Source organism: Wolbachia endosymbiont of Ostrinia scapulalis, assembly GCF_023559145.1.
Taxonomy (GTDB): Bacteria; Pseudomonadota; Alphaproteobacteria; order Rickettsiales; family Anaplasmataceae; genus Wolbachia.
Genome location: NZ_CP096926.1, coordinates 980,418 through 1,038,088, shown reverse-complemented (window position 1 = coordinate 1,038,088; position 57,671 = coordinate 980,418). Strand labels below are relative to the sequence as shown.

The 57,671-nt window shown below is 33.6% G+C and carries 54 protein-coding genes, 3 tRNA genes and 1 pseudogene (2 of these 58 cut by a window edge); 27 read left to right on the top strand and 31 right to left on the bottom strand.

Features of this window, described 5'->3' with window-relative positions; genetic code table 11:
• Positions 1-538, bottom strand: partial view of a class I SAM-dependent methyltransferase gene (locus M1L26_RS05075; protein WP_250120071.1) — the 5' portion only. 491 nt of this gene lie to the left of the window's left edge; only the first 538 of its 1,029 coding nucleotides appear in the window; it begins with the start codon at positions 536-538; its stop codon lies beyond the left edge, outside the window.
• A 93-nt stretch (positions 539-631) separates the two neighbouring features.
• Here M1L26_RS05075 and M1L26_RS05070 point away from each other — a divergent pair, with 93 nt between their 5' ends.
• Both M1L26_RS05070 and M1L26_RS05065 read left to right on the top strand, forming a co-directional pair.
• A complete protein-coding gene (locus tag M1L26_RS05070; protein ID WP_211908472.1) occupies positions 632-1,003 on the top strand; it encodes a hypothetical protein in 372 nt (123 codons plus the stop codon).
• On the top strand, positions 1,004-1,285 hold the full coding sequence (locus M1L26_RS05065; protein WP_010406917.1) for a DUF2610 domain-containing protein: 282 nt from the start codon (positions 1,004-1,006) through the stop codon (positions 1,283-1,285). It begins immediately after the preceding gene.
• On the opposite strand, the gene dapD is transcribed toward M1L26_RS05065, so the two are convergent.
• Positions 1,286-2,128 (bottom strand): 2,3,4,5-tetrahydropyridine-2,6-dicarboxylate N-succinyltransferase, encoded by an 843-nt coding sequence (gene dapD, locus M1L26_RS05060; protein ID WP_250120070.1) that lies wholly within the window; start codon positions 2,126-2,128, stop codon positions 1,286-1,288.
• Positions 2,129-2,166: 38 nt separating this feature from the next.
• On the opposite strand from dapD, the gene M1L26_RS05055 reads away from it, so the two are divergent.
• Positions 2,167-2,577, top strand: a complete 411-nt coding sequence (locus tag M1L26_RS05055) for a zinc-ribbon domain-containing protein (RefSeq protein ID WP_010406912.1) — start codon at positions 2,167-2,169, stop codon at positions 2,575-2,577.
• Positions 2,578-2,785: 208 nt separating this feature from the next.
• The gene (gene sdhA / locus M1L26_RS05050; RefSeq protein ID WP_250120069.1) at positions 2,786-4,585 is read left to right on the top strand and encodes a succinate dehydrogenase flavoprotein subunit; all 1,800 of its coding nucleotides are present in this window, start codon (positions 2,786-2,788) and stop codon (positions 4,583-4,585) included.
• Here sdhA and M1L26_RS05045 read toward each other — a convergent pair.
• The 9 genes from M1L26_RS05045 to rpmE all read right to left on the bottom strand — a co-directional run bounded on the left by M1L26_RS05045 (position 4,557) and on the right by rpmE (position 15,436).
• The gene (locus M1L26_RS05045; protein WP_250120068.1) at positions 4,557-6,593 is read right to left on the bottom strand and encodes an ankyrin repeat domain-containing protein; all 2,037 of its coding nucleotides are present in this window, start codon (positions 6,591-6,593) and stop codon (positions 4,557-4,559) included. The two genes, sdhA and M1L26_RS05045, sit on opposite strands and share 29 nt — an antisense overlap.
• Before the next feature lie 244 nt (positions 6,594-6,837).
• On the bottom strand, positions 6,838-7,446 hold the full coding sequence (gene gmk / locus M1L26_RS05040; RefSeq protein ID WP_211908465.1) for a guanylate kinase: 609 nt from the start codon (positions 7,444-7,446) through the stop codon (positions 6,838-6,840).
• A gap of 35 nt (positions 7,447-7,481) precedes the next feature.
• Positions 7,482-9,269 carry a pentapeptide repeat-containing protein gene (locus M1L26_RS05035; RefSeq protein WP_211908463.1) on the bottom strand — a complete coding sequence of 596 codons (1,788 nt, stop codon included), beginning with the start codon at positions 9,267-9,269 and terminating at the stop codon, positions 7,482-7,484.
• The gene (locus tag M1L26_RS05030; RefSeq protein WP_211908462.1) at positions 9,253-10,287 is read right to left on the bottom strand and encodes an ankyrin repeat domain-containing protein; all 1,035 of its coding nucleotides are present in this window, start codon (positions 10,285-10,287) and stop codon (positions 9,253-9,255) included. Before M1L26_RS05030 ends, M1L26_RS05035 begins: the two co-directional genes overlap by 17 nt.
• A gap of 688 nt (positions 10,288-10,975) precedes the next feature.
• A complete protein-coding gene (locus M1L26_RS05025; protein ID WP_250120067.1) occupies positions 10,976-11,863 on the bottom strand; it encodes an aspartate carbamoyltransferase catalytic subunit in 888 nt (295 codons plus the stop codon).
• 80 nt (positions 11,864-11,943) lie between these two features.
• On the bottom strand, positions 11,944-12,960 hold the full coding sequence (locus tag M1L26_RS05020; RefSeq protein ID WP_250120066.1) for an extracellular solute-binding protein: 1,017 nt from the start codon (positions 12,958-12,960) through the stop codon (positions 11,944-11,946).
• 123 nt (positions 12,961-13,083) lie between these two features.
• The gene (locus M1L26_RS05015) at positions 13,084-14,334 is read right to left on the bottom strand and encodes a hypothetical protein (protein WP_211908459.1); all 1,251 of its coding nucleotides are present in this window, start codon (positions 14,332-14,334) and stop codon (positions 13,084-13,086) included.
• 83 nt (positions 14,335-14,417) lie between these two features.
• Positions 14,418-15,203: an NAD kinase gene (locus M1L26_RS05010; protein ID WP_211908458.1), complete on the bottom strand. Its 786-nt coding sequence runs from the start codon at positions 15,201-15,203 to the stop codon at positions 14,418-14,420.
• A gap of 20 nt (positions 15,204-15,223) precedes the next feature.
• Positions 15,224-15,436, bottom strand: coding sequence for a 50S ribosomal protein L31 (gene rpmE / locus M1L26_RS05005; RefSeq protein WP_068651074.1), 213 nt, complete (start codon positions 15,434-15,436; stop codon positions 15,224-15,226).
• Between the two features lie 125 nt (positions 15,437-15,561).
• Between rpmE and fabD the strand changes: the two genes are divergently transcribed.
• Positions 15,562-16,527 (top strand): ACP S-malonyltransferase, encoded by a 966-nt coding sequence (gene fabD / locus M1L26_RS05000; protein WP_211908720.1) that lies wholly within the window; start codon positions 15,562-15,564, stop codon positions 16,525-16,527.
• Positions 16,528-16,966: 439 nt separating this feature from the next.
• Here the strand turns inward: fabD and gpmI are convergent, their stop codons facing one another.
• Positions 16,967-18,463, bottom strand: a complete 1,497-nt coding sequence (gpmI, locus tag M1L26_RS04995) for a 2,3-bisphosphoglycerate-independent phosphoglycerate mutase (RefSeq protein ID WP_211908457.1) — start codon at positions 18,461-18,463, stop codon at positions 16,967-16,969.
• Between the two features lie 196 nt (positions 18,464-18,659).
• On the opposite strand from gpmI, the gene M1L26_RS04990 reads away from it, so the two are divergent.
• Positions 18,660-19,394, top strand: a complete 735-nt coding sequence (locus tag M1L26_RS04990) for a leucine-rich repeat domain-containing protein (protein WP_250120065.1) — start codon at positions 18,660-18,662, stop codon at positions 19,392-19,394.
• An 86-nt stretch (positions 19,395-19,480) separates the two neighbouring features.
• On the opposite strand, the gene M1L26_RS04985 is transcribed toward M1L26_RS04990, so the two are convergent.
• Both M1L26_RS04985 and alaS read right to left on the bottom strand, forming a co-directional pair.
• Positions 19,481-19,552: transfer RNA gene (locus M1L26_RS04985), tRNA-Asn, on the bottom strand.
• A gap of 211 nt (positions 19,553-19,763) precedes the next feature.
• Positions 19,764-22,337 (bottom strand): alanine--tRNA ligase, encoded by a 2,574-nt coding sequence (gene alaS / locus M1L26_RS04980; protein ID WP_250120434.1) that lies wholly within the window; start codon positions 22,335-22,337, stop codon positions 19,764-19,766.
• 218 nt (positions 22,338-22,555) lie between these two features.
• On the opposite strand from alaS, the gene M1L26_RS04975 reads away from it, so the two are divergent.
• Positions 22,556-23,512, top strand: coding sequence for a hypothetical protein (locus M1L26_RS04975; RefSeq protein ID WP_211908452.1), 957 nt, complete (start codon positions 22,556-22,558; stop codon positions 23,510-23,512).
• 37 nt (positions 23,513-23,549) lie between these two features.
• Here the strand turns inward: M1L26_RS04975 and M1L26_RS04970 are convergent, their stop codons facing one another.
• Positions 23,550-24,875 carry an IS4 family transposase gene (locus tag M1L26_RS04970; RefSeq protein WP_250119932.1) on the bottom strand — a complete coding sequence of 442 codons (1,326 nt, stop codon included), beginning with the start codon at positions 24,873-24,875 and terminating at the stop codon, positions 23,550-23,552.
• A gap of 134 nt (positions 24,876-25,009) precedes the next feature.
• On the opposite strand from M1L26_RS04970, the gene M1L26_RS04965 reads away from it, so the two are divergent.
• From M1L26_RS04965 to sucD, 7 genes are all read left to right on the top strand, one after another.
• Positions 25,010-25,786: an ankryin gene (locus M1L26_RS04965; RefSeq protein WP_250120064.1), complete on the top strand. Its 777-nt coding sequence runs from the start codon at positions 25,010-25,012 to the stop codon at positions 25,784-25,786.
• Between the two features lie 68 nt (positions 25,787-25,854).
• Positions 25,855-25,926, top strand: a tRNA-Glu gene (locus M1L26_RS04960).
• Positions 25,927-25,958: 32 nt separating this feature from the next.
• Positions 25,959-26,654: a 16S rRNA (uracil(1498)-N(3))-methyltransferase gene (locus M1L26_RS04955; RefSeq protein ID WP_250120063.1), complete on the top strand. Its 696-nt coding sequence runs from the start codon at positions 25,959-25,961 to the stop codon at positions 26,652-26,654.
• Between the two features lie 120 nt (positions 26,655-26,774).
• Positions 26,775-26,848 (top strand) — tRNA-Pro (locus M1L26_RS04950).
• Between the two features lie 198 nt (positions 26,849-27,046).
• Positions 27,047-27,247 (top strand): 30S ribosomal protein S21, encoded by a 201-nt coding sequence (rpsU, locus tag M1L26_RS04945; protein WP_211907618.1) that lies wholly within the window; start codon positions 27,047-27,049, stop codon positions 27,245-27,247.
• A gap of 30 nt (positions 27,248-27,277) precedes the next feature.
• Complete coding sequence (gene sucC, locus M1L26_RS04940) at positions 27,278-28,438, top strand: ADP-forming succinate--CoA ligase subunit beta (protein WP_211907619.1); 1,161 nt, start codon at positions 27,278-27,280, stop codon at positions 28,436-28,438.
• Between the two features lie 3 nt (positions 28,439-28,441).
• Positions 28,442-29,323, top strand: a complete 882-nt coding sequence (gene sucD / locus M1L26_RS04935; RefSeq protein ID WP_064085491.1) for a succinate--CoA ligase subunit alpha — start codon at positions 28,442-28,444, stop codon at positions 29,321-29,323.
• A gap of 6 nt (positions 29,324-29,329) precedes the next feature.
• Here the strand turns inward: sucD and dapF are convergent, their stop codons facing one another.
• Entirely contained in the window at positions 29,330-30,124 is a 795-nt protein-coding gene (gene dapF, locus M1L26_RS04930; protein WP_010403976.1) for a diaminopimelate epimerase, read from the bottom strand.
• 72 nt (positions 30,125-30,196) lie between these two features.
• Here dapF and M1L26_RS04925 point away from each other — a divergent pair, with 72 nt between their 5' ends.
• Complete coding sequence (locus M1L26_RS04925; protein WP_250120062.1) at positions 30,197-31,342, top strand: glycoside hydrolase family 5 protein; 1,146 nt, start codon at positions 30,197-30,199, stop codon at positions 31,340-31,342.
• Here the strand turns inward: M1L26_RS04925 and M1L26_RS04920 are convergent.
• The gene (locus tag M1L26_RS04920; RefSeq protein WP_211907621.1) at positions 31,318-31,890 is read right to left on the bottom strand and encodes a nitroreductase family protein; all 573 of its coding nucleotides are present in this window, start codon (positions 31,888-31,890) and stop codon (positions 31,318-31,320) included. The genes M1L26_RS04925 and M1L26_RS04920 overlap by 25 nt on opposite strands.
• A gap of 96 nt (positions 31,891-31,986) precedes the next feature.
• Between M1L26_RS04920 and M1L26_RS04915 the strand changes: the two genes are divergently transcribed.
• From M1L26_RS04915 to M1L26_RS04900, 4 genes and pseudogenes are all read left to right on the top strand, one after another.
• On the top strand, positions 31,987-32,514 hold the full coding sequence (locus M1L26_RS04915; protein ID WP_211907622.1) for a biotin transporter BioY: 528 nt from the start codon (positions 31,987-31,989) through the stop codon (positions 32,512-32,514).
• Positions 32,511-32,909: a DUF1284 domain-containing protein gene (locus M1L26_RS04910; protein WP_211907623.1), complete on the top strand. Its 399-nt coding sequence runs from the start codon at positions 32,511-32,513 to the stop codon at positions 32,907-32,909. Before M1L26_RS04915 ends, M1L26_RS04910 begins: the two co-directional genes overlap by 4 nt.
• Before the next feature lie 68 nt (positions 32,910-32,977).
• Positions 32,978-33,448: pseudogene (locus M1L26_RS04905) on the top strand (tetratricopeptide repeat protein); the annotation flags it as partial.
• Between the two features lie 91 nt (positions 33,449-33,539).
• The gene (locus M1L26_RS04900; protein ID WP_250120059.1) at positions 33,540-34,865 is read left to right on the top strand and encodes an IS4 family transposase; all 1,326 of its coding nucleotides are present in this window, start codon (positions 33,540-33,542) and stop codon (positions 34,863-34,865) included.
• On the opposite strand, the gene M1L26_RS04895 is transcribed toward M1L26_RS04900, so the two are convergent.
• The 4 genes from M1L26_RS04895 to M1L26_RS04880 all read right to left on the bottom strand — a co-directional run bounded on the left by M1L26_RS04895 (position 34,842) and on the right by M1L26_RS04880 (position 38,411).
• Positions 34,842-35,801: an ankyrin repeat domain-containing protein gene (locus M1L26_RS04895; protein WP_250120058.1), complete on the bottom strand. Its 960-nt coding sequence runs from the start codon at positions 35,799-35,801 to the stop codon at positions 34,842-34,844. The two genes, M1L26_RS04900 and M1L26_RS04895, sit on opposite strands and share 24 nt — an antisense overlap.
• A gap of 179 nt (positions 35,802-35,980) precedes the next feature.
• A complete protein-coding gene (locus tag M1L26_RS04890) occupies positions 35,981-36,559 on the bottom strand; it encodes an RlmE family RNA methyltransferase (protein WP_007302033.1) in 579 nt (192 codons plus the stop codon).
• 75 nt (positions 36,560-36,634) lie between these two features.
• Positions 36,635-37,150 (bottom strand): PopZ family protein, encoded by a 516-nt coding sequence (locus tag M1L26_RS04885; RefSeq protein WP_211908566.1) that lies wholly within the window; start codon positions 37,148-37,150, stop codon positions 36,635-36,637.
• Between the two features lie 10 nt (positions 37,151-37,160).
• On the bottom strand, positions 37,161-38,411 hold the full coding sequence (locus tag M1L26_RS04880) for a TolC family protein (RefSeq protein WP_211908727.1): 1,251 nt from the start codon (positions 38,409-38,411) through the stop codon (positions 37,161-37,163).
• Between the two features lie 104 nt (positions 38,412-38,515).
• Here M1L26_RS04880 and rplM point away from each other — a divergent pair, with 104 nt between their 5' ends.
• From rplM to M1L26_RS04865, 3 genes are all read left to right on the top strand, one after another.
• Positions 38,516-38,974 carry a 50S ribosomal protein L13 gene (gene rplM, locus M1L26_RS04875; protein WP_211908568.1) on the top strand — a complete coding sequence of 153 codons (459 nt, stop codon included), beginning with the start codon at positions 38,516-38,518 and terminating at the stop codon, positions 38,972-38,974.
• Between the two features lie 47 nt (positions 38,975-39,021).
• On the top strand, positions 39,022-39,423 hold the full coding sequence (rpsI, locus tag M1L26_RS04870; RefSeq protein ID WP_172793449.1) for a 30S ribosomal protein S9: 402 nt from the start codon (positions 39,022-39,024) through the stop codon (positions 39,421-39,423).
• A 145-nt stretch (positions 39,424-39,568) separates the two neighbouring features.
• Positions 39,569-39,880, top strand: coding sequence for an HU family DNA-binding protein (locus M1L26_RS04865; RefSeq protein ID WP_250120057.1), 312 nt, complete (start codon positions 39,569-39,571; stop codon positions 39,878-39,880).
• Here M1L26_RS04865 and M1L26_RS04860 read toward each other — a convergent pair.
• Positions 39,873-40,580 (bottom strand): pyridoxine 5'-phosphate synthase, encoded by a 708-nt coding sequence (locus M1L26_RS04860; RefSeq protein ID WP_250120056.1) that lies wholly within the window; start codon positions 40,578-40,580, stop codon positions 39,873-39,875. The two genes, M1L26_RS04865 and M1L26_RS04860, sit on opposite strands and share 8 nt — an antisense overlap.
• Before the next feature lie 372 nt (positions 40,581-40,952).
• On the opposite strand from M1L26_RS04860, the gene M1L26_RS04855 reads away from it, so the two are divergent.
• Entirely contained in the window at positions 40,953-41,408 is a 456-nt protein-coding gene (locus M1L26_RS04855) for an Hsp20/alpha crystallin family protein (RefSeq protein ID WP_211908576.1), read from the top strand.
• 874 nt (positions 41,409-42,282) lie between these two features.
• Here the strand turns inward: M1L26_RS04855 and gltX are convergent.
• Positions 42,283-43,635 (bottom strand): glutamate--tRNA ligase, encoded by a 1,353-nt coding sequence (gene gltX, locus M1L26_RS04850; protein WP_250120055.1) that lies wholly within the window; start codon positions 43,633-43,635, stop codon positions 42,283-42,285.
• Between the two features lie 151 nt (positions 43,636-43,786).
• Here gltX and M1L26_RS04845 point away from each other — a divergent pair, with 151 nt between their 5' ends.
• Together M1L26_RS04845 and M1L26_RS04840 are read left to right on the top strand one after the other, a co-directional pair.
• Positions 43,787-44,455, top strand: a complete 669-nt coding sequence (locus M1L26_RS04845) for an ankyrin repeat domain-containing protein (protein WP_211908580.1) — start codon at positions 43,787-43,789, stop codon at positions 44,453-44,455.
• A 61-nt stretch (positions 44,456-44,516) separates the two neighbouring features.
• The gene (locus M1L26_RS04840) at positions 44,517-46,496 is read left to right on the top strand and encodes an ATP-binding protein (RefSeq protein WP_250120054.1); all 1,980 of its coding nucleotides are present in this window, start codon (positions 44,517-44,519) and stop codon (positions 46,494-46,496) included.
• On the opposite strand, the gene M1L26_RS04835 is transcribed toward M1L26_RS04840, so the two are convergent.
• Genes M1L26_RS04835 through M1L26_RS04810 form a run of 6 tightly spaced genes read right to left on the bottom strand, consistent with a single transcriptional unit; the run spans position 46,479 to position 51,032 of the window.
• Positions 46,479-47,474 carry a COX15/CtaA family protein gene (locus tag M1L26_RS04835; protein ID WP_250120053.1) on the bottom strand — a complete coding sequence of 332 codons (996 nt, stop codon included), beginning with the start codon at positions 47,472-47,474 and terminating at the stop codon, positions 46,479-46,481. The two genes, M1L26_RS04840 and M1L26_RS04835, sit on opposite strands and share 18 nt — an antisense overlap.
• A complete protein-coding gene (locus M1L26_RS04830) occupies positions 47,456-49,045 on the bottom strand; it encodes a glycosyltransferase family 2 protein (protein ID WP_211908583.1) in 1,590 nt (529 codons plus the stop codon). Before M1L26_RS04830 ends, M1L26_RS04835 begins: the two co-directional genes overlap by 19 nt.
• 5 nt (positions 49,046-49,050) lie before the next feature.
• On the bottom strand, positions 49,051-49,527 hold the full coding sequence (locus M1L26_RS04825) for a F0F1 ATP synthase subunit B family protein (RefSeq protein ID WP_211908584.1): 477 nt from the start codon (positions 49,525-49,527) through the stop codon (positions 49,051-49,053).
• A gap of 7 nt (positions 49,528-49,534) precedes the next feature.
• On the bottom strand, positions 49,535-50,014 hold the full coding sequence (locus M1L26_RS04820) for a F0F1 ATP synthase subunit B family protein (protein ID WP_250120051.1): 480 nt from the start codon (positions 50,012-50,014) through the stop codon (positions 49,535-49,537).
• Between the two features lie 10 nt (positions 50,015-50,024).
• Positions 50,025-50,246 carry a F0F1 ATP synthase subunit C gene (locus M1L26_RS04815; protein WP_143689781.1) on the bottom strand — a complete coding sequence of 74 codons (222 nt, stop codon included), beginning with the start codon at positions 50,244-50,246 and terminating at the stop codon, positions 50,025-50,027.
• Positions 50,247-50,306: 60 nt separating this feature from the next.
• Positions 50,307-51,032 (bottom strand): F0F1 ATP synthase subunit A, encoded by a 726-nt coding sequence (locus tag M1L26_RS04810; RefSeq protein WP_211908586.1) that lies wholly within the window; start codon positions 51,030-51,032, stop codon positions 50,307-50,309.
• Between the two features lie 239 nt (positions 51,033-51,271).
• On the opposite strand from M1L26_RS04810, the gene M1L26_RS04805 reads away from it, so the two are divergent.
• Together M1L26_RS04805 and pheT are read left to right on the top strand one after the other, a co-directional pair.
• The gene (locus M1L26_RS04805; RefSeq protein WP_250120050.1) at positions 51,272-51,553 is read left to right on the top strand and encodes a hypothetical protein; all 282 of its coding nucleotides are present in this window, start codon (positions 51,272-51,274) and stop codon (positions 51,551-51,553) included.
• Between the two features lie 111 nt (positions 51,554-51,664).
• Positions 51,665-54,004: a phenylalanine--tRNA ligase subunit beta gene (gene pheT / locus M1L26_RS04800; protein ID WP_250120049.1), complete on the top strand. Its 2,340-nt coding sequence runs from the start codon at positions 51,665-51,667 to the stop codon at positions 54,002-54,004.
• Here pheT and M1L26_RS04795 read toward each other — a convergent pair.
• Entirely contained in the window at positions 54,001-56,766 is a 2,766-nt protein-coding gene (locus M1L26_RS04795) for a coiled-coil domain-containing protein (RefSeq protein ID WP_250120048.1), read from the bottom strand. The genes pheT and M1L26_RS04795 overlap by 4 nt on opposite strands.
• A 44-nt stretch (positions 56,767-56,810) precedes the next feature.
• Positions 56,811-57,671, bottom strand: the end of a protein-coding gene (gene ileS / locus M1L26_RS04790) for an isoleucine--tRNA ligase (RefSeq protein WP_250120047.1). It continues 2,310 nt past the right edge of the window; only the last 861 of its 3,171 coding nucleotides appear in the window; its start codon lies off the right edge, out of view — the gene reads right to left on this strand; its stop codon occupies positions 56,811-56,813.

The window sequence follows — 57,671 nt, the reverse complement described above, 5'->3', positions numbered from 1 at the left end:
TGCCATCATCTTGTTTTATTACTCTATTTTCATACCACTGCCCATCACGATAAACAAACTGATCAATTGGAAGAGCATCAAAGAACTCATTTGAAAAAAAAATAGTTGGCTGATTTGGTAAGTTGTCGACATCTGTGTGCCAATTAATATCTAATCCCTTTAATTTTTCCTTTTGTATTTTCTGTAAAATAGGGCTTATCTCAACTAGATGAATGTCCATTGAGCTAAAAAAACAGCTATATTTTTTGGTGACTCTTATTACATCATGAATGAGTGTTCCTTTACCTGGCCCAAGTTCAGCTAGAGAAAATTTTGATGGCTTTCCTAATTTTTCCCATGTATCCATTATCCAAACTGCAGTTGTTTCACCAAACAGCTGACTAATTTCAGGTGCAGTAATGAAATCACCATCTTTGCCAAGTGGTAATTTATTCATGTAATAGCCGTACTCTTTATGATATAGAGCAGCATTCATAAAATTACTGATGGATATTGATCCTTGGCTTTTATCAATTAATTCGTGTATATAAGTAAGCATATTATTAATAAATGTTTAACTATAGCGTGCCATACTATAAAATAGTGGAGTATTTATATATAATATAAGTTTAAAGGCGATAGTGCTTTGGTTATGAATAGTCAAGATACGGATTATGTTACCCTTATACCTCAAGATGATGGTGTTGAATATAAATTTGAAGAAATTGTCAATTTTGTAGAAAATAAGGTTGTAGGTGCTGATGGATTAACTTTAGCGGAGGTATTTCAAGCATTAGTTAAAATGCTGAATGGTGACCTAGAGTTAGTAAAAAAAGTGTTAGCATATGCTAATATTATGGTAAAGTATGGAATGAGGTTAGCAAAAGAGTCACAATTGAGCAGAGCTGATATTCGCAGAGCTTTAGAAGGGGAAGAAAGTGTTTTCAATAGGCAAGATTTTATCAAAAAACCACCTCTTGTACCTTCTATAAAATCGGTTAAAAAGAAGAGCAGAGGTCTTTAAATGGTTGAGTCTATAAAAAAATTTACTGTACAGTGTGATTTCAAAGGGCAAAGTTCACCTTTTGCAATATACATAGGAGATCCAAAGAGTGATACTCATCCAATTCACTATCAAGATTCCTGGCTTGCAAAGGAGCGTGGAGGAAACATACCTAATAGAGTCAAAGAAAGTCTGCAAAAATTATATAAGTTATCTAAAGAAAATGGAATCTCTTTCTCAGAATTATGTGCATATGCTATTACTGTAGTTAGTAATAATGATAAAAAAAATGACTGCAAGTAGTTAGGTTCTCAATATTTCATTTATAAAAGTTTTTGATCTCGTCTTCTCGTCCACTTTTTTTACTATAACTGCACAATAGGTTGAAATGTTATTTTTAGGTGGAGTAGATCCTGGTACAACTACAGAGTAAGGTGGTACTTCACCATAAAATACCTTGCTTGTTTCTCTGTCAATAATTTTTGTTGATGCTCCAATAAACACACCCATGCCAAGGACTGATCCTTCTCTTATTATAACACCTTCGGCTACCTCACTACGCGCTCCAATGAAGCAATTATCTTCTATAATGACTGGAGAAGCTTGAATGGGCTCAAGAACTCCGCCTATTCCCACTCCACCGGAAATATGGCAATTTTTCCCTATTTGTGCACAACTACCAACTGTTGACCAAGTGTCTATCATTGTGCCAGAATCAATGTATGCACCAACGTTGATAAAGCTTGGCATTAGAACAACATTTTTACCTATGTAAGCAGATTGGCGGACAAAACACCCAGAAACTGCTCTAATTTTTGAATGGTAAAATTTTTCTTCATTCCATTCACTAAACTTACTACCGATTTTGTCAAACCAGCAATTGGTGTTGTCTATTATTTTGCTTTCCTCAGTGAGGAAATGTAATAATATTGACTGCTTTATCCACTTATGTACTATCCATTCTCCACTTGATAGCTTTTCTGCTACTCTAATTTTACCACTGTCAAGTAACTCAATTACCTCTTTGATTATTAATCTTGCTTCGTGTTTTAGATTATAGTCGTTAAGTTTTTCTTTATCTTTCCAAATATTTTCTATCTCATCTTGTAATTTTTTAGTTGCAAATTTTTCATTTATTATATACATATTGATATCAAATTTATATTATTTTATACGTAAGCACTATGAAAATACAATGTCATAATTGTACTAAAACTTACTTAGTATCTCGTGGGCAAATAGGTGAATCTGGAAGAAAAGTGAAATGTACAAACTGCAATCACATGTGGCATGAGTATCTAAAAGAAATGTCAAGTGAATTGTGCCCTGCTGGTATACAAGAAAAAAAAGCTAACTGGAGGCAAAGTTTAACTCTAGCTTTTGCAACAGTTGCAGGGTTATGCGTTATAATTGTTGGTGGTATCTTTCCAGGAGAGGTAAGTAAGATATATAAAGCAGTTAGTGCATATAAAGATTCAATAAGCCATAAATTAGGATACAAAAAAGTGCAAACGGAAAATTCAAGTGCGAGAGAACTTGTTGTAAATGAGTTTTATCAAGATTACCTTTTTCTATCTAATTTTAGATCTAATTAAATAGGCATAAGTCATCAATGTTATGCAAATAACTACACTTATTCCTTTATGATAGTGTCATTCCAATTTCAGCTACTTTCATGACGCCCTATGATTGTTATTACATCGTTTACTATAGATTTGTTTCAGAAGCTTACATCCAGAAAACTTGTATAGATTTTTTCTACTTCTGTGATATTATAAGCCTGTGATGATAAAATAAGTGGATATGGATAAGTCAGCGTATGAAATCATAGAGCATGAGTATGATGTGGTGATAGTAGGTGCAGGTGGAGCAGGGCTTAGAGCAACACTTGGAATGGCTGCAACTAATTTTTCAGTTGCCTGCATTTCTAAAATTTTCCCTACACGAAGTCATACAGTTGCAGCGCAAGGAGGAATTAGTGCAGCTTTGAGTAATATTGCTGAAGATGACTGGCGCTGGCATGCATATGATACAATAAAAGGTTCAGACTGGCTTGGCGATCAAGATGCAATAGAGTATATGTGTAAAAATGCTGCCAAAGCTGTGATTGAACTTGAAAATTTTGGTGTACCCTTTTCTCGTACGGAAGATGGAAAAATATATCAGCGTGCCTTTGGTGGAATGACAACTCACTTTGGTAAAGGAAAATCGGCTCAGCGTACTTGTGCAGCAGCAGATAAAACTGGGCATGCAATTCTTCATACTCTATATCAGCAATGTCTTAAATTTAACGCTGAATTTTTTGTCGAATATTTTGTAATCGATTTGATTATGGACAAAGGTACATGCTGTGGGGTGATAGCTTGGTCGCTGTGTGATGGTACGTTGCATAGATTTCGTGCACATTCTGTGGTAATAGCAACAGGTGGTTATGGACGTGTTTATTTTTCTGCAACAAGTGCACACACCTGCACAGGTGATGGTAATGGCATGGTGGTAAGAGCTGGGTTGCCACTTGAAGATATGGAGTTTGTGCAATTTCATCCAACAGGAATATATGGCTCAGGGTGCTTGATGACGGAAGGATGCCGCGGTGAAGGTGGGTACCTCGTTAATTCTCAGGGTGAGAAGTTTATGGAACGTTATGCGCCAAAGGCAAAAGATTTGGCTTCTCGTGATGTAGTAAGTCGAGCAATGACAATTGAAATTAGAGAGGGAAGGGGAGTTGGGCCAAAGAAAGATCACATGTACTTGAATATAGCTCATCTTGATCCGGAAGTAATAAAGCTCAGATTGCCAGGTATTAGTGAAACAGCAAAGACCTTTGCAGGAGTTGATGTTACTAAAGATCCGATACCTGTTATTCCAACTGTTCACTATAACATGGGAGGTATTCCAACCAACTATCATGGGGAAGTGATCACGTTGCAAAAAGGTAAAGAAGAAGTGGTAGAAGGATTATTTGCAATAGGAGAAGCAGCATGTGTTTCTGTACATGGTGCAAATCGACTAGGTTCCAACTCGCTTCTTGATCTTGTGGTTTTTGGTAGAGCTGCCGCGCTTAGGGCAAAAGAAAAATTGAAACCTGATACACCACATAAAAAATTGCATTCAGACTGCACAGACTTGATAGTAGATAGATTTAATAAAATGCGATTTGCTTCTGGAGAGTTCAAAGTAGCAAAAATACGAAGTGAAATGCAGCACACTATGCAGAAATATGCATCGGTATTCCGTGTTGCTGAAGTTTTAGAGGAAGGTAAAAAAGCTATAAAAGAAGTAGCAAAAATGATGCCTAACATTGCAGTTGAAGATCGCAGTATGATATGGAATAGTGATTTGGTTGAAGCGCTGGAGCTTGCCAATATGATTCCACAAGCAGTTATTACCATGGAATGCGCAGCTAATCGCGAGGAAAGCAGGGGTGCTCATGCTCGTGAAGATTTCCCTGAACGTGATGATAAAAACTGGATGAAGCATACTATAGCATGGCTTAAAGAAAAGAAAAACCAGGTCAGTGTAGAGATTGACTATAAAAAAGTTGCTGAAAAAACTTTGAGCGATGAGATTGATTTCATCGCCCCGGAAAAGAGAATTTATTAGTCAATTCATCTAGTTTATTTATAAATCGTAGTATTGATATATCGCTCATTTTAGTAGCTGGGCTCTCTGTATGTTCTGACTGCTCTTGTGCTGCTGAGTTGTTAGCTAAATTTTGTTGTTCAGTAACATTTTCAGGTTGTGTTGCAGTTTGGAGATTATCTTTACTGGTTTGCTGATCATTGGTTAATTCTTTAACATGTTTCCTAATGCCGCTAAGTCCCAAAGTGAATATCAGACAGACCACTCCTGTTATAGCTATGATGGGTAACGCTGCTCCAATTGCAATTTGTCCTTGAAAGCAAGAAAGTGTTACCATTGTAATAATAGTAGTTGCTACTGTGATTGCTAACAATACACTAGCTCTCCTACCCGGATCAATGCATTTCCATACAGCAGATGCTCCTTTTTTTACACCAGAACCTAGCTTTTTAATGCCTGATTGACATTTTTTCGAAGCAGTTCCACAGTGGTATTTTTCCTCAAGCTTCTCTTTTAGTTCTTTAGCTTTCTCCTGTGCTTTCTGTGGAGTACTTGAACAATCTTTTAGATCTCGTAAAGTTAAATAGTACTTTTTAGTATGGAGTTCTGGATCTTCTAACCATAAAGAATCAGGGTTAGCACCGTTTTGTAATAATGCTGCACAAAACTTTGTTGTATTATCATAATTAGTGGCTAAATCAAAAATTGTTTCTTGCAATAGGTATTCGATACTTTTTTTTTCTGCTTTTTTCTTTAGTGCTAATTCTAGAGGTGTATTGCCTTGCCTGTTAGTTGCTTTTATAGCTTCATCTAATTTATCTTCAGATATTTTTCTTTCTTTTACTAAGGCTGATATTAATTTCAAGCATGTAACTTTTTGCTTCCCTGTCAGCAAGGCAATATGGTGTAAAGCATTATTGCCATTTGCATCTTTAAGGTTAATATCTGCTCCTTTTTTCAATAATTCCTTAAAAGATTTTTTATCTTTATCTTTAATTGCTAAATGTAGTTGATAATTATCATTACTATCTGGAGTATTTATGGTATGTGGTATAATTTCTTTAATTTTTGTTCTTATTTCTGATTTTAACTCAGGTTTCTTTACTGACTTTGCTAATTTTTCTAAGAAATCACAATAGTATGTCTTTTGCTCTTCTTTTAAGTATTGTAATTCTTTTGTAGATAATCCTAAATTGTCAGAGCTGGCTCCATACTCTAGCAATTTTGTAAGAAACTTAAGTGTTTTATCGTTATCTTGGATTGTGTGAGAATCATGTTTCCCTTTTATTATCTTGTTAATTAGTGCTACCTGAAAAGGAGTCTTTCCTTCTTGATTTTCACTATCAACAAGTTGTGCTAGATCTTCCTTGGTGACCGTTTTTATTAGGGTACCTAGAAACTTGCATTTCTGTTCCTTTTCGAGCGATGCAATAAGATGTAAAATATTATTTCCTTTTTCATCTTTTATGCTGTTAACATTTGTGCAATCTTTTAGATATTTTCTAAATTTCCTGCTATTTCCATTTTTGATTGCTTTTAGTAATTGAACATCATTATCAGAATCTGATATTCCGTTTACTTCATTTTCAAAATTGCTACAGTAACCACTTTCTGACTCATTGTCCTTGCGATTTTTATTAGAGTGACTTTTAGTGACTTCAGAAATTGCTTGCCTTACTTGGTTTTTTGTTTCATCTGATATTTTTTTTAATTGTTCGATTACTTCACCTAGCACTGGAAGGAAACATTGGACATAATATCTGTGATATTTTCCCTGTTCTCTAAGAGATTCTTCTAATTTAGTTAATACTTCAGGACTAGCGCCTTCCTTAAATAACCTTTTACATTCCTTGAGTGTTCCATCTCGACTTCTTGGTTTTTCATGCTTATGTTTTTCTTTTTTTACCTTTCTCTCTATAATATTATACAATTGCTTGTCTTTTTTATCTTGCTCTTGTTTTTCATTTTTGTTTATATATTTATCTAGTTTGTTTGCATTAGTAACTAATACACTTAGATCTATACTCATATTAAAACCTCAATATTAAAAGCTATTTGGCGTTAACGAATTGGATTAAACTTTTAAATTGAGCTAGATGTTATCGAAATATAGGTGAAAAGGCAGAAAACTAGTTTCTATTAGAAAATCTATTGTCATATTCAAATCCCCACTTTAGCACTTGTCTACTATTTTAACTATTTTATCTTAAAAAATAATAAATGTGGCTAAACTGTGAAGCATGAGTGCTACTGAAAGAGGTAAACCAATGTTTTTATAGATCTTTCAAACTTGGTTTTTCTTCTAATTTTTTAAGCATTCCTTTACTTAGTATTGATTTTATCTCTTCTACGCTTTTATCAAGATCATCATTAATTATTACGTAATCATATTTATTACTTTTACTTATCTCTTTTTGCGCTTCGGCTAATCTCCGCTCTATTTCAATTTCATCATCACTATTACGCCTTTGTAGACGCAGTCTAAGCTCTTCCATTGAGGGAGGTAGTATAAAAACACTTACAACTTTTTCTCTTAAGATTTCAAATAAATGAAATGCTCCTTGCCAATCTATATTCAGTAAAACACTTATGCCACTACTCAGGTTTTGTTCTATAAAATCTTTTGGTATACCGTAAAAATTTTCAAAAACTTTAGCATATTCAAGCATTTGACCAGCCTTACATAGTTCATGAAACTTTTCTTCAGTAACGAAAAAATAGTCTTTTCCATTTACTTCACCGGGACGAGGTTTGCGTGTAGTCATAGAAACAGACATAACTAAATCGGTTGATTGCTCAAGTAATTTTTCTGATATAGTAGTTTTTCCAGCTCCAGAAGGAGAGGATAGAATCAGTAGTATGCCCTCATTTTTTACGGTCATTTTTCTTTATTTAACAAGTACATTATAGAGCTTTTTTAAGACTTTGTATTTTTTGAATCAAAGTTTAAAAGACTAGAGCCCTCTAAATTAGAATTTGATAAATTGGTATCAATAAGAGAGGAATTATCAAAGACAGTATAACGTAAATCGGCTTTTTCAAGATTTGCCTTATTCAAATTAACGTTTACAAACTTTGCTCTACTTAATATTGAATTAGAAAAATTAGCATTTTCTAAATTCATGTCTTTAAACTCAAAGTAAGAATAATTTACATCAAATTTTTCACCCTGCGATATTTTCTCTTGCAGATCTTTAATTGAAGTTATAGCACTCTCTAGACCTGTAATTTTGCTCTGTCCCTGATTGTCAATCAAAATTGAATTATCAAATTTGCAATCTGTTAAATGAATATCAGCAATTGAACTTTTATATATGCTTGAAGAGAGAAAAGACATATCACTTATTGTCGAATCACTCAAATTGCTAAGAAAAAAACTAGTCTTTCTAAAGGTATTATCATAAAACACGGAGGATTTGAAATCACTTTCAATAAAATTTGAATTAGTGACTTTTAAGTTAGACCAGCTCGAATTATCAGCTAATAATTTGAAGAATATTGAATTTTTTATCTCACTGAAGTCAATACTATGGTGGGAAAGAGTACTATTATAAATTTGAGAGTCTTGAATTTTTGTCTTATACATTGAAGTTGTGCAAAGATCTGAATCTTCTATTTTTGCAGAGGTAAACAATGAATGGTCAAAGAACGAACCATTCATGTCAGAATTCACAACTTTAGTATTATGAAACTTTCCGTGACAAATGTTAGCATCATAGGCGTTAACTTTATACAATTCACTAAAACTAAAATCAATATTAGATAAGTCAGCATCCTGAAGGTCTGATTCAAAAACATATGCATGTTTTATCTTGGAACCATTTAGTATAGATTTAATGAAGTTTGAATTATCCCCTTTCACATAGGAAATTTGTGAATTGCTTAAATTGGCTTTTTCAAAGTTACTATCAACTATAATAGAAGCATTAAAATAGGCGTTCGAAAGATTGCTACCTGTAAAATCCAATTTTTTTATTTTAGCACCGTATATATTAGCGTTTTTTAGTGAAGAGAATTGTATCTTGAGCTTGTGTGCATCCACTCCAAAGAAACTTGCATTGTCGAAATTATTCTTCTGCATAACAGTGTCGTTTATTTCACTATCACTAAAATTTATGTAGCTAGCATTTGAGTTTGATAAATCGGATAAATTCATTTTTACATTCAAAAATTTGGTATGCAAACCAATTATATTACGCATACTTACTTTGTTGAGATTAGAATTGACAAAATCAGCATAACTGATATTAGATTGATCAAATATGATATCTGTTAGATTTGTAGAAGCAAATTTTGAAAAACTTAAATTTGTGCCTTGTATTTTAACACCATGTAAATTAGCATTGGAAAAATTAGCACCACGTAAATCAACATCGATAAAAGACACATCTGATAAATCGGTGTTAGAAAAATCAGCACCAATTAAACTTACTCCCTCAAAAATAGATTTATTTAAATATAATTGACTAAAATTAGCCCCATTCAAATTAGAGCCAAAACCTTTCTTAAAATCTTGTGGTATTCCTGCTTTATTACAATGTACTAAAAATTTAGCGAAATCTTTTTTATTGTAAGATACGTATTTTACATCGTGCAGAGCGCTTAAAAAATCATTGATTGGATTTTTTTCATCATCTATTTCATTTCCATAGCATAAATGACCAACTAGAAAAGTTAATATCAAAAGTCTAATTATCTTTTGCATCGCAGGTACTTTCTTTTGTTTTTATAGCAAAGTTATACATCTCTGAGTCTTCTTCATTGTTTATTTCTTTATCCTCTAAAAGGTATGGCATCATTTCGGCAATTGCGTTTATTATGTTGATCTGCTTCCTTTCGATTGCTATTTCAATAGGGGACTTAAAATTATTATCAACTACTCTAGGATCAGCACCTTGTAATAAGAGAAAGCGAACTGTGTCTATTTCACCTTGTTTCACTGCATAAATTAGAGGAGTATCACCCAATTTATTTCTAAATCTTAGTATTTCTTGAATTGTTAATCCAATTTTTTCTAGCTTATTTATTACTCCTCTTAGACAAATTAAGTTGCCCTTCTTTATGCAGTAAAAAAATTGCTTACTGTAATCATCAGTAAATATAGTTTTAGGAAGGTGCTCATTTAGGCTATCATATTGTCTTTTATATATAGACTTGCTTTTATGGTTCCATTCTTTTTTTATTTCTTTGTTTAGCTTTGTCCATTTTTCGCTTTCTTCATTTTCTTTGTTCACAGGTGTTATATTGTCAGGCTGTTCTTCTTTCTTTTTCTCTGTTAATTGGCTTGTTGAAAGTTCGGTGTCTTTTTTGCTAATCTCCTCTTCAGGCTGTAGGTTTGTTTGATTATTGTGACTGATTTTCTTCTCTTCAGGTTCTTCTTTTTTTTCTTCTGATAAAGGACTTGTTAGAGCTTTGGTATCTTTTATATTATTCCCCTCTTCAGGCTGTAGGTTTGTTTGTATATTTTCATTACTTGAAGGTACTTCTTCATTGATTACATTTTGGGTTGTGCTTTCTTTTGGCTCGCTGGAAGGTATTTCGACTACATTTGTTGAGTCTGTGCTTTCTTTTAGTTCGCTCAGAAGCGGAGAAGTTTTTTCAGCATCAGTATTGCTTTTCGATACGTCTTCTTGATTTATATTTTCTTCAGACTGCTCTACAGCAAACAAGTTGGATGATAAAAATATAGCAACTAATAGTATCAAATATAAAGTGTTCTTCATAGATATTGCAGTCATAAGCTTAATTAGAATGATACTATAATCAAATGATTAATCTACAGTAAAAAATGCCTTAAGGTTTTATTTATAAAAAACATTTGTATTACCTTTTCTATACGAGTAGAATTTTGCAAAGACTGAATATCAAAGTTTTTCCCATTTATTTAGATTTTACCTTAAATTGTCATTGGAGTAGCTGACACTGTTTTTTTCTCGATTCCAGCGTCACGCGCTGGAATGACTACCTTCATAATGTTATTCCATTTCTCTTGTCATCCCAGTACTTGATACTGGGATCCAGAGGACTGACCAGATAATAAGAACTGGTCACGCGCTGGAATGATAAAGGAGGAAGTGCTGGTTTGAAATTAAATTTTCTGGACTTTAGTGTCACGCATTGACCCTATAGTTTTCTTTTCTCGTCTACCTGATTCTATCACTCTCCTGAACGGATATAAATTACTTGACACATTTGGTAGTTTGATTATTATTAGTGAAAATGAGGGTATTTTAGAGCTCGAAATTCACCTTATTCAAGTCTGCAGACTTTTCAACTAATCTCTCAATAAAAAAATATAGCACAGTCTACTTCAGTACATACTTAATTTCTGTCATGAGGTGTGTTATATTTTTCTAAATCGTTTTTTATAGGAGGATCATTATGTCTAAAATTCCTTAAAATTAATTAAAGTTAAACATTAATTAAATAGTGCAGTACTGCCTTACGAGTTGCTAATCCAAACTTTACTTGCTGTAAAATAACACAATCTGCTACATCATTGCTAATCTCAATACCTCTGTTTATTGGTCCTGGGTGCATAACAATTGCATCGGGTTTTGCATGCGATAGTTTTTGTTCATCAAGTCCATACAAATGAAAATATTCTTTTTCTGAAGAATTATTATTCATGCGCTCTTTCTGCAACCTCAAGAGCATAATTACATCAGCATCCTTTATACCTTCAGTTAATGAATAGTGAAGTGAATCTACTTCAGAAAAATGCTTACAAATCAAAGCTGGTAGTGCAACTAAGCTTATTTTTGCTCCAAACATTTTTAGCAATCTTATATTTGATCTTGCAACTCTACCGTGCAAAATATCTCCACATATCACAATTTTGAGGTTTTTTATTTGCTTTTTATGACTGATAATTACGAGATAATCTGCAAGAGCTTGAGTTGGGTGTTCACTGCTTCCATCGCCTGCGTTGATTAGCGAGCAGTTGACATGCTTTGCCAATGTATTAATAATACCACTACTTTTATGCCTGATTATCATATAGTCAGGATTCATTGCATTTAGTGTTTTTATCATATCTTTTAGATCTTCCCCTTTGTTAATAGAAGAAGATTTTATTGGTAAAGTTATAACATTTGCTCCAAGGCTTTTTGCTGCTATTTCAAAAGATGCGAGCGTACGTGTTGAATCTTCAAAGAATAGGTTTATGACTATTTTATTTTTCAGAACATGACTATTTTCAACTTTTTCTTCAAGGTATTGGTTGGCTAATTTAGTTATATTTTCTACATCACCGATTGTGAGGTCTGAGATATTTAATAAATTCCTTCTCTTGTCCATAGCTCCTTTTTTGAGCTTATTCTACTTTCTTAATTTCAATTACACAACTGTAAAGTAAAGTAGAAGGAAGCTATAAAATTTTATTTCCACTTACATTCATCTGCTATCATAACAGCCTCAAAGAGATGCTTCTCAAGCTCACTTATAGGCAGAGTACTTTGTAGGTAATTTCCCCAAGATTTTAACACATCAGAAGTTTCAATACCTTCAACAATAGGATATTCTTGATTTTTTTTAGCATATAGCTCTTGAGCCTGTTTGCTTACAAAAAACTCCAATAAAGCTATGGCATTTTCTCTGTGTTTTGCGTTTTTTGTTACTGCTGCACCACTAAGATTCACCATTACACCATCATTAGGAAAGAAAGCTCCTAACTTTTCTGTGGTATTCTTTTTATTTTCTGATGAAAGGATTCTTGCAAAGTAGTAGCTATTTACTATTGCAATATCTCCTTCACCAGCGGCTACAGCATAAATTTGATCTGTGTCACCACCGCTTGGTTTTCTTGCCATGTTGCTTACAATTCCACTCACCCATTCTTTTGTTTTTTCAAAACCATTTTTTGCAATCATAAAAGCGATCAATGATCGGTTATATGGACTTGTGGAAGAGCGTACTAATATTTTCCCTTTCCATTTTTCATTCGCTAAATCTTCATAGGTACTTAATTCCTTAGGATCTACTGATTCTTTATTGTAAACCAATATTCTAGCTCTTTTTGTGAGACCAAACCAATAATCTTCATTATCTCTAAATTTTGCAGGTATGGCATTTTTTAGAGTCTCTGAATCCACTTGAGATAAGAGCCCTCTTTTTTTGGCTAAAATCAAATTCACTGCATCTGCAGTTAAAAACAAATCAGCTTCACCACCATTTTCCATACGTGAAAGCAATTGGGAATAATCGTCAATGATATAACGTACCTTGATGCCAGTGGTTTTTGTAAAATCATCAAACAAACTATGTACTAATTCTTCTTTACGAGATGAATAAACGTTTACTACTTGTGAATCATCAATTCCGCTATTTTTATATAAAAAATTAACGACTATCAATAAAGCCGCTACTAAAGATATAAATATTAAACCTTTTTTCATAAACAAAACCCTTCCTTGTCATCATCTCAAGCTATCAAAATAGCAAGGTCTTAGCAAGTGTAAATCTTCAAAACGTTGCAGTTACAGTACTGGAATAGCGATAAAAAGAAGTACGAGCCAGATTTAATTAATAATATAAGTAATATCTGGATGGCCACATCGTTCAGCAACTACTTGTAACAATTTTGAACTAATCTTTTCTTGACTGCTTTTTACAGTTTTAATAGCTGTTTCATTAGGATTTTCACTATTAGCATCTTTTGTATCTAATAACAAGTAATCTTTAAAATCAGTTTTGCTCCAATGATGAATTGTGCAAGCTAAAGTGAAAAGCAGTAGAGTGCCTGAAATTGCAACGATTGGCCAGTAAATAGTAGGATTTGTGTATGAACTTACTATGTTGCTCAAACCACCTGTTGAATAAAGTGCTAAAGGGAAGGTTATGTTTCCAGTAATAAGAACTGTTCCTAAGATAGGAAGCCATATTCTATCATTGATTAATGAATTTACTTTACTCTTGTAATAGATTGGCTGGCCTGTAAGTTCTACGATCTTCGGATCACTTTTTGCTTCTTCTGGAAGAGAATGAAATGTAAAGTAAACGCGATTACCGTTGCTATATTTTAATACCAAAGACTTGATGCATTTCTTGTCTTTTGAAAGTGTATTTGATATCTCATCTAAAACTTCTTGAGTATCTCTTTTTGTGATCTTGTGCTCCTTAGTACGGACTGCTTGCATAAGTTCCCACATAATTCCCAAGGCTAAACAAGACGCTAATACTCCGCCAAATATAGTTACAGGATTTATGCTGCCGATGAATCCAATGAATTCTCTTTGCTTCACAGCTAAAACGATTGACGTAATACAACATGCCGTAACAAGACCTACGAAAGGCATTGTAACTTTCTTCTTTTGCATCGTATACTTTACTTTCTGTAAAAATCTGTTTGTCTTTTTATTATCTTCAAGCAAGGAGTTTTCAGAGTCATCTGTTTTATATGATGGTGGAGGAGTTGTATGTGCCTTCATTAATTTTTCTAAAGTTTCTGATGTTTTTTGACTATTCCAAGGTTCGCTATATACTGTTTTTTGAGAAGGTGATCTGCTTAGAGTTGGATGTTGACTATCTATTTGATTATCACGACTCTTTTTTGGAGATTTTGTATTTGGATCTATGGATGCATAAATAGGTTCTATATTTGCACCATTCGATTCTTCTTGCCTTTCTTCATAAGAACTTGATTCGCTAGCCGAACTTGTTTGTAACGCTGTGTTTCTAGGTGCTGGTGTTGGTGAAGTTGCTGCACTATTTTCACTCACCGTTGTATGAGAAACCAGTGTGACGTTATCTTTATTTCCTGATCCAGGCATATTCGCTCCAAAATTAATTACAATGTTATGTTGATTACGCTATAGTTATTAAGATATAGTGAATACTAATTTAAGAATAAATATTAGTATAAGAACTGCTGATCAAAGATCCTTTCATTCAAAGGGCAATCTTTGTCAAAAAGTAGAGTGACTGTATTTTCGTGATCTTTCTGTATTTTTACCTGCGATATGTCGTGAAATTCCTTGTAATCTGATACTACAAGTGCTGGACGATTTTTCACATCATTGATATCAATTTGCACTATTGTATCATTTGAGATTAGCGCTCCATTCCAACGCCTTGGGTAGTAGCTATTAATGGAAGTCAGTGCAAGTAAATTTGAATTAAGTGGTAAGATTGGCCCACCGGCAGAGAAGTTATATGCAGTGCTACCTGTTGGGGTAGACAATATAATTCCATCTCCTCTGAATTTTTCTACTTTTAGCTTATCATTAATGGTAATATTCATCTCCACTATTTGATTTGCATTTCTAAAGACATACACTTCATTTACTGCGATGTAATGGTGTTTTTTGCCACTTATGTCTGTGGCTTCCATTTTTAGTAAAGTTAGCTGAGTAGGAACTGCATGTTCTATATGATCAATTAGATCTTTAAAACATTTATTCATTAAAAACCCGACATTACCGGTATTTATTCCATACACATGTATATCTTTATTTCCTATGACGTGGTTGTGTAGGGTGCGTAGCATAAAACCATCGCCACCAACAACTATCAGCAGATCAACTTCATGCTTACCTGCTTCTGCTATATTGATAAAATTGAGTTTCTGTAGTAGTTTAGATACTTCCTGAGACTTGGGTAGCGAAGAAGCAATATAGCCTACATTTTTATATTTATACATGTAAATAAAGAGGGGAGGAACTAAAAAAGACTCCCGTATTTATCATTAAACTTAGCTATTTTACTATCCTTCTCCCCTGAACCGCTTGTCAAACTTCCAGTCCATGCAGGATGAGTAAGAGGATCTCTATCAAGCTTTATTTTTTGACCTTCTTTTCCATAAGTGGAATAAGTTTCAAACTCTTGACCATCTGTCATAACTATAGTAACTTTGTGATAATCGATTTCTGCCATTGTTCTTACAAATTTCTTACCAGCTAAGATTTTAGTGAATCTGGTTCATTTGGTCAATCATTATTGTGAAATATTGACAAAAAATAAATAAAGTAGTATTCTCAATGAAGAATGAAAAATTTTTTATGATTTTTGCTTTTCCTGGTCAGGGCTCCCAATTTGTAGGAATGGGAAAGAGCTTATATGATGAATTTTCAGTTGCAAGGAACGTATTTGATGAAGTAGATGACAGATTGGGTAGAAAGCTGTCTCATTTGATTTTCAATGGCCCTATTGAGAAATTAACCATCACGGAAAACGCTCAGCCAGCTATAATGGCAGTGTCAATTGCAACGCTACGTGTTATGAAGCACGTATTTGGTGAATCTCTTTACAGCGTTCAGTATGTTTGTGGGCATTCAGTTGGCGAGTATACAGCGCTGTGTGCTGCAGGGGCATTGACGCTTGAGTCTGCAGTCAAATTGCTAAAAGTTCGTAGCGAAGCAATGCATGAAGCTTCACTAAAATGCAAAGGTGGAATGTTTGCTCTACTTGGAGCAGAAATAAGTGAAGTAGAAGGTATATTAAAATCAGCTCAAATTGATTGTGAAATTGCAAACGATAATGGTGGTGGGCAGGTAGTGGTGAGTGGTACTGCAGAGGCTCTTGAGGTCTTACCTGATTTATTCAAAAACTCAAGTGTCAAGAAAATGATAAAATTACAAGTTAGTGGGCCTTTTCACTCATCTTTTATGAAACCTGCTGATGAAAAACTTCTGGAATTTTTAAAAAGCATCAACATAACTCGCCCTTCGATTCCTTTTGTATCAAACGTTACAGTTAAGGAAGAAAGTGATCCAGAGATCATAAGAGCTTTGCTCGCTAAGCAAGTTGTAAGTAGAGTAAGATGGAGAGAGATGGTTTTATATATGACAAGCCATGGCACTAATAAGTTTGTTGAAGTTGGCCCTAACAAAGTTTTATCTAATCTAGTTAAAAGAATTGACCAATCTATCAGTGTGAAAAATATAGATAGTATTGGTGATATTAATAGCTTCTTTGATGAATCATTAGTACTAACAGCGAAAAATTTAAAAGTTGGGTTAAGTTAAAGCATATCTATTTAATATCATTCAAGTAGCTAACACTAGTTCCTTTATGATGGTGTCATCCCAGTGCTTGGCACTGGGATCCAGATTGGGCATTAAGTTGGTAAACACTTTACAACGTTTTTTGTATAAAAGGACTGGATGCCAGTGTCAAGCACTGGGATGACACCGAATAGGCTACTTGAATAATACCGAAAGAGCTACTGGAACGACAAGGTGCTACTGAATGACACCTCTGGGCACTGCCATCATAAAGTTGCTACTTTTTAGATGAACAAAGATGGTCAGCGCGTGACTCTGGAATCCAGGAGTCAAGAAGAATGGGATCCCAGCACTGGGATGACACTGAAGGGGCTACTGAAATAACACCGGTACTACTTTGAGTGACACCCTTACGATGTTTCAAACTACAACAGCTGTGCATAGAGAGTAATGCGAAAAATTATACAATCAACGAACTACCTGTCATTTCATTTGGCTTTTTGAGCCCAAGTAGCTGTAAAATAGTGGGGGCAATATCAGATAATTTTCCATCTCTTAGTTTTAGATTGTTACAAGATATAATGAATGGAACTTTGTTTAGAGTGTGTGCTGTATGAGGTGTGTTATTTTCTTCATCGAACATACATTCTACATTGCCATGGTCTGCTGTAATAATGAGTGCGGTGTTACCAACTTCTTCAGCAGCACTTAGCACTTTTGCAAGGCAATCGTCTACAGCGAGTACTGCTTTCTCAGCTGTTTTTATATTACCTGTGTGTCCCACCATATCAGGATTAGCATAGTTTGCAACTATCAGCGCAAATTCTTGAGAATGAATTTTTTTTACAAGTTCTTCTGTGAGCTCAAAGGCTGACATTTTAGGCTGCAAATCATAAGTTTTAACTTTTGGTGAAGGAATTAGTATTCTTTCTTCACCAGAAAAAGGTTCTTCTCTTCCACAATTAAAAAAGAAAGTCACATGAGCATATTTCTCAGTTTCTGCAATGCGCAGTTGCCGTAATTTATTGTCTTCTATTATCTGTCCCAAAGTGTTGGCAAAAGATTCAGGAGGAAAGAGATAAGGGATTTTTAAGTCCGCTTTATATTGCATCATACTTAAAATTGAAGAGAATTTTGCCACTTCAGTATAGCCTGCTTTACCAAGACAAATACTTGCCAATTGTATCATTCGATCAGCACGAAAGTTAGCCAATAGCAATCCATCTTCTGGTTTTATACCTTGATAATCGCCTATTACTGCGGGCCTGATAAATTCATCGGTTATATTATTTTGATAATTTTCATCAATAAGCGATACTGCATCATCATAACGAGGCGCCTTTGCAAATGCGATGGCTTCATAAGCTTCAATTGTTCTTTCCCACCTACTATCACGGTCCATAGCATAATAACGTCCAGAGACAGTGGCAATTTTTATATCATTGTCTTTTATACTCTCTGTAAATTCTTGAATGCATCTTTTCCCTGAATTTGGAAATGTGTCTCTGCCATCTAAAAATGCGTGTATTACAACTTTAATTCCGCGCTGTGATATTTTGTTTGCTAAAGATGAAATGTGCTTTTGATGCGAATGAACACCGCCATCTGATATCAATCCCATTATATGGCATATGCCATTCTTACTTTTTAGATCATTAATAAAATTCTGTAGATTTGCATTATTTTCTATCGTTTCGATTTCTTGATTAATACGCTGAAGGCTTTGCATTACCACTCTACCACTGCCAATATTCATATGGCCAACTTCTGAATTGCCTATTTGACCATCTGGTAATCCAACATCAGTGCCACAGGCAGATAGACTGCATTTTGGATAATTAGAGCTAATATATTGCCAGCAAGGGAGATTTGCATTGCTAATAGCGTTGTATTTACTATTTTCTATTCCATTACCCCAGCCATCTAATATACATAAAACGACTGATTTAAAGTTCATATAAAAGTTATCATCGAGAACCTCCGATGATACCAAAAACAAACTCTTCTCACAACTTTTGTGTTAAAATAAGAGATATAAAAAGCTGCTTGGAGGCAATGGTATATGAAGTTTTTCATAAAATATTTTATTAAAGTGATTGACAGTTGCTGAAGTGTTTACTAAAACACTTGCATAGCTTTAATAGTGAGGTCAAATGAGTTATAGCCAATATATAAAGGATAATACTTTAGCAACATCAGGTGCTATAATTAATGTTGATAGATTAGTAAACTTTTTAAAAAGCAATACAAAGATTACAAGACTTATTTTACGATGTTCAAAAATTAATTATGAGGTTATAAAAGAATTAGCTCAGCTTTCTCATCTTACTTCACTTGATCTAAGTTGCAGTTATGTTGGTACAGAAGGTACAAAGATTTTAGCAAGCGGGAATCTTATAAATCTTACTTCGCTTGATTTAGGAGGAAACGAAATTGGTGATGAAGGTGTAGAGGCTTTAGCAAGTGGAAATCTTACAAGTCTTACTGAGCTTAAATTATATGATAATAAAATTGGCGATAGGGGGGCAAAAGCTTTAGCGAGTGGAAATCTTACAAATCTTACGTTGCTTAGTTTAGGATGGAATGAAATCAGTGAAAAAGGTGCAGAGGCTTTAGCGAGTGGGAATCTTATAAATCTTATTACACTTAAAGTATATGATAACAGCATTAATTACAGAGGTTCACAGACTTTGGCGAGTGGAAATTTGGTGCATCTTACTTCAATTATTTTTAATTATTGTTATATTGATAGCACGTTCCCTAAAAATGTCCTGCCTTCACTGCAAAGTAGGTGTAATAGAAGAAAAATAGGGGAAGAATCAGGTAGTAAGCTAAGTGAGGTACAGGCATCTTTGCATTTTGAAAGTAAAGGTTTTAAAGCTATATAACTCCACAGTTTTGTCTGTTTAAGAGACAGAGAAAAGTTAGTGAATTCTGGGCTAAAAATGAAATGTACAGATTGTATAAAACAATGCTCCCCGGGCCGGATTCGAACCAGCGACCAATTGGTTAACAGCCAACTGCTCTACCACTGAGCTACCGAGGAATAAACTGTTTTTAATTTATCATATTGAACGTAGATTGTAAATGATTTTTATGTAGACTTTAAACCTAGATATCATTCCAGAGCATGGAGCTGTAATCCAGTTCTTATTACCTGATATGCTCATTTGACAGTTAAGTCTTCTCTACCCTTATTTGCATAATACCTTGACGATTCCGTTCACGGTTAAAAGATACCGAGGTAGTAGGGTGTATTAGTTTTTGCAAGCTGTTATTTTGCTATGGATTGCTGTAATGGCATCATCTATTTTATTGTTATCACAGCCTGTTTGGGCAAGTTCGGCATTTCCACCGCAATCCCTTCTGGTTACAGTAGATACTAGCTCTTTTGCATTGATCTTATTAGTTAAATCTTTACTTACTTTGACAATCAAAACTGTTTTATCTTTTTCTGTTACCATGAAAGCTATTACAGTTTTCGGTTTTTGTTGCTGTAGAGCAAATTCCCTTATTATACTTCCTGGAACGTTATTGAAAGTGTGGCTTACGAAATTTATTCCATTTATTTCGGTACTTTTTACAGTTTCTACACTGATAAGCTTTTTATAAAGATTTTTTATTTTGACTTCAAATTCTTTGCGCTCCTGGCTTAAAATACTGAGTCGACTTATTATTTCATTTACTGGTGCTTTTACGCATTCTGCAACTTTTTTTAAGCTAATTTCGTTATTGCGTACATAATTAATTGCTTCTTGACCGGTTAAAGCTTCAATTCTTCTTACTCGAGATGCAACGGAACATTCTGCTGCTATCTTAAACAAACCAATTTCTCCGGTACGCTCCACGTGTGTACCACCACATAATTCTTTTGAATCTCCAATTTTTACAACCCTAACATTATCACCATATTTTTCACCAAATAAGGCCATCGCTCCTTCGTCTATTGCCTCATCCATACCTTGAACTTTTGTGGACGTAGAAAGATTTTCTCTGATTAGAGAGTTTACTATATCTTCTACTGAAGACAGCTGATCCTGAGTGACTGGCTTATTGTGACTAAAGTCAAATCTTAGTCTATTTGGTGCGACTAGAGAACCTTTTTGAGTAACGTGATCACCTAAGATTTTTCTGAGTGCAAAGTGTAGAAGATGTGTAGCTGAATGATTTCTTCTTAAGTCTTGTCTTCTTTTTTTGTTAATACTAGCTGTAACTGTGTTACCTTTACAAATTGAGCCGACGCACCTGTGCAAATACAAGTCATTAATCTTGTTGGTATTTTCGACTGTTACCATACTTCCATCAGACTGTATAAGATTTCCAATATCTCCCACTTGTCCACCTGACTCTCCATAAAAAGGTGTTTTATCAAGTATAATAGTTATCTTTTCTCCTTCTTTTGCAGAATCAATTACTTCATTTTTAGAGGAAATTATTGCGAGTACTGTTGCATCTTTTACTTCATCACGTTCATAACCAACAAATTCCGTTTTGCCAAACTGATCGATTAAATTAAACCATACTTGTTCAACAGACTTTTCACCAGATCCAGTCCAATTAGCACGTGCTCTTTCTTTTTGCTCTTTCATTGCATTATCAAAACCTTTTTGGTCAAAATTTATTTTTCTTTCTTTCAAAATATCAAGTGTGATATCCAAAGGAAATCCATAAGTGTCATATAGTTTGAATGCTGATTCTCCAGATAGAGTGTCACCTGATTTTAAATCTGCAGTGAATTTGTCCAAGAGATTAATGCCTTTCATTAAAGTGTCTTTAAAGTTTTCTTCCTCTGATTTTAACGTTGTTTCTATTAAGCTTTTAGCCCTGATTAGCTCTGGATAAGCATCTCCCATATAAGCCAAACTTGTGCCATCTATGAGTGCAGGAAAAACAAGGTTCAATAGAGAATCATTATATCCAAGTAGGTGGATATAACGTACTGCTCTCCTGATCAATCTGCGTAGTACATAATTTCTTCCTTCATTTCCAGGAAGCACTCCTTCTGCGATGAGAAATGCAGCTGCACGAAGGTGATCTGCGATAATCTTATGAGCTACTTTATTTTCCGTATTTCCACAGTACTCTTGCGATTTACTTACCAGAGCAGAAAATAAGTCAATATCATAGTTATCATGAACGTTCTGCATAACAGCTGCTATTCTTTCAAGGCCCATTCCGGTATCGATGCATTTTTTTGGTAATTTTTGTAAATTACCTTCTTCATCTTTATTAAATTCCATGAACACCAGGTTCCAAATTTCAACAATTCTGTCGTCTTCATGCAAATCCTGATTTGCATGATCGTAAAAGATTTCAGAACATGGGCCACATGGACCAGTATTGCCCATGCTCCAAAAGTTATCATCTGTTGTAATTCTTATGATTTTATCATCTGAAAAGCCACTTATCTTACGCCAAATTTCATATGCTTCATCATCAGTGTGGTAAACAGTTATGGATAGTCTGTTTTTATCAAGAGACAATTCTTCAGTAATAAATTTCCACGCAAATTCTATCGCAGTTTCTTTAAAGTAATCACCAAAGCTAAAATTTCCGAGCATTTCAAAAAATGTGTGATGCCGAGATGTATAGCCAACATTTTCAAGATCATTGTGTTTACCACCTGCTCTGAGACACTTTTGACTTGAGACGGCACGTTTCATTTCAGTTTTTTGCGTGCCGGTAAAGATGTTTTTGAACTGTACCATACCAGCATTTGTAAACATGAGTGTTGGATCGTTCTCTGGAATCAAAGGAGAAGAAGGAACTTGCTCATGATTATTATTTACAAAAAATTTTATAAATCTTTCTCTAATTTCGTTTAGCTTCATCATTTTTACTGAGGTTATCTATGCATAATAAGTTGTAACAGAAGTAAAATCAATTTATCAATCTAAATATTAATATATACATTACTTAGTATAATAAAAGTAACTTTTACATAAAAATTTTAATAAAAAGATATAGGTTTAAATATTTTATCCACTAACATAGAGAAGTATTTATTAATTCAAATAATACTTTTATTAATTAATTTAAGGAGTGTGAAATGCCAAAAAAATTCCAAAACACTAAGAATAGCATGCGAAAGAGAGAAACAAAAAATAAGCAGGAGATGGATGGTCCAACAATTAGAATTGTATCTGACTTGGAAAGTATAAAACAAAACAGAAGGGTAGAATTTTTAATTAAAGGAGAGAATTTAACAGTAAAAGACCTCTCTATATCTTCTAGAGCAGCTGAGATAGGCTTGGTTACAGGAATAGTAAATTCAATAGACATTCCTCAAGCAATTCGTGAATCGACAATAGATAGAATTATTTTAGGTCTTAAGAGTGGAGAAATAGAAAAAGGTAAAGAATATAATTATAGAGAATTTAAGAAAATATATCTACAAAACCTTGTAGATGAATTGGGTAAGGATAGTTCAAAAAAGCTAAAAGAAAGAACTGATGAAAATAGCCAATTGAGAGGATCTACTACTGAAGAAATTGATTATCAGATGAAGGAAGGTGTAACTATCGAATCAGCTTCTTTAACAAAACAAGAATTCGATTTTGCATCAAGCAAAGTAACTACTAAAGAGATTAATGACGTAATAAATGAAATAGAAGAATCAAACGCTAGTTATGGAATGACACCTGAAGGTATAAGTAGTGTTTCCCGTTTTGATAGTAATTCACAAGAAGTATTAGATCATTCTATATTTAATAGCACAGATGTGGAAGGGCCTAAATTACCCGAAATAAATGGAGGACAGTATATAGGAATAGCAGGGATTGCTGGTGGTATATTGGGTGGAGTGCTAGCAGTAGCTTTTGCAGGATTAGGATACTTTGTATGGCATAGAAAAAATAGGGAAGGTAGCTACGATGTTGAAAAAGCTATGAAAAACCTTCCTGAACAAACTCAACTTGAGCATTCCGGATCTACATCAGAAATAGAATCTTTGCTCAGCAATGCTACATCGGTAGCACATCTATCTTCTCAGATTAGTGTTGAGTAAAATTCCAGAGTTTGATGGCACAACCATACGCGTCAAGTTAAGAGATTGTGAGCAAATTTAGAGAGGTTAAAGTGGATACTCTAGCCCTTCTACGTTTGTCTTTTAATGAAAATAGCGACCAAGTTATAGTGAGTTTTTTAAGAAATGCTTTTAAACTATTAATTTTGGTTAATACTAAAAATAACTCTCTAACCCGCCTTTTTAGCTCAATAAATGCCTTTGTTAAGCTAAGTTCTGTATTCTTTTTCACTTCTGTGCAACCAACTATGCCGTGAAATATAAGAATTGCGCACAATTTAGCATATAGTTCACATAATACTCTGCATGGCTTTCCTTTTAGCTTATCAAGCCTGATATGGCTTTTATACAATTTAAATAATAACTCAATTTGCCACCTTACTCTGTAAATCGTTAATACTTGCTCAGCACTAATTTTATTTTCTGGAACATTAGTTATAAATATTGACCAGTTCAACAATTTTTGATTTCTTTTAGAGGATGTATATCCCTGCGATCTTGCTAATCTATTAGCTTTCCTTCTTCTGGCCATAGACTGTTCTTCAGTTAGTTTCTGACATATAATTCTTACTCTAATTTTTGCTTCTTTTCCTAACAATACCTCGTTTTCTAAAAATAACTTATCCTCTAAACATTCTAATAACTCCATTTTTTGATTTGTTTCTACATCATATATGTTGGTATCAGATTTATAACGACTTATGAAATAAGCTCCTATTTCATTGATTTGTTTAAAAGAACTTGGCACAAAATAACCGAGATCAGATATTAGCAAATCATTGCTTAATATATTACTTAAATGTTTCCTATATCCCTGGTCTGATCTTACCCCCTCCGTTAAATTAAGTTGGTCTATTATCTGATTCATGTAGTCGAAAACTAATTGTAACTTTATTCCAGACTTAGTATTGCTTTCATAGCCACTGTAGCTAGTACCATAACCTTTATACATCTCTTCCATACTGTTAGGTAGAGTAATATAGCTACTGTCCAATAATTTAACACTATTAAATTGCTGTAAGATTTTGCAATCAACTTGCAAGATATTTTTAAAGAGAATCACAGATTCATTATACATCCTTTTCATAAATTCCACTGCTTCTTCAGTAAATCTAAAATCCAAACCTTGTTTTGTTATATCTATCGAGTCCTCGTTTAGTAATTGACACATTGTTTCTACGCTACAATTATCAACTCCTATATTACCCAAGACCATGGCTTTTACGAATGATGAACCTTTTAGCTTTCTCTTTCTTTTTATAAACCTTGTTGTAATTGAGATTTTCTCTGCTTTTTCATTAAAAAATTCTTTGAGCTTTTTTGATAAGCAAGTTATTTTATTCATTGGTTCTCTCACTAAAAGTATATCTGGGAGAACTTATACCTTATTATTCTATCTCTTTCATACCTTTATTTCCTTAACTTGACGCGTATGGAGATAAGGACAGTCTCAAAGATCGTAAAGAAAAATGTTGTTTAGTGCTTGGTGAGCTAATAAAAAAAGAAAGAAAAGAAATATTGGAGATTTTGAAACAAACGGAAAGTTGTGACAAGCTTAAAGAGGAAGTAGAGCTAAAATTTAAGGCCAACTCACCTAAAAAACCTCCTAGAATTTTTGAGCATGATGATATTTTACTTTTAAAAGAGCCCATTTATGATGAGGTATATGACGCTAAGGTTAGTAACTCATTAGAAGAGTTGAGAGTATCGGAAGAATCCATTTATGCTGAAGTATATGATTTGCATAAAAGATCTGCTGAAAATTTATTATTGAAAGATAGTGGTTGTTCTAGTATATCAGGAGAACCTATTTATGAAGATGTAGATGATTTCTCAGAGCAAAAAAAGCCTACTAGCTTAAATCATAAAGAGCAACCAGAGCCTATTTATGCTAAGGTAGATTTATCGAAAAAGAGATCAGAAAGACAAGCAAAACATATAAAAGATAATTCTGGGACTTATCATGGATTAGTGCAGGATAAAGTGAATAATTTGCAAGTAAAACTAAATGAGCAAAGTGCTAATAAGCCAGCGAGTCAGCAAATCAAGACCAAGGCTGGCTTTAACGTAAAAGAAATAAGGCAAAATTTTGAGCGTAGAGATTCTGGATACGATTCTGGCTATGATTCAGATACAAAAGTTGAACAAAAATTAGAATTAGGATCTAAAGCTCCTAAATCTGAGATAGGTTCAGTAAGCATTGAACATGGGGTAATAGGAGGCTGTCGATATAAAATCACTGATATATCACTCTAACTGTGTGATTCAAAATAATTGAATTGACTTTATATGTATAATCGATATAACTCAGTTAGATTCAAGTCGACTCTTTCGTCTAGTGGTTAGGACACCACCCTTTCACGGTGGTAACACGGGTTCAAATCCCGTAAGAGTCACTCAAACAGAATGCAAATAACTAAAGTTTTGAATGAAAAAAATTAGGCTTTATGTTGAAGAAGCTTTATCACAAAATGTAAGTTTGGTGCTTCATCCACGACAAAGTCACTATATTTACAATGTAATGCGGCTTAAGAAGCATGATAACATCTATCTTTTTAATGGAAAGGATGGAGAATGGTTAGGAGAAGTAGTGAATATATCAAGTAAATCGACAAAAATTATAATAAAAGAACGCACTAAACAACAACAACATGAAAAAAATCTATATTTGTATTGTGCTCTGGTAAAAAGCGGCGCCTTAAGCAACATAGTAAGACAAGCAACTGAAATGGGAGTAACCTGCATTCAATTTATTTCAACAGAACGTACAGTAGTAAAAAACATTAACCTAAGTAGAGCGAAATTACAGGCAATTGAAGCTGCGGAACAATCCGGTAGGACAAGTATACCACAGATTTTTCTTCCTATTAATTTTTGTGAATTATCCGATTCTCAGAATAAAAATTTTGTTTTGTGTGATGAAACAGGTGAAGGACAACCTCCTAATAAAGTTCTAAAAGGCAAGAAAAACGTTGCTATTATTGTTGGCCCCGAAGGTGGTTTTTCATCTTGCGAACTTGATTCTGCCAATAAATTTTGTCAGAAACTGAGTCTAGGAAAAAGAATTTTGAGAGTTGATACTGCTGTAGTTGCTGCATTAACCTTCACCAATTGGTATAGCTAGATTTTTTAATATGGCTAGTGCAACTTGACACTCTATATAAAGATCTGCATTATATTTTTCCTAAAAGAAATAAATGAAACTTGCATTTTTCCGAACTATCGATACTCTTAGTAAGGAAGTCGGGGCGTAGCGCAGCCTGGTAGCGCATTTGGTTTGGGACCAAAGGGTCGGGAGTTCAAATCTCTCCGCCCCGAGATTAGAAAAATTACAAGAGCACTGTAACCTAAGAGCAATTTTTATCAGCAAGTAAATGATTGACAACAGAATGAAGCTTTTTTCATATAAATCACTGCATATCATATTCTATCGCTCAAGTTTATAAAATAATTGACAATGTTAATTTTCTAATTTATAAATGGATTTTGAAGTGATTACCGAAGGAGGTATAGAGTTTGATTGAAGTATCAGTCCATTATGGTGATGTAGATAGAGCTCTTCCAGTGTTGAAAAAAATAATTCAAAAGGAAGGAAGAGGGATCAAAATGAAAAAAAAATATCACGAAAAGAAATCAGAGAAAACAGCTAAAAAAAAAGCTGAAGCAAGAAAAAAGAGGTATCAGCAAGAATGCAGAAGACAGCGTTATGGTTGGTAGCTTTTACTAAGGTTAATAATTAGTTATCTTATGAATATTCACGAATATCAAGCAAAGGAAATTTTACACAAGTTTAATGTCCCGGTACCAAAGGGTTTTGTTGCTACATCTGCAGAAGAAGTAGAAACTCAAATAAATCAACTAAAATCTGACGTGTTTGTGGTTAAAGCTCAGATTCATGCAGGTGGTAGGGGTAAGGCTGGTGGCGTAAAGCTAGCAAAGTCAACTAAAGAAGCTCAACAACTTGTAAAGGACATGCTTGGCATAACTTTAGTTACTCATCAAACAGGGCCAAGCGGACAGCAGGTAAAGAGAGTATACATTGAAGAAGGTTCAAGCATTAAAAAAGAGTACTATTTGAGTCTAGTAGTCGATCCAAAGCTTAGCAGGCTAGTATTTATATTTTCTTCAGAAGGTGGAATGGATATCGAAGAAGTGGCAAAAAATTCTCCTACAAAGATTGTGAATTTTAATATTGACCCTGCTACTGGTTTTACAAGTTTTGATAACAATAAGCTTTGCAATAGCTTTAATCTGAGTTCAGAACAAATAGGAAAGGTAACGAATATTGCAAAAAATATATATGATGCGTTTATTACAACTGATGCGAGCCAGATAGAAATTAATCCACTAGTTGAAACGAATGCTGGAGATTTTATTGCACTTGATGCTAAAATTAATTTTGATGACAATGCTCTATACCGTCATTCAGAAATCGTGAGCCTACGTGATTACGATGAAGAAGTCAAAGAAGAAATAGAAGCTTCAAAGCATGGTCTCAGTTATATAAAAATGGATGGCAATATTGGTTGCATGGTGAACGGTGCAGGTCTTGCTATGGCAACAATGGATATAATAAAGTACTATGGAGCAGAGCCTGCTAACTTTCTAGATGTTGGTGGTGGAGCAAGTAAGGAAACTGTCACTGAAGCATTTAAAATTATATTATCTGATAGTAATGTAAAAGGAATTTTGGTTAATATATTTGGCGGTATAATGCGTTGTGATATCATTGCAAATGGAGTAGTTGAAGCTGCAAAAGAAATAGATATTAAGGTCCCTTTAGTGGTTAGATTATCAGGCACTAACTTCAAAGAAGGAAAAAGAATTTTAGAAGAGTCAGGGCTAAATATTATTGCTGCAGACGAACTTGACGAGGCTGCACAGAAAATAGTACAAGAGGTGAAGTAGAGTATGTCTGTTTTAGTAAATAAAGATACAAGATTAATATGTCAGGGCTTTACTGGTGCACAAGGTACATTTCATTCAGAACAAGCAATTAGCTATGGAACCAAAATGGTTGGCGGTGTAACTCCTAGCAAGGGTGGAAGCACTCACCTTAATTTACCAGTTTTTAATACCGTAGCAGAAGCTAAAGAAAAAACTGACGTGAATGCTACTGTGATATATGTACCTGCTAAATTTGCAGCTGATGCAATACTTGAGGCAATAGATGCAGAGATAGAATTAATAGTTTGCATCACAGAGGGCATTCCTATACTTGACATGGTAAAGGTAAAGCACGCTCTCGCTGGTTCAAACAGTCGATTGATTGGCCCAAACTGTCCAGGGGTTATTACACCCGAAGAATGCAAAATAGGAATTATGCCAGGACATATTCACAGACGTGGACATATAGGAATTATGTCTCGCTCTGGAACTTTAACTTATGAAGCGGTAGCACAAACAACCGCTGTTGGTCTTGGTCAGTCAACATGTATAGGAATTGGAGGGGATCCTGTTCATGGTATGACGTTTGTTGATTGTATGGAGTTGTTTTTAAAAGATGATGATACTCATGGTATTGTAGTTATTGGTGAAATAGGTGGAAACGAAGAAGAGGATGTATCACATTTTGTGAAAACAGAAAAAACTAAAAAGCCAATCGTTGGTTTTGTAGCAGGTCAAACAGCACCTCCAGGAAGACGTATGGGGCACGCTGGGGCTATTATCTCCTCTAGTGGCGGAAGTGCTGGTGCAAAGTTAGAGGTTATGCGTAGTGCTGGGATTGCGATTGCAGAAACCCCTGCTGTGATTGGTAAAAAGGTGTTAGAAGTAATGAGTGTCAGTGCCTAGCCTAGGTCATAAAAACCCTATATCCCCAGTCATCAGTATATTTTTTGACCACTCAATCAGTAACTGACCTCCTGGTAAATGCACTGAAGTTTGTTTAGTAGCCAAACACTTACGAAGTATAGATGCAACAAATGCTGCACAAGCCGCACTACCACATGAAGCAGTAATACCTGTTCCTCTTTCCCAAACTCTTAAGTTTATTTCTCCAGATTTTTCTATTTGTGCAATACTAACATTTGTTTTCTGAGGAAATAATTCGTGATTTTCTAGCTTTGGTCCTAAATTCTGCAATGGTATTTCGCTTATGTTATCAACAAAAAAAACTATATGAGGGTTACCAATATTTACTGCAACTGGCTCTTTCAGCATTTCAAGCTCTATAGGTAGATAAAGGGGATCGCATTCACAAGAAAGAGGAATTTCATTCCATTTAAGCAGTGGTTTACCCATATTGACCTTTATTGATTTATCACCTACTTTAAAACATTCTAAGATACGATTATTTATCAGCTCAATAGTGATATATTCAGTACCTTTTTCTAACATTATCAAATATCCAACACAGCGTGCTGCGTTTCCACACATTTCAGCTCGACTACCGTCAGCATTGTAGATATGCATAAAGCAGTTTGCAGCATTAGACATTGTTATAATTATCACTTGATCACAACTGCCTTGATCAGCAATTTGTCTATAATTCCAGTCTAAATTATTTGCTGAACGTGAGTCTATGATAACAAAACTATTGCCAGTACCATGCATCTTTACAAACGGGATCTTGTCTGTTAGGTTACTTACCATTATAGCAAAATTATATAAGTGAAAATTTTTCTTCTAATTACAGCTGTTTTGTATTCTATAGTTTTCTGTAATGTGAGTGCTAAGTCAATACCGGAGAACAGCAAAATGCTCTTTTGGCAAACTGGAGTTAGAAAGGGAGCAAATGTTTTCAATAGAAAAGTTGATAGTGACTTAATCAAAGCAGCAAAGGAATACAAAATTGGTTTTATTCGTCTTGCTCCTGACAAATTTGAAACTACGCAACGTGACTTCCTCTTAGGCAATGCAGACAATTATCTGGGCCTGATTTCCAAAGACCTGAAAGTTCTGAAAGATGTTTTAGATGCTTTTCATCAACAAAAAATACCAGTAGTGTTAACGATGCTTAGCTTACCTGGATCTAGATGGAAGCAAAATAATAACGATAAAGATGATTTACGTTTATGGTCAGATCAAGCTTTTCAAAAACAAGCAGCAAAATTTTGGCAAGATCTTGCGAAAGAGCTTAAAGATCATCCTGCTATTGTTGGATATAATATCTTAAATGAACCACATCCAGAAAGGCTTTATAATACTGCAGACTCGGCTATTTATAACGTAGAACAAAGCAAAGTTCAGAAGAATCTATTTGGCTTTTATAGCAGCGTGGTAAACAGTATCCGCCAAGTTGACTCAGAGACCCCAATAATATTTGATAGCAGCAGTTATGCTGACTCTAATACTTTTAACAAATTTGAACCAGTTAGTGATAAAAATGTTCTTTATTCATTTCATATATATGAGCCCTTTGCTTATACAAACTTAAAATTAAACCAAGGTAACTTCGCCTACCCTGGACATGTTCAATCTTTTGATGCAAAAAAAGTAGAGTATTGGAATAAAGATAAGTTAAAATCATATATAGAACCTGTAAAAATTTTCCAAAAGAGGTATAATATACCAGATTATAAGATCCTTGCTGGAGAGTTTGGCGGGCACCGCTGCTCAAAAGGATTAGAGCACTATTTTCGAGATCTTACTTCTATTTTTAATGAATATAATTGGCATTTTGCTGTTTATGGCTTTCGAGAAGATATATGGGATGGTATGGACTATGAACTTGGAAGTAAGAAATTATCGTGGAAAGATTGGCAAGCAATTGAAGAGGGTAGGATGAAAAAAAATTATTTGCCAAATAATTCAATTTTTAAGATATTAAGAGAAGAATGGTCAAGTCAGCTCGCTGGCCATTCGTCATAAAAGAATATTTCTTTTATTGATCTTCTTTGTTTTTCTTTGACTTCAGCACCCTCTTTTTCGTAACCAACTGCTATCACTGACATTACATTAAAATCATCAGGTATATTGAATCTCTTAACTATTTTATCTCTATCAAATCCACCCATTTGATGAGCCATTAAGTTCATAGCTGCAGCCTGCAGCATAAGTGCATAATTTGCTGCACCAGTATCATGCTTAGCCCAAAAATTTTCTCCTTTACCTTGTTTACGGAAGTTCTTAGCGCTTAGAGATATAATTAGTATTTGTGCATCTTTTGCCCACTTTTGATTAGATTCATCAAGGCAACCGAGCAATTTTTTCCATGCGCTTTGATTGTTCTGTTTGTTGCATATCACATATCGCCAAGGTTCATCACCAAAACACGAGGGTGTGAGCCTTACAGCTTCTATTAAAATATCCATTTCTTTCTGAGATATTGCTCTTGTAGGATCGTATGAACGTCCGCTGTGTCTTTCTTTCATCAACGATAATAGATCTTGTTTACTCATCATTTTTAAATAGTGCATAAATAATTCATTGTAGCGCAATATAAGCAAAATTTAAATTGCAAAACCTCTTATACACATATATTACATTTAGTAAGTTATTTTTATTGGGAAGATATGTTTATAACACAATCAAGCAGTAGGTCAACACTGGCTGAAATATTGTCTTGTGTTTTACTTTTATTCTTGATGGCTCAAATAAGCATACCATTGCAGCCTGTGCCTATCACATTGCAAACTTTAGGATTAATGCTTGTTGGGCTTAAATTTAACCGCAGAACAGCATTCTATTCTGTGCTTACATATCTATCACTTGGTGCAGCAGGATTTCCTGTTTTTGCGAATTTTTCTGGTGGTCATCACATTTTTCTCGGGCCAACAGGTGGATATTTGATTGGCTGTTTAGTTGCTGTTGTAGTAATGAGCAGAGTAAATGAATTACTGAACTCTAAATATAAATCATTTATGTGTAATTCTTTAAGTTGTCTGGCGGGTACAGTCGTAATCTTTATTTGTGGTATTAGTTGGCTTACTATTTACGTGGGTCTGAAACAAGCAATAATGGTAGGTGTTTTACCATTCATCCTTCCTGGTTTGGTAAAAATTTTTCTACTTGTAGCAGCTTTGCAGTATTTGAAAAAGTGATAAGGTTTCGTCCTCATCATTTTATGTGCACTCTTGCATTTCAAGGGTATGGATATTCTCAGAGCTTTGTAGAAAATTACAAAAAGATAGCAAGTAAAGTAATTAGTGATCCTAATACTAAAATCGAAGTAGTTGATAATCTTGACACTATTTGCAGTGTTTGCCCAAACCAGACTAAACAAGGTAAATGTACCACACAAGCTAAAGTTTTAGAGCTAGATAGAAGGCATATGGAAATTTTAGGAATAAAAATTGGCGAGATTTTGACCTGGAGTGAAGCAGTCAAAAGAATTAGAAAGAAAATGTCTTTAGAGAAATTTGACTACGCATGTGAGGAGTGTAATTGGCAACCATATGGAATGTGTAGAAGTGCTCTTTTAACTCATTCTAAATAGTATCTGCCAATTAATAATATCTTTATTATTATATTAGATAAGTAATTTAGCATTTATGAATTTGTAATGTGTTGCGTATAGTTCAAAGAAATAAGATTTACTGGTTACGCGCTGCAGCCAATGCCACAACACTAGGATCTATGTTTGTCTGCATGTTAATTTGCGTTGTGATTTTATGGAGGTCTTCTGTTACCTATGCTAGTGAAAATTTGGAGATACAGAAGGTCTTTGATAGTGTTGTCAAGCATATAAAAGCTGATAAAAAATATAAAGATCTTGATGTTCTCGAGAGAAAAAGTGACAAATTTAATATCAAAATTTCGCAGAATTCTGGCAAGAATTTTGACATATACTCTATTTTAAAAAAAGCAAAAGATTCCTTTGAGTTAGGAGATAGTGAAACAGCTACTTCTCTCCTCAATCAGATTATCGCAAGATTTCCTTATCATGAAAGTGCTTTAATTGGACTAGGGAATATCTATTACGCTAACAAAGAATTTAAAAAAGCTGTAGAGATTTACACAAGACTGTTAAAAGAATCATACGCGTCAAGTTAAGGAAATAAAGGTATGAAAGAGATAGAATAATAAGGTATAAGTTCTCCCAGATATACTTTTAGTGAGAGAACCAATGAATAAAATAACTTGCTTATCAAAAAAGCTCAAAGAATTTTTTAATGAAAAAGCAGAGAAAATCTCAATTACAACAAGGTTTATAAAAAGAAAGAGAAAGCTAAAAGGTTCATCATTCGTAAAAGCCATGGTCTTGGGTAATATAGGAGTTGATAATTGTAGCGTAGAAACAATGTGTCAATTACTAAACGAGGACTCGATAGATATAACAAAACAAGGTTTGGATTTTAGATTTACTGAAGAAGCAGTGGAATTTATGAAAAGGATGTATAATGAATCTGTGATTCTCTTTAAAAATATCTTGCAAGTTGATTGCAAAATCTTACAGCAATTTAATAGTGTTAAATTATTGGACAGTAGCTATATTACTCTACCTAACAGTATGGAAGAGATGTATAAAGGTTATGGTACTAGCTACAGTGGCTATGAAAGCAATACTAAGTCTGGAATAAAGTTACAATTAGTTTTCGACTACATGAATCAGATAATAGACCAACTTAATTTAACGGAGGGGGTAAGATCAGACCAGGGATATAGGAAACATTTAAGTAATATATTAAGCAATGATTTGCTAATATCTGATCTCGGTTATTTTGTGCCAAGTTCTTTTAAACAAATCAATGAAATAGGAGCTTATTTCATAAGTCGTTATAAATCTGATACCAACATATATGATGTAGAAACAAATCAAAAAATGGAGTTATTAGAATGTTTAGAGGATAAGTTATTTTTAGAAAACGAGGTATTGTTAGGAAAAGAAGCAAAAATTAGAGTAAGAATTATATGTCAGAAACTAACTGAAGAACAGTCTATGGCCAGAAGAAGGAAAGCTAATAGATTAGCAAGATCGCAGGGATATACATCCTCTAAAAGAAATCAAAAATTGTTGAACTGGTCAATATTTATAACTAATGTTCCAGAAAATAAAATTAGTGCTGAGCAAGTATTAACGATTTACAGAGTAAGGTGGCAAATTGAGTTATTATTTAAATTGTATAAAAGCCATATCAGGCTTGATAAGCTAAAAGGAAAGCCATGCAGAGTATTATGTGAACTATATGCTAAATTGTGCGCAATTCTTATATTTCACGGCATAGTTGGTTGCACAGAAGTGAAAAAGAATACAGAACTTAGCTTAACAAAGGCATTTATTGAGCTAAAAAGGCGGGTTAGAGAGTTATTTTTAGTATTAACCAAAATTAATAGTTTAAAAGCATTTCTTAAAAAACTCACTATAACTTGGTCGCTATTTTCATTAAAAGACAAACGTAGAAGGACTAGAGTATCCACTTTAACCTCTCTAAATTTGCTCACAATCTCTTAACTTGACGCGTATGGTTGCGCCTAACTCTGAAGAAACTTCTGATTGTACATTAACTACATTTAGCTGGCTGACTAAGACTTGACGTTTTTTTTCAGCAATAGCCTCCTTTAACTCATCACAAGGCTTATACACTTCATACGTAATACCACCAGCAACAAGTCCTGTGAGTACAGCAGCAGCCACAGCTATCCCAGCCATAGCACCTACTGATAATGACACACCAATAAAATATGCAGAAGTAACTACTATAGCAGCTACAATAGATGTAATAATAAATATACCAACACCACAGACTATTCCTCTCATAATCGCGTCTTCAGTAACCATTTCTGCTAGATCTTTGTTACAACGACCTTTTACTAAAGGATCAGCACCTGCTTTTAATAGAGCTCTTACTATCTTGTGATGACTCTTATAAGCAGCAATACACAAAGGAGTGTATCCACATGTATCTGGCAAATTAATATCGTTAGGCCCATTAGCTAATATAGCCTCTACTATCTCCATTTTGCCTTTCTCAGCAGCACGAGATAAAGGGGTGCTTTCACTTTTATCTCGCAAATTCAAACTAGCCCCCTTATTTAATAGAGCTTTTACTATATTTTCATTACCTTTTTCAATAGCCAAATGTAAAGGAGCTTTTCCATATACATCTTGCAAATTAACATCTATACCTTTTACTGCTAATAGAGCTTTTACTACATTTTCTTGATTATCTAGAAATGCTACACGTAATAATGTTAATTCTTCTTTGCCATAATAATTATTATTACTAAATTTATAATTTATATCACAATTTTTCTTCTCCCATTCTTTATAAGTAGATAGTTCTCTTTCTTGTAGTTGCTTTCCTATTTTTTCAACTATGTTATTACCATTCAAATCATTTTCACGATTTACTATACTTAATATCTGTTTCAACAATTCTAAATACACATCAAACTCTCCTATAAAAATAATAATAATATACTTTAATTATTATATATCTAAGCAATAAAGTCAAGAATTTAATTAACTATCATAAATATTTAAACAAGAAAAAGGGGCTTTTGTGCGAGCGTTATTAATCTTCAGTTTAATAGGATAAGATTCGTCAACATTTCTGTAAGTACCTGCTATACAGAATAGTTGCCACCAATAAAGCCTAAACTTACTAAATACATTTCTGTAGATTCAGATCTACTTGATTTTGGTTTGAAGTATCTTACTGTTTTGAACATTTTTTTTAGCTCATTGCAGAAATCTTTATCAGACTCTCCTTGAAAAATTTTTACTACAAATTTGCCATCATGATTCAAAAAATGCTTTGCAAAATTGAGCGCTGCTTCGCATAAAAGCATAATTCTGATATGATCTAACGATTTTAAACCGCAAGATTCTGGTGCCATATCAGATAAAATTACATCAAATTTGTGATCCTTGAATTTTTCTCTTAAAATTTCAAGTTCGCTGATAATATCACACTGTATACACTCTACTCCACTAATTGCGTTTATTGGTTTTATGTCAACAGCAATCACACTCGCTCCTTTCTTAGATGCAACTTGTGACCATCCACCAGGAAAAGCGCCAAGATCAATAATTTTTTGCCCTTGTTGGAGTAGTTTAAATTTATCGTCTATTTCTATTAACTTATATGCCGAGCGCGATCTATAACCGTCCTTATTGGTTTTTTGCACATACTGATCATTCAAATGGCGATGTAGCCATCTTGTTGAAGATAATTTTCTACCTCTAGCTGTTTTTACTCTGGTCTTTATACTAATAACCTACTTATTATTGATTATATCTTTGAGCTCTTTTTCAACTACTTCTTTTACCAATGCATGTAGATACTTATTCAGCCACTCTGAAAGCTGAGGTTTTAAAAGAGATACAACTAATTCTTCAACAGTAAGATCCGCTCTTTTTTGTTGTTTATGCCGTAGTTCGCTTTGCATCTTTTCAAGCAATGTTTTAATTTCCTCCATATTTTCTTTTAAAACTAAATGCTCGTTACTTTGTTCTTGATAGCTCACTTTGTTACTACTCATTTGGATATTATTATACAAATTTTTCTCTTCTGAGTTGTAACTATTAAATTGGTTATTCATTTTCTCACTTTGGCAATTATTCTCTTCTTCACTATTTTCTTTTTCTTCGATGTCTTCTGGGTACTCCTCTTCAAGGCATAATACGTCATCATCTTCATCTATTATTTCTGCTCTATCGCCGCTTGGATTTTTACCCGATATAGCTTTTTTTATATCTTCTAGTATATCTTTTACAGATTGATTATCGCTCATACCATTAAATTTAAAGGTTTATACTATTTATCATAAAAAGCAAATTGTAAACACTAATTACATAATTGCTTTTTGCCTGAATTAGATCGGAACGTGCTTTAAATAATTCATCTTCAGTATCCAAAAGATCAGTTGTACTCTTTAAATGCAAGTTTACTTCTTGCTCAACTCCTTCTAATGCTAAAGCTGCCGCTTTTTCTGCTTCTTGACTTGCTTTAATAATAGCTTTTGCTGTCAGCACGTTATTCCAAGCATTTATAACTGCTTGTTCTATATTTTTTACTGCTTCGTAATAATCGTAAGTGGATTGTTTTGCATCCATTTTAGCTCTACTAACACCAAAAACATTAACTCCTCTTTTAAAGATCGGAATATCAAGAGTAAAGACAACATTCACATTTTCTAGTAACGTGTCTAATTTTATATTGTCCTTTCCAAAATTTTTACTTGCGCTTAGATTCAAAGAAGGAAGCCACTTGGAACTTTCAGCAATCACTTCCATTCCAGCAGCTCTTTTTTTATAAATAGCTGCTTTTAGGGACAAGTTGTTGGTTTTTGCTAACTGTAAACATTCATTTAATTCTGGTATAGAAGGTAGTTTACCATTAGTCTCGTGAAGATTATCAGCATCTTCACCAATTAAATGATAGTAAGCAATATTAGCGAGCTTTAATTCACCTTCAGCATCAACTCTTTTGGATATAGAAGATGAAAATTTTGCTTTTGCGAACAAAACTTCAGCATTAGTAACTTCTCCAAGAGAAAAGCGTTCTTTCATAGCTGACAAGTGTTCTAAAGAAACACGTTCTTTATGTTCCCCCAATTTTAATATTTCTGCCTTTTGTAAAACGTTAACATATGCTTTCACAGCCCTGAGTGCAACTTCTTGCTTAGATTGCTGAAATCTAATTTTTGCTGCTTTGAGAAGATGATTTGATCGGCTGAATGTAGCAAAAGTGCCACCACCATCTATTATTCTTTGACTTAATGTTAGACGTTTTCCAGAGTTTTGTAGACCGTTAATAATATTAAAATTACTATCGAAATTATATTGTAAATTGATGTCAGGTAAAAACCCAGCCAATCCAGAAGATTTTAGTTGTTTTTCAGCACTCTTATATTGGTAAAATCGAGACTTTATTTTTGAGCTGTTTTTGATAGCTTTGCTTATAGCTTCCTCCAAATCAATTGCATAGCAACCTATGGTACAAAAAGCAATTACAAATATAATAATCAATCGAAACATTTTGCTTTCTAGCATGTTGTTTAAGTTATTAGCATAAATTACTTTAATAATCAATAACTAATGTTGTTGACACTATCAAGCAACTTAGTATATCATAACCTACTGTTATGTATTGATATATGAAAACTTTTTTCTTAAAAGAGAAACAAATTAATAAAAAATGGCTTGTTATAGATGCAGAAGGATTAGTAGTAGGAAGGCTTGCAGCATTTGTAGCAATGTTATTGCGTGGAAAACATAAACCTGAATATACACCTCATATGGACTGTGGTGATAATGTAATCATTGTTAATGCAGAAAAGGTACATTTTACCGGAAAGAAACTTAAAGATAAAATCTACTATAGGCATACAGGTTATTCTGGTGGTTTAAAGAAAACTACTCCAGATAATATTTTAAATGGCAAATTCCCTGAGCGTGTGATAAAAATGGCAGTAAAAAGAATGCTTGATGATGGTCCTATGGCACGTAGAAGGTTTGAAAATTTGTATGTTTATTCTGGTTCAGAACATAAGCATCAAGGACAGCAACCTGAAAAAATAGATTTTGCCTCTTTAAATCGTAAAAATAAGAAATAATGGAGTAAAAAGTGAAAATAAACAATAATGATCAGCCAAAAAAGGCAATGATTGACTCACTTGGTCGTTCATATGCCACAGGTCGAAGGAAAGAATCTGTAGCAAGAGTATGGATGAAGCCAGGAAGTGGAAAATTTAGTGTTAATAAAAAAGATGATTTAATTTCTTATTTTAAAAGAGAATCAGTGTGTCAAATGATTAAAGCGCCATTCATAGTAACTTCTATGTTAGATAGGTATGATGTGTTTGCAACTGTAAAAGGTGGAGGACTATCTGGCCAAGCAGGTGCCTTAGCTCATGGAATAAGCAGAGCTTTAAGTAGTATAAGTCAAGATCTACACTCTATATTACGTAAAGGTGGATTCCTAACTAGAGATTCACGTGTTGTTGAGCGTAAGAAATATGGTCAACATAAAGCTCGGAAAAAATGTCAGTTTTCTAAGAGATAATTGTTTCATAATGGTATTTTTTTGTAAATATTATACAAGTTCTTACAAGGGTTTATGACATTTTCTCTTTTTATGACGAATTTAGTTGACTATTGGCATTAGCATAATATGCTGTTTATGTAATTTTTCAATATTAAGGTAATTTATGAGTAAAGAAGATATAGTAAACCAACTGAGTAAAGAGTGCTCTAGTCAAGGTATAGATATAACAAAAGCTAGTTTGGGTAAGCTTCATGATATTTTTATGGAAACAATCAAGAACGATCTAAATCGTAAAGGTGAAATACGTTTACATGGAATAGGGACATTCTCTACTGCTATAAGTAAGGAAAGACAATGCCGTAATCCTCAAAATGGTGAGATTATGACCGTTCCTGAAAAGAAAAGGGTAAAGTTTAAAGCAAGTCAAGCTCTTTCAAGTACTTTAAATAACAAAGAGAAAGCATCAGCTATTTAGATATAGTCATTTTCATCTTTTTAGTTACACTGTGTAAGCCATGAAATACAGCCTCGCTGATTAAAGAATGGCCTATATTAAGAGCTGAGATGTGAGGTATCTCTTTTATTCTTTTAGTATGTTTATAATTTATGCCATGCCCTACCTGGCATTCTATTCCTAGCTTATTAATGTATTCTGCAGAGTTAGTAATAAGTTTCAATTTTTCTTCTGATGGATTATCACAGTAATCCCCTGTGTGAATTTCTATTATGTCAGGCTTTCTTTCTAGCTTCTCAAGATATTTTAGTTGATTAATATTTGGATCAATAAACAGTGAGACTTTTATGTCAAAGCTGTTCATTTCCTCTATTATACCAGAAAGTTTACTGTGCATATTCACGATATCCAGGCCACCTTCGGTTGTTAATTCTTCTCTTTTTTCTGGTACTATACAAATCGAATAGGGTTTTACTTCTTTTGCTATGTTGAGCATTTCTTCCGTAGCTGCGATTTCAAGATTTAACTCAGTGCTAATGTTTTGTTTTAGATTGAATACATCCTCATCTCTGATATGCCTTCTGTCTTCTCGTAAGTGTACGGTGATAAAATCTGCTCCAGCATCAATAGCTATTTTTGCTGCTTTTAATGGATCTGGATAAGAAGCTCCACGTGCGTTGCGAAGGGTTGCAACGTGATCAATATTAACGCCCAATTTCACAATTTACCTCAAAAATTATTTATAAATTATACATATTATTAGATCTTATGCATGTCATTGTTTAATGCCATAGCTGAAAGACGGAGCTAGCAGTTATACCAATTCTCATTGTTGACAAGTCAAATAAGAAACATTCAAAATTGTTTGATTGTGGAAGTGGAAAGAGAAGTAATAAATTTGCATACACTTGCCCTTTTTTACAGTTAATCTAGTTTATAGAACTACTCGTGGTAATCCAAATAAGATTTTTTCTCATAATCAAGTTATAGTAAACGGGGAAAATTTTTCGCATCTAAAAAATTTTAGATTTAGGATTGAAATTAATAAGTGGAATGATTATGTAGTTCATGTATTAGTAAAAGGAGGTACAACATGAGTAATATAGTTCATTTAAATAAAAACAATAATCGTGATAATTTTAGTGTAAGAGGGTTACAAAGAGCCGTTGATGACATATTTGATAGCTTTTTTACAGGATGGAACCCAGAGCTTTCCAAAAGAGGCAGTAGTCTACTACCAGTTTGTGATTTTTATGAAACAAAGGAAAGCTATTGCCTATCATTAGAATTACCAGGTATTCCTAAAGAAAGCATAGATATTAGTATATCTGGCGATAGCTTAATAGTGAAGGGTGAAAAAACATGTGATAATGAATCAAAAGATAAGCAGTTTTACCATAAAGAAAGGTACTATGGTTCTTTCTATAGATCTATTCAACTTCCAACAAATGTAGAGCAAGATAAGGTATCTGCCAACTTTTTAGATGGGGTATTGCATGTAACCATACCTAAGTCAGAGAAACACATCAAGAAAATTGATGTAAAGTAACCAGTAAGTAATAGCAGGCTTCTGACCTTGAGGCTTGCTATTTTAATATCTGTTCAGCAAAGTGGCAAAATAAGGTAAACGAGAAAGACAACTAAATGAGTGTCATGAAAGTAGCTGATGCTGGCTCCCTTATGAAGGTGTCATCTTAGCACCCAGACACTGATTTTTTAATTGAAAATGTTGTCTTGTTTGTGATAAATTTTGCTCGATGCCAGTGTCGAGCACTGGCATGACATTATAGAAGCTGGAATTACAGTGTCAGCTACTTGAATGACAATATTTGCTGTGTAATTTACCTTAAAAAATGAATATTCCTACAGCTATGTGTAAGCTACTTTCATGATACTCATTTACTTGTCTTTTTTGCCACTTTGCTGAACAGATATGCAAAATATTAACTTAGCAATACAAAAAATTATCTATAGATTAGACACACCATTAGATCTTATGCATAGTCATTTTTTAATTCCATAGCTGAGACGGAGCTACTCTGCCTGCTCCCCTTATCATGAAACTGAAGTCTATATGGTACCACAGTATAATGATATAATAAAATATGAAAAAAATACCAATAAAAAAAGGCAAAAAAAGCCCGTATTAACTTTAACAATTTAAAATGATTTAATGTGATTTAATGTGAAAACCATAGGCGCCAATTGTTTTTTTAACTTAAAAATAAAAGTCAAGTATCAGGAATTCTAGACATAAACCCTCCTATATGAATAAAGAGCTAGCAAAAATAAACTTATATATTTTTTGCTGAAATTTGATTATTTGGTGAAAAAACCTGCAGGTGAAGGTAGATTTTGGATCCTAAAAAACCTTCATTCTCCACTATAATAAAGCCACCAGAGTCTGTCAAGTAATTTTTTATTTAAACTGCTCGCAATCTTTTTATACACTCATCTTTACCAAGAATTACCATGATATCGATGATTCCAGGCGCATCCATTATTCCAGTTATTGGGGCGCGTAATGAGTGGTATATATCGCTCATTTTTATATTATGTAATTTTGAAAATTCCTTAATCTGAGAAGATAAAAAATTCTTATTCCAATCTTCATCTCCTATACTCGAGAAAAATGCTGCAAGTAACTTAATTATATTGAGGTTAGACTTGACAATTCTCTCAGCTTCTTCACTAAAATCAACTTGAATATAAAATTTTGCTAAATCCAATAATTCGGTCAGATAGTTTGCTCTTTTTTTCAGCTCTGTCAGTCCCTGCAGTAAATAGCCCTTTTTTTTGTCAGTTAGAGTATTTTCTCTAAGCATTAGAGTCAGAATATCTTCATTGCTCATATTACTAATATAGTGGTTATTCAAATGCTCCAGTTTTTTGAAATCGAGCCGTGCAGGTGAACGACCGATGCTTTCTAAATTAAACCACTCTATTGCTTGCTCATCGCTAATAATCTCATCGTTGCCATGACTCCAGCCAAGTCTTAGCAAGTAATTACGCATTGCCTGTGGCAATATTCCCATCTTTTCATAATCGCAAACACTTGTAGCCCCATGCCTTTTAGATAGCTTATTCCCGTCTTCTCCATGAATTAGCGGTACATGTGCAAAGCGTGGAACATCAAAATCAAGAGCCTGATATATTAGTAATTGTTTGAAGGTATTAGTGAGATGATCAGAGCCACGTATAATATCGGTTATTCCGGCATCATGGTCATCAACCACTACAGCAAAAATATATGTTGGAGTATTGTCAGAGCGCAAGATTACTATGTCATCAAGCTGATCGCTACTTATTGTAACTTGGCCGTATATTTTATCGTCAACAACAATATTTTCTGAGTCTGGCACTTTAAAGCGAACAACAGGCTCTGCATTTGATGTCGAATGAGTACACTTATGCTTATATATTTTTCCTTCTTCTCTTGCTCTTATTTTCTTCTCCGCAACTTCATTCTCGGGGCAGTAACAATGATACGCCCTACCCTTTTCAACTAAAAGATTTGCAACCTCAATGTGCTGCTCTATTTTTTTTGATTGATATATTATTTCCCCATCATAGTTTATTCCAAGCCATTTTAACCCATCTATTATTGCATCAATTGCTTCCTGTGTTGAACGTTTTCTGTCGGTATCCTCAATCCTTAGTAAAAACTGGCCACCATGACGCTGCGCATAGAGCCAATTAAATAAAGCTGTGCGAGCTCCTCCAATATGTAAAAATCCTGTTGGTGATGGAGCGAATCTAGTGACTATACCTGGCATATTTGTCTATTGTGATAACGTAACCGATGATAACTAAAATTTGCACTTGCAACAACGTGGAACTATAGTAAATTTGAAAGATCAATTTACATTTATTTTTAACAAACTGCATTGTATAATTTAATATTAGTGAATGCAGTGAGGTGTATATATGGATAATTTATTTAAAATTGCAAGAGGAGTTGTCACAAAAGAGGATGAAAATAAATTTATTGAAGCTTGCAAGAAAAGAGTTGCTTGTGTAGCTAAGCATAGAATTGATGAAAATGGAAACCCATTTCATATAGCAGCAAGTAAAGGGTTTCTATTATCTGCGTTACAGGAGATCATAAAGTATTTAGAAGAAGATACTGAGAACAAAGTCAAGAAAGCTAAAGATTGGGAAGAAGTAAAAAGATTAGAAAAGGAACTTAAGAATAATAAGAAATATATTAAGGAAGCACTCCTCGATAAAAGCTATATTAAGGATGACGGGAAGAAGGCAGTATCACCCCTTTATTTCTTGGACCCTGCAGAGCGGAAGGAAGTTAAGCAAATTGCAGATATAAAATGTGGCTTTATATGTAATAAGAAGTTTCATATATGCTTATATATAGTAGGAGCTATAGTGTGTGCTATCACTATGTGTGTATCTTTGTATCTTCTATTTTCGGCTTCTCAATCTCTTGCATTGGCTTCAATAGCAACAATAGCTTCTGGAGGATCTTCATATATGTTATTTAAGGCATGTAATGAAGTATATGGCCTCTATAACGAAAGTACTATAGTGACAGATCCTGATGTTATGCAACTTTTAGATAGTGGTTTAGCCCCAGTGTGAAGTATTTGCAGGTAGTAATATAGAAATTTACTTTCTTAACTTAAGAAAGTATACTGATAAGATGATAAGAAAGAAGTATAGTAAGATTTTAGTAGCGAACAGAGGGGAGATTACCTGCAGGATAATCAAAACTGCGCACAAGATGGGCATATCTTGTGTGTCTGTGTACTCAGATGCAGATGCAAATTCTGTGCATGTAAAGCAAGCAGATGAGTCAAGGCACATTGGCCCTTCGCCTGCTTATCTTAGTTACTTAAATATCGAAAAAATATGCGAAGTAGCAGTTGAAACAGGTGCCGAGGCGGTTCATCCTGGCTATGGGTTTTTAGCAGAAAATCCAGATTTTCCCCGTGCTCTGGAAAAACATAACATAGATTTCATTGGTCCAAGTGCAGAAACAATAGAAGTTACAGCCAATAAAATAACAGCAAAAGAAGAGGCAAGAAAAGCTGGAGTAAATGTAGTGCCAGGATATATGGGTAAGATCGAAGATGCTGCCCACGCAGCCATCGTTGCTGAAGAGATTGGTTTTCCCGTTATGCTCAAAGCTGCATCAGGTGGTGGTGGCAAAGGAATGCGAATTGTATATTCCAAAAAAGAAATTGAACTAGCATTTACATCAGCAACAAATGAAGCAGAGAAAAGTTTTAAAGATGGTAGTATTTTCATAGAAAAATATATAGAACTACCAAGACACATCGAAATACAAATTATTGCAGATAAATACGGCAATATAGTGTGTCTTGGGGAGAGAGAGTGCTCGGTACAGAGGAATAACCAGAAAATAATAGAAGAAACACCAAGCCCATTTATTAGTGAAGAAGTAAGACAAAAAATGTATGCTCAATGTGTTTCTTTGGCAAAGCAAGTTGATTATTTTTCAGCAGGTACTGTCGAGTTTGTTGTAGATAAGAACCAAAACTTCTATTTTCTTGAGGTAAATACGAGATTACAAGTTGAGCATCCAGTAACAGAATTTGTCACTGGAATAGATATAGTGGAAGAGATGATCAGAATTTCTTGCGGAGAAAAATTAAGATTTGGTCAGAATGATATTAAACTTATTGGCTCTGCAATAGAAAGCAGAATTTGCGCTGAAGATCCATCAAAGAGATTTTTTCCTTCCAGCGGAAGAATCAAATATTACGACAAACCAGATGAAAATGGTCATGTAAGAATAGATGATGGAGTAGCTAGCGGTTCAGAAATCAGCATGTTCTACGACTCAATGATTGCAAAAATTATAACCTATGGAAAAGATAGAATAGAGGCGATCAGCAGAATGCAAAAAGCTTTGTCTGAGTGCTATATAGGGGAAGTAATAAACAACATAGAATTTCTAGAATCCATCTTCCATAATCCAAATTTTATTGCAGCAAAGCTCCACACGAGATTCATTCCAGATCATTACCCTAGCGGGTTTCAAGGTGATTTTATTACAGAGGAATATATTAAAATATTTATTTTTATTGCACTGTATGTTCACTTAGAAAATGAGGGAAAGTATTACAGTAAGTCAATAGATGAAGCATTCATAGTGAAAATAGACGATAATGAGTACTCCGTAAATGCAAAATATCAAGATAACACATTAACAACAGTATATAACCACAATAAATACTCCGTGGTAGGTAAGTGGAAACCAAGTTACAGGTTGTTATATATAACAATTAATGATGATACCAATATAGCACTTAAAATAGAAAGGCAAGGCAGCAAATACTTTATAAGACACGCAGGTATGAAAGCTAAATGTTGTGTATTGAAACCTCATGTAGCTGAACTAAGCAAATTAATGCTAAACAACAAAACAGAAGGGATTTCAGTAGATGCTGTAAAATCTCCAATATCAGGTTTATTGGTTAAATTACACGTCAATGCTGGAGATCAGGTAGAGGTAGGACAACCTCTATTTGTTGTAGAGGCAATGAAAATGGAAAATATAATATGTGCTGAATCAGAAATGGTGATAAAAAATATCCCTGTTAAAGAAGGAAAAAATATACATGCTGGTGATTTGGTATTAGATCTGATTTCTTAAATAACGCAAGCAGTATAAACCTGATCCAAATAAGATAAATGAAAACATTTGATGGGCTATAGCAATGGCCATTGGTATATGCAGCAACAAAGTGACTACTCCTAGAATTACCTGAATGATGACAGAGAATAGCATAACATATAATGGCTTTATACTGGCATTTTTTATTGTGAGTATTGCTGTCAGAACTAATATCAGCAATGCCAATGCCCGGTGTATGAATTGCACTGTTACTCTATTTTCAAAGATATTTAGCCAAGCAGGCTGTAAGTAAAATAAATCTTCTGGAACAATTTGTCCATCCATTAGTGGAAAGGTATTATAAATTAAACCAGCATTTAGCCCTGCAACAAATGCACCGAAGATTATTTGTATTGTAACTAGGATTAAAATTATCCATATGTAACATGTAATGTTGCTATTAATTTTAATTATCTGTTTTGGTTTGATTTGGTAATCAAAAAATTGATATGACAATAATGCAAAGATAACCAATGCAAGCAGTAAGTGAAGTGCGAGCTTATAGTGACTAACATGAGGATTAGATACCAAACCGCTTTTAACCATATACCAACCGGCAAAAGCTTGTAAAATTCCAAATAATAGTGCTGTAGATAACCTTATTACTGCATTTTTAGGTATTCTTTTTTTTAGTGTAAAGTATATAAATGGTAAAATAAAAACTAAACCTGTCAGCCTTGCAATTAACCTGTGCACATATTCTATTAAGTATATGGTGCGAAACTCTTCCATACTCATACCATAATTAAATGCTTTATATTCAGGTGTAGCTTCATATTTTGATTTTTCTTTTAGCCAGTCTTGTTCACTCAGCGGTGGCAATGTTCCGGTAATTGGTTTCCATTCCGTGATTGACAATCCTGCTTTTGAAAGTCTGGTAAATCCACCAATTCCCACCATGCAAATCACCATGAGAGAGCAGAGAAAAAACCAAATAGCTACAGGTTTTGCTTCCATAATCCATGCTGAGTTTTATTCCATTGCTGAGGGTGAATAACAAATTCCCACAAAGCTAGAAAAGCTGCAACGCTATGTAGTAGACTATAGACGGGAAAAAATATTGATACTATATAAAAATAAAAAGGCATTTTTTGTTGTCTGATAGCTATTATCAAAAAAATCAAGTTAATACCGTATACTATTATAAAATAATATAAGAATAATTCATTCAAAATTTGAGTCAGCACCAATGAAAGTAACAAAAAAGGAGTCGTGAAAAATATAAAAGCTGAGGAACCAACAAAAAGGTTTAATAGCAAAACTCCCTTAAGCCCAGTGTGCTTAAAAAGTAATTTTATATTTTTTAAATGAACGATATAAGTTTGCATATAACCTTTAATCCAGCGTGCTCTTTGTTTGATCCAAGCAAACACAGTAGTTGGTGATTCTTCCAATGTTTCTGAATCAATAATCCTGGTTTTATATCCCATTTGCGCAAGTCTCAAACCAAGGTCAGCGTCTTCAGTGACATTGTAAGCATCCCAAAAAAGCACTTTCTTTAAAATTTCCACTGAAAAATGGTTACTGCTACCACCCAAAGGTATTGGCATGTTCATTTTTTGAAATCCAGGCAAAAAATATTGAAACCAGTTCATATACTCGAGAGAAAAGAATTTTGTAAGAAAATTGCAACCAAAGTTATAGTAATTTAATTTCGCCTGTACACAAGCCAACTTTTCGTCGCCCTTATTAAATTCAATTAGTGCTTTTTTTAACTGCAACGGATCTGGCTTGTCATCTGCATCATATATTACCACATACTTTCCTCTAGCAAAGCTCATAGCATAATTGCATGACTTAGCTTTTGTTCTAGGCAGAGAATGAGGCACTTTTATTACTTCAAAATACTGTGGTAAAGTGCACTTTTCTATAGCTGCCAACATTTCTTGGTCATCGCTATCTATCACAAGCTTTACATCTAATTTTGATTTTGGATAATCCAAACTTTCAATGCTCTTAATCAATTGCTTTATAACCGCATTCTCTTTAAAAGCAGGCAATAAAATAGTATATATAGGTTCATTCATCTTATCATAATCTGCTTTTTGGTTAGAAATTTTACGCAAGCCAAAAATTTTAGTTACAAATTTGAATAAAGAACTAGAACATCCGATTATAAATATCAACATCAAAGCAAAATATGCATATTTTTTTGTCAGTGTTAAAGTTGAAATCATAACAAAGAAAGAGGAAAAAAAGATTGAACTGAGCCTAATGCTTTTAGCTGAAAAATTAGGATTCTTATAATATAAGTAGTTACTTGCAAATTCTGAAATACCAAAGTGTGAGTTAAGAAGATTTAAAATCTGTTTGCTATCTACTTTTATCAATACATATTCAATACCGTAATGAGATTCGACCCAAAGATTGATATCTTGGCTTATGTCTTCAACCATAAAAAAAGTAGTATCATTTAAATTTTGCCAAGGAATTATATTAAACCTATAGTAGAAAAGTTTCTCTTGTTCTTTGCATAAACTAGAATCAAATTTAATTTTTTCTACATTATCAGTTTGAAGTACAGGCATTAAACTTAATGCAACTTTTTGCTCAAGTCACGTGAAAACGAAGATATAACCTCACTACTACGCTTATCATCTTTACGTTCATGCATTATTTTTTTTACAGCATCAGCAGCTATACTCGCTGTGTTAGCTTGTAAATCCCCAAGAGCTTTTTCAACTTGGTCAGTAACTTTCTTCAAATTAGAATGGGCATTTTCATCTAACGTTTGATCGAGTTGCTGTCTATTATGCTTAATAATACTATTAGCCTTATCAAGTGCTTCATTCATCATTTTGTTAACTTCTACATCTAATTTTTTGTATTTTTCAGAAGATTTTTTGTAATACTCCAACATATCTTTTCTGAATTTTTCAGTTTCTTCACTTGAAAACTTGCTTTTGTTACGTTTATTGTTAAGCGCGTTTTTTATTACCTTCCTTAGCAATTTATACGAGAGGATAAAACCTACTAAAAAAGCAAGGCTTATAACTAGTAATGTAGACATAAAAACCCTAAAATTCTTTGGATACCAAATCAGCAACAAATTCCTCTTCAATCTCAGAATTAGTTAACTTAGTATAGTAAATCAAAGCAATACTAGTAGCCATTTGTTTTAATTCACTAATATACTTAGATTTAAATTGTACTACCTTTTCTTCAACAAGTTTAATCATCTTCTTGTCTTCCTCTTCCAATATATCCTTAACATTCGCTCTCATTTCTTCTACTTGAGCAAATGCATCATCTATGATTTTTTTTGCCCGTACTCTAGCTTGATTTAAAGCTGCATTATACTTGGCAATTTGCTCTTCTGTAAGTCTTAAAAGGTGAACAGAACTATTAAAAGAATCTAATATCCCCTTACTCCTAGTGTTTATTATTTCATCTAACCTTGGTAAGAACAAACAACTTACTACAAAAAAAAGTGAAGAGAAAAAAATTAAAAACCAAAAAACTTGAGAAAAGAAAGTGGAAACATCAAGCTGCGGCATGTGTCAAACACTACAATATTAATATCATCGCAATTACAAACGCAAGAAATCCCATAATCTCAACCATAGCAGCACCAACATAAACGTAAGTTTTCATTTGACCTTCCGATTCAGGGTTTCTCGCAATCCCACTTAGCATAGTAGAGAAAATATTAGCTACACCCAAACCAGCACCTAACATAGCAAACGCCATCAAACCAACCGCTACAAATTTTAAAGCTACTAAATCCATATACTACCTTTAACTATTCCTTAATAATATTATAAAATGTTCTACAGGTAAGTCAAGCACTCACTTTACTGTATCTGACAAATATACGCACGTTAATATAGTAAATATATAAGCTTGTAAAACTGCAACAAAAACTTCAAATCCTATTAGTGCAATTATAAACAAAAAAGGTGCAGGAGTAAGAAATATGTTCATATTTATGACGAATCCTGCTATCACTTTGATGATTGTATGACCTGCAATCATATTTGCTGCAAGCCTTATTGATAAACTAATCGGTCTTACTAAATAAGCAAATAATTTAATAATGATGATTATAGGTGCAAGCCACGAAGGAGTTCCTTTTGGTAGCAATATGCGTAAAAATTCTACTCCTCTTTCTTTAAAACCAACAATCGTTATATAAGTAAAAACCACCATTGATAAAGCGAAGGTAACTATCACATGACTTGTGACCGTGAAACTATAAGGAAGAACACCAACTAAATTACACGATAAAATGAAAATAAATACTGTAAATATCAAAGGAATGTGCTCCAAACCTTTGCTTCCAGTGTTACTTTCTATTATTGAAATAACAAAATCATATACATATTCAACTGCAGCTTGCAAATATCCTGGTATTACTGCACCTTTTCTTATTCCAAGGAGCAAAAACAGTACCATTAATATCACCGAGATCATCATAAAAAGAGATGAGTTGGTAAAGTTTATGTCATACCCAAATAATTTTGGTAGTTCTATTATTGTATATACTTTAAATTGTTCTAGCGGATTTAACGCCATCTTGATTTATATAATTAAACTATAATAGTAAGTAAAATATAGATTTTATAGGGTAAAGTCAAGAATTAAGATAGAAGATCCATACCATTATGGCATAAATATATCAACAAAGTATGTGATTAGAATGCTAATTATAGCCAGCGTTCCATTTAAAAATTCACTAATCTTATTAAGTTACTTAATACCTTGACTTAACATCTTATTTTAATTATAATTTAACTTTTAGTTGAGGTATTATTATGGATGGAATAGATTTTATTAATCAGCCTTTAAATTTAGAACAGGAGTTTGGTAACGGATATATCAAATTGACAGATGGTTCCTTTAACGAATACACTGGCCATTATCAAATAGGAAGCGAAATACTAGATGAAAGTCATAATATGATAGGAAACTTAACTATTGATGGTTATATTTGTAATTTCTATGAAGATAATCACAATATGAATCTCAAATTTTCTATGGAAGTAGATTTAAAAGGTGATATAGAGAAGATAAGCTTTCTTCACAAAAATATATAAAATTACAATAGCTTCTACATCACTGCTCGTGATGTAGAGGTATTCCACTACAACAAACTTTAAAAGCATCACATTTTATATTACAATAAATTTTTGTTTCTTGTTAGATAGATGAAATTCACATTATCTTGGTTATTAGAGTACTTAGAAACCAATGCCAGTTTAGAAGAAATTACTGATAAGCTAACTCACATAGGATTGGAAGTAGAAGATGTGGTCAACAATACCAAATTGGCCGAGTTTGTTATTGCAAAAGTATTAGAAGTCACACCTCATCCAAATGCTGATAAATTAAAATTATGTAAAGTAAATGATGGAAGTAAAGTTCTGCAGATAGTCTGCGGAGTAAAAAATGTTAAAGAAGGCATGAAGACTGTACTTGCACCTCTTGGTAGCACATTGCCAGAAAGCAACTTTACAATTAAGCCTAAAAAAATAAGAGGAGTGCTAAGTGAAGGGATGCTCTGCTCTGCTTTCGAACTTGCGTTGACTCAAAATGAAAGTGAAGGAATAATTGAGCTTTCTGACGATTATAAAGTAGGGGATAAATTTTTTAATTGCGATCCTGTAATTGATATAAATGTCACTCCAAATCGTGGAGATTGCCTAGGTGTTTATGGAATAGCACGTGATCTAGCAGCAACTGGAATTGGAACGTTAAAGACTTTAATCATTCCACAACTTACCTGCTCTATAAATTCACCAGTAAACGTCAAAGTTACCGACGGGGAGAGCTTTATTAGTGGAATATACATCACCAATGTAAAAAATAGAGAGAGCCCAAAATGGTTAAAAGATAAATTGGAATCTATAGGAATGCGCTCCATTTCTGCAATAGTTGATATTACTAATTACATCATGATATCCTTTAATCGCCCAATGCATGCATATAATGCAAAAAAAATAGAAGGAGAGCTCACAGTACGTAAAGCAAACGATGGAGAAAAATTTATTGGTTTAAATGATAAAGAATACTCATTAAATAAAGACATAAGTGTTATTTCTGATGATAAAAATGTTCATGCAATTGCTGGAATTATAGGTAGTAAGTACAGTGAATGCACTCTTGAGACTACTGATATTTTTTTAGAGTCTACTTGGTTTGATCCTATCTCTATCACTAAATCTTCAAGGCAACTAGGCATCTCCACAGACTCAAGTTACAGGTTTGCACGTTCAGTTGACCCTAGTTTTACCCTTGATGGACTCAATCTTGCAGCCCAGATGATTTTAGATTTATGTGGCGGAGAAGTGTCAAGCATAGTGTCTGCTGGCAATTTGAATAAGGCTGATACCAAGATAAATTTTGATTATCAGAATGCAAACAAACTTGGAAGTGTATCTGCATCACCTAATGAGGTATTCGATATTTTAACAAAGCTAGGGTTTAGTATCGATAAAAAAACCGAAGGTAATTGGAATATACAAGTACCAAGCTGGAGACCGGACGTAACCATACCTGCTGACTTAGTTGAAGAGGCAGTAAGAATATACGGCTATGATAAAATAAAGGAAGAGCAACTAGCAGAAGACGTTACAGTAGAAGAAGAGACACAAGATGATTTACGCATTTTAATGACAAGCAGAGGGTTTCATGAAGTGATAACTTGGTCTTTTATGAGTGAATCAATAGCTGAAAAGTTTGGTTACTTGAATAAATTATTTATTATCGACAACCCATTTAATAATGACTTTAACATAATGAGACCAAGCATCATACCAAATTTGTTAAAAGTTACTGCAGATAATACTGCCCATGGTACACCTGATTGTGCAATTTTTGAAATTGGGCCAATTTATAATGATGAAGCTCAGTCTAAGTATGTTTTAAGCGGAATCAGGTCAGGAAATAATCTACCACGAAACCATTATAACACTGACAGGAAAATAGATGTTTTTGACGCAAAGGCTGACCTCATAACAGCTTTGGAACTTTTTAATATCAATTGTGATAATTTAGCAATAAAGAGAGCAGAAAAAGAATATTATCACCCAGGAAAATCAGGCTCCTTATCTTTTAGAAGTAAAATAGTTGGTTATTTTGGAGAATTGCATCCGAGTATATTGGATTTTTTTAACATCAAACAAAAAATTGTAGGCTTTGAGTTGATATTAGAAAATATCGAAAATTTACCTATAAGTAGAAAAAAATTTATCAATTATAAATATCAAAGTGTAAAACGCGATTTTGCGTTTATTGTAAATAAAGATATAGAAGCAGGTAGTATAATCAATATGGTGAAAAAAAGCTCAGAGCTCATCACAGAAGTTTTGATATTTGATGTATATCATGGAAACAATATAGAATCGAATAAGATGTCTATAGCATTTTCAGTTACTTTCTGCTCTCCAACTCACACTTTAACTGAAGAGGAAATCCAAAAAGAATCAAATATGATAGTCAACTTAGTGTGTAAAAATACTGAAGGAACTTTGAGAGCTCATTATTAAGCCGTAATCGCCGTTTCCTGATTTTGCTGTGTCACGTTTACTTCATCCAATTTATTTTCTATCTTGAATCCAATATCCTTGAAAAACCTATCCCACATTCCATGCAAATGCTCTTCTACTTTAGGCCAGACATCATTTTTAAATGTCGTTCCATCATCAGAAAATAAATTACCTAAAAAAACTCCAATTTCTTCATAACTTGATTGAAAATGTTGAAGAAATGTCTCTACTTCCTTATGAGTATCATGTGCCACACTCAATGCTTTCCCTTCTGTGCTATTATCTTTGTTTACAGTAGCTGACCATCCAATCACATTATAATTAAAACCAACTTTGAGAGAGTTCCAAATCCTCCACAAACCACTCTCATTATCTTTTGGTACATTATTTATTATAAGATTTGCTAATCTATCTACTAGAGGAGACAATAAATCTTGACAAAAGTGTTTGATATTATTTTTTATTTTAATAATAGGAGTTTTTATGCACTTTTCTGCCAAGTAGCACTCAAGTTCCGCTTCTTCTAATAACTTCTTAATTGCTTCTTCATCAAAAGTTTCATGCTCGAATGCTTTCAGTAAAGCATCTTCTATTATTGCAAATTTTATTTTTTCACGAGATTCTAGTTCTTCTCTATAATCATTTTTTGTTTTTTTATTTATCAACAATCCTTCTTTTTCTAATTCTAACTGTTTTAATGCTTTTAGAATTTCTTGGTTATTTTGCAAGTGCTTCTCTATTAATTTTGTACTTGGATGCTTTTCTCCTTTTCTCTTTCGCTCATCTTCTAAGTACTTATTTAAATCCTCACTTTCTTCTATTACTTCTCTTAACGATATAGGTTGATCTAAGCATTCTGCAATTTTCACTCGGTGCACATTAATCCTCTGTACTAAATCCGGCTCCTTTTCCTCTAACAGCTTACATGAATTCTCTATACCCTTTGCTTGACTTTTAAACAAATCTTGCGTTTTACGTTTCGTTATTTCTAAATACATCTTTGCTATAAAATCATTCACTTCATCTAAAGCTTCTTTTAAACTTTTCTTGCTAGAAGGATGTTTTATCTTCTTTTCTAAACTTTGAAACTGATCTATTAAGCTAAGCATGACTAATCGATCTAACTCACTCTTTGCTTTTTTCATTACTGATTTTATTAGCTTTTGCTCAACTTCTTGATCATTATACTCGAACTTAAAAAGATCCTCTGATTTCCTTTTTAAATCATCATTTATTGAGTTATTTCCCTCTTTATCATCATACATTTTTTCTAATTCTTGACGTACACTTTGATACCTTTCATGCCCTGCCTTTCTTAAATTCTCAATCTCTTTTTTAGCACTATTTAGGGCTGTTCCTGTTTCTTCATGATACTTCTCTTTATAAACATCAATGATTGTCCTCTTAGCTATTTTCCCTTCTTCTTTAAGCCGTTCCCATTCTGCTTTAAATACAGGAAATTCACTATCTTCTAAGATATCTGGTACTTTTGCTCCTGCTTCTCTCAGATCTTTTATTATCATCTCTTTCTCATTTGGTAATTCCTTACCTTGACTTTCTAATTTCTGTTTCACTAAAGTATTTTTTAGCTCATCCTCCAGTGAAAAATCTTCTCCCCGTCTATTTTGCTGAAACTTAATTGCTTGTATAAAAGCAACTTGATAAGCATTTTCTATTAAGTGAGTTGTCAACTTAGAATCTATGCTACTCACCACTTTCAGCCTGAATTCACTCAATAATTCCTTCAGTTTATCATGTGTAATATCTTTCTTTTTTAGCTTCATCAGCTCTTCCATAGTTCTTGCGCATTCTTGAATCGAAGTTGCAAGCACATTCTTGATTTCACTATGTAAGGGCTTAAGACCATTTTTTAAATTGATGTTAGTTGACAATTTCAGTACGATATTGCGCTCTGAATCCCGCGTTACACTAAACCACTGATTATTTTCATTATCGCATAAATCTCTAAGTAATTGTTTAAATTGCGGTGGAAACTTTATTTTCATATCATATGCAATGCTTGACTCAGAAACCTCCATTTCATGAAAAGATACCTCTATATTTTGGTGCTTATTAGAATACTGCCCCATAGTTATTTTAAGAGCAGTAACTAAAGAGTGAGGTAAATCTCTATTTAAAAGATAAAAAGTAGCTAAAGCAACTGTTGCAGGAATAACTAAGGCTGTTAGCACAGCCACATTAACAAAAATTGCTATTGCAGCAAGAACGCCATATGCCAGTCTTTTTGGTACACTTGCCTCACTCTTTTGTGTCTTATCTTCTCCTACACCTTCTTGTGTCTTACTGTTTATTCTCAATCTATTGTATATGACCAATCCCAGCGCAGTAAAAGCAATATAAGGAAGCATTAAAACTGACAGAGCTAAATTTAATACTTTCTTCTCTGGACAAGCTCTGTTTATTTCCTTAAATATTTCACTTGACATATTATACCAGGAAGTAAAAAACTCAGAATTATAATCTTTATAATGAAATATACTGAGTGGAACATTAAAAGCAGCTATTTGTTTAATTAACCAATCCTGCTTACTTACAGCATCAAAAAACTCTTCTTCCTCTTCTGAATTAGCAAGACCTAAATCATTCCCTTCTTCTACATTAGAAACATCTTCCATAGCATCAAAAAACTCCTCTTCTTCTTCCGAAGTAACATCGGAAGTAGATTTTACTTCACCTGAACCATCACTGTTGTTATTTAAATCAATAACTTCTCTATGACCATCTGCAACAACTTGATTCATATCACCACCCTACTTAAAGTAATTTAAGTATAGCATAAACATTACTAACTTTGCAACTTTATTAACTTAATACCAACTGTCAAACCTTGGTATTCCTTAGAATAGAAATCGGCCTCGATCTCTTTATTAGTGTCCAAAGATAAGGCAAGGGTCTGCTCTTTTATATACTCATCCCACCTGTTTATTGCCTCTTTAACTTTCTCATCTTCTGCTTTGATTATTACTCTGATTCTATCTGATATATAAAAATCAGCCTGTTTTCTAGTTTCTTGAATAAGCCTCACAATATCTCTTGCCAGCCCTTCTAGAATTAGTTCATTATTTAATTCAGTATTTAGAATAACAACTCCTTTGTTATTATCAAACACAGCAGAATATTCACTGTTTGCTTTTAATAATAGTTCATATTCACCTTTTTCCATAGTATAGCTCTCTGTTTCATCCCCCAGAAATATTTGCTCATTCTCAACTTGCTTCCACTTTCCTTCCTTAACGTATTGAACTAGTTTCTTGATTTTGTCTGGAACTTTTCTTCCAAGCACAGGAAAATTTAATTTTAACTCTAGTGATGCAACCTCTTTCAATTCACTTACTATTTCTAGTTCTTTTACATTCACCTCATCTCTTACCATCTCTTGATATTCATCTTCAAGAAAATTGCAGGAAGACTTATGATAAATAGTCATGCTACCAAGTGGCTGCCTTATACGTATGTTAAACATGTTTCTAATAGAGAGTGCAGCATTACATATTTCCCTTACCAAATCCATATTGGCAATGAGTTCACTATTATATCTATCTAATTGTGGAAAATCAGCCAAATGAACAGATGTTTCTTTATACTTCAGCCCCTGCCATATAGTCTCTGTTATAAGTGGCAACAAAGGAGCTGCAGCCCGTAGTAT

What these genes read in the sequence shown, in the direction of transcription:
- M1L26_RS05070 (WP_211908472.1), top strand. Translation starts at nt 632, where the DNA reads ATGAATAGTCAAGATACGGATTATGTTACCCTTATACCTCAAGATGAT.
- M1L26_RS05065 (WP_010406917.1), top strand. Translation starts at nt 1,004, where the DNA reads ATGGTTGAGTCTATAAAAAAATTTACTGTACAGTGTGATTTCAAAGGG.
- dapD (WP_250120070.1), bottom strand. Translation starts at nt 2,128, where the DNA reads ATGTATATAATAAATGAAAAATTTGCAACTAAAAAATTACAAGATGAG.
- M1L26_RS05055 (WP_010406912.1), top strand. Translation starts at nt 2,167, where the DNA reads ATGAAAATACAATGTCATAATTGTACTAAAACTTACTTAGTATCTCGT.
- sdhA (WP_250120069.1), top strand. Translation starts at nt 2,786, where the DNA reads ATGGATAAGTCAGCGTATGAAATCATAGAGCATGAGTATGATGTGGTG.
- M1L26_RS05045 (WP_250120068.1), bottom strand. Translation starts at nt 6,593, where the DNA reads ATGAGTATAGATCTAAGTGTATTAGTTACTAATGCAAACAAACTAGAT.
- gmk (WP_211908465.1), bottom strand. Translation starts at nt 7,446, where the DNA reads ATGACCGTAAAAAATGAGGGCATACTACTGATTCTATCCTCTCCTTCT.
- M1L26_RS05035 (WP_211908463.1), bottom strand. Translation starts at nt 9,269, where the DNA reads ATGCAAAAGATAATTAGACTTTTGATATTAACTTTTCTAGTTGGTCAT.
- M1L26_RS05030 (WP_211908462.1), bottom strand. Translation starts at nt 10,287, where the DNA reads ATGAAGAACACTTTATATTTGATACTATTAGTTGCTATATTTTTATCA.
- M1L26_RS05025 (WP_250120067.1), bottom strand. Translation starts at nt 11,863, where the DNA reads ATGGACAAGAGAAGGAATTTATTAAATATCTCAGACCTCACAATCGGT.
- M1L26_RS05020 (WP_250120066.1), bottom strand. Translation starts at nt 12,960, where the DNA reads ATGAAAAAAGGTTTAATATTTATATCTTTAGTAGCGGCTTTATTGATA.
- M1L26_RS05015 (WP_211908459.1), bottom strand. Translation starts at nt 14,334, where the DNA reads ATGCCTGGATCAGGAAATAAAGATAACGTCACACTGGTTTCTCATACA.
- M1L26_RS05010 (WP_211908458.1), bottom strand. Translation starts at nt 15,203, where the DNA reads ATGTATAAATATAAAAATGTAGGCTATATTGCTTCTTCGCTACCCAAG.
- rpmE (WP_068651074.1), bottom strand. Translation starts at nt 15,436, where the DNA reads ATGGCAGAAATCGATTATCACAAAGTTACTATAGTTATGACAGATGGT.
- fabD (WP_211908720.1), top strand. Translation starts at nt 15,562, where the DNA reads ATGATTTTTGCTTTTCCTGGTCAGGGCTCCCAATTTGTAGGAATGGGA.
- gpmI (WP_211908457.1), bottom strand. Translation starts at nt 18,463, where the DNA reads ATGAACTTTAAATCAGTCGTTTTATGTATATTAGATGGCTGGGGTAAT.
- M1L26_RS04990 (WP_250120065.1), top strand. Translation starts at nt 18,660, where the DNA reads ATGAGTTATAGCCAATATATAAAGGATAATACTTTAGCAACATCAGGT.
- alaS (WP_250120434.1), bottom strand. Translation starts at nt 22,337, where the DNA reads ATGAAGCTAAACGAAATTAGAGAAAGATTTATAAAATTTTTTGTAAAT.
- M1L26_RS04975 (WP_211908452.1), top strand. Translation starts at nt 22,556, where the DNA reads ATGCCAAAAAAATTCCAAAACACTAAGAATAGCATGCGAAAGAGAGAA.
- M1L26_RS04970 (WP_250119932.1), bottom strand. Translation starts at nt 24,875, where the DNA reads ATGAATAAAATAACTTGCTTATCAAAAAAGCTCAAAGAATTTTTTAAT.
- M1L26_RS04955 (WP_250120063.1), top strand. Translation starts at nt 25,959, where the DNA reads ATGAAAAAAATTAGGCTTTATGTTGAAGAAGCTTTATCACAAAATGTA.
- sucC (WP_211907619.1), top strand. Translation starts at nt 27,278, where the DNA reads ATGAATATTCACGAATATCAAGCAAAGGAAATTTTACACAAGTTTAAT.
- sucD (WP_064085491.1), top strand. Translation starts at nt 28,442, where the DNA reads ATGTCTGTTTTAGTAAATAAAGATACAAGATTAATATGTCAGGGCTTT.
- dapF (WP_010403976.1), bottom strand. Translation starts at nt 30,124, where the DNA reads ATGGTAAGTAACCTAACAGACAAGATCCCGTTTGTAAAGATGCATGGT.
- M1L26_RS04920 (WP_211907621.1), bottom strand. Translation starts at nt 31,890, where the DNA reads ATGCACTATTTAAAAATGATGAGTAAACAAGATCTATTATCGTTGATG.
- M1L26_RS04915 (WP_211907622.1), top strand. Translation starts at nt 31,987, where the DNA reads ATGTTTATAACACAATCAAGCAGTAGGTCAACACTGGCTGAAATATTG.
- M1L26_RS04900 (WP_250120059.1), top strand. Translation starts at nt 33,540, where the DNA reads ATGAATAAAATAACTTGCTTATCAAAAAAGCTCAAAGAATTTTTTAAT.
- M1L26_RS04885 (WP_211908566.1), bottom strand. Translation starts at nt 37,150, where the DNA reads ATGAGCGATAATCAATCTGTAAAAGATATACTAGAAGATATAAAAAAA.
- M1L26_RS04880 (WP_211908727.1), bottom strand. Translation starts at nt 38,411, where the DNA reads ATGCTAGAAAGCAAAATGTTTCGATTGATTATTATATTTGTAATTGCT.
- rplM (WP_211908568.1), top strand. Translation starts at nt 38,516, where the DNA reads ATGAAAACTTTTTTCTTAAAAGAGAAACAAATTAATAAAAAATGGCTT.
- rpsI (WP_172793449.1), top strand. Translation starts at nt 39,022, where the DNA reads ATGATTGACTCACTTGGTCGTTCATATGCCACAGGTCGAAGGAAAGAA.
- M1L26_RS04865 (WP_250120057.1), top strand. Translation starts at nt 39,569, where the DNA reads ATGAGTAAAGAAGATATAGTAAACCAACTGAGTAAAGAGTGCTCTAGT.
- M1L26_RS04855 (WP_211908576.1), top strand. Translation starts at nt 40,953, where the DNA reads ATGAGTAATATAGTTCATTTAAATAAAAACAATAATCGTGATAATTTT.
- gltX (WP_250120055.1), bottom strand. Translation starts at nt 43,635, where the DNA reads ATGCCAGGTATAGTCACTAGATTCGCTCCATCACCAACAGGATTTTTA.
- M1L26_RS04845 (WP_211908580.1), top strand. Translation starts at nt 43,787, where the DNA reads ATGGATAATTTATTTAAAATTGCAAGAGGAGTTGTCACAAAAGAGGAT.
- M1L26_RS04840 (WP_250120054.1), top strand. Translation starts at nt 44,517, where the DNA reads ATGATAAGAAAGAAGTATAGTAAGATTTTAGTAGCGAACAGAGGGGAG.
- M1L26_RS04835 (WP_250120053.1), bottom strand. Translation starts at nt 47,474, where the DNA reads ATGGAAGCAAAACCTGTAGCTATTTGGTTTTTTCTCTGCTCTCTCATG.
- M1L26_RS04830 (WP_211908583.1), bottom strand. Translation starts at nt 49,045, where the DNA reads ATGCCTGTACTTCAAACTGATAATGTAGAAAAAATTAAATTTGATTCT.
- M1L26_RS04825 (WP_211908584.1), bottom strand. Translation starts at nt 49,527, where the DNA reads ATGTCTACATTACTAGTTATAAGCCTTGCTTTTTTAGTAGGTTTTATC.
- M1L26_RS04820 (WP_250120051.1), bottom strand. Translation starts at nt 50,014, where the DNA reads ATGCCGCAGCTTGATGTTTCCACTTTCTTTTCTCAAGTTTTTTGGTTT.
- M1L26_RS04815 (WP_143689781.1), bottom strand. Translation starts at nt 50,246, where the DNA reads ATGGATTTAGTAGCTTTAAAATTTGTAGCGGTTGGTTTGATGGCGTTT.
- M1L26_RS04810 (WP_211908586.1), bottom strand. Translation starts at nt 51,032, where the DNA reads ATGGCGTTAAATCCGCTAGAACAATTTAAAGTATATACAATAATAGAA.
- M1L26_RS04805 (WP_250120050.1), top strand. Translation starts at nt 51,272, where the DNA reads ATGGATGGAATAGATTTTATTAATCAGCCTTTAAATTTAGAACAGGAG.
- pheT (WP_250120049.1), top strand. Translation starts at nt 51,665, where the DNA reads ATGAAATTCACATTATCTTGGTTATTAGAGTACTTAGAAACCAATGCC.
- M1L26_RS04795 (WP_250120048.1), bottom strand. Translation starts at nt 56,766, where the DNA reads ATGAATCAAGTTGTTGCAGATGGTCATAGAGAAGTTATTGATTTAAAT.